Source organism: Chryseobacterium rhizoplanae (assembly GCF_900182655.1).
Lineage (GTDB): Bacteria > Bacteroidota > Bacteroidia > Flavobacteriales > Weeksellaceae > Chryseobacterium > Chryseobacterium rhizoplanae.
Map to the genome: position 1 here is coordinate 634,127 of NZ_FXTC01000001.1, position 57,671 is coordinate 691,797.

At 36.7% G+C, this 57,671-nt stretch carries 45 protein-coding genes (2 of these 45 running past the window's edge); 21 read left to right on the forward strand and 24 right to left on the reverse strand.

Translation table 11 applies throughout. The features are described 5' to 3' along the window. Positions 1–1,137, reverse strand: the 5' portion of a protein-coding gene (locus FN817_RS02790; protein WP_142716614.1) for an MFS transporter. The gene continues 240 nt to the left of window position 1, outside the view; the window shows 1,137 of its 1,377 coding nt (coding positions 1–1,137); the start codon lies at positions 1,135–1,137; its stop codon lies beyond the left edge, outside the window. Between the two features lie 71 nt (positions 1,138–1,208). Here FN817_RS02790 and FN817_RS02795 point away from each other — a divergent pair, with 71 nt between their 5' ends. The 3 genes from FN817_RS02795 to FN817_RS02805 all read left to right on the forward strand — a co-directional run bounded on the left by FN817_RS02795 (position 1,209) and on the right by FN817_RS02805 (position 3,404). Continuing rightward, positions 1,209–2,057: an AraC family transcriptional regulator gene (locus tag FN817_RS02795; protein WP_142716615.1), complete on the forward strand. Its 849-nt coding sequence runs from the start codon at positions 1,209–1,211 to the stop codon at positions 2,055–2,057. A gap of 91 nt (positions 2,058–2,148) precedes the next feature. Next, positions 2,149–2,643 (forward strand): MarR family winged helix-turn-helix transcriptional regulator, encoded by a 495-nt coding sequence (locus FN817_RS02800; RefSeq protein WP_142716616.1) that lies wholly within the window; start codon positions 2,149–2,151, stop codon positions 2,641–2,643. Next, on the forward strand, positions 2,640–3,404 hold the full coding sequence (locus FN817_RS02805; protein WP_142716617.1) for a hypothetical protein: 765 nt from the start codon (positions 2,640–2,642) through the stop codon (positions 3,402–3,404). The genes FN817_RS02800 and FN817_RS02805 overlap by 4 nt, the downstream gene beginning before the upstream one ends. Positions 3,405–3,463: 59 nt before the next feature. Here FN817_RS02805 and FN817_RS02810 read toward each other — a convergent pair whose 3' ends face one another. Further along, entirely contained in the window at positions 3,464–3,706 is a 243-nt protein-coding gene (locus FN817_RS02810; RefSeq protein ID WP_142716618.1) for a hypothetical protein, read from the reverse strand. Between the two features lie 197 nt (positions 3,707–3,903). Here FN817_RS02810 and FN817_RS02815 point away from each other — a divergent pair, with 197 nt between their 5' ends. The 4 genes from FN817_RS02815 to FN817_RS02830 all read left to right on the forward strand — a co-directional run bounded on the left by FN817_RS02815 (position 3,904) and on the right by FN817_RS02830 (position 7,020). Continuing rightward, the gene (locus FN817_RS02815; RefSeq protein ID WP_142716619.1) at positions 3,904–5,199 is read left to right on the forward strand and encodes a cryptochrome/photolyase family protein; all 1,296 of its coding nucleotides are present in this window, start codon (positions 3,904–3,906) and stop codon (positions 5,197–5,199) included. A 560-nt stretch (positions 5,200–5,759) separates the two neighbouring features. Next, the gene (locus tag FN817_RS02820; protein WP_142716620.1) at positions 5,760–6,200 is read left to right on the forward strand and encodes a lysozyme; all 441 of its coding nucleotides are present in this window, start codon (positions 5,760–5,762) and stop codon (positions 6,198–6,200) included. 92 nt (positions 6,201–6,292) lie between these two features. Further along, positions 6,293–6,685: a hypothetical protein gene (locus FN817_RS02825; protein WP_142716621.1), complete on the forward strand. Its 393-nt coding sequence runs from the start codon at positions 6,293–6,295 to the stop codon at positions 6,683–6,685. After that, on the forward strand, positions 6,682–7,020 hold the full coding sequence (locus FN817_RS02830; RefSeq protein ID WP_142716622.1) for a hypothetical protein: 339 nt from the start codon (positions 6,682–6,684) through the stop codon (positions 7,018–7,020). The genes FN817_RS02825 and FN817_RS02830 overlap by 4 nt, the downstream gene beginning before the upstream one ends. A gap of 33 nt (positions 7,021–7,053) precedes the next feature. Here the strand turns inward: FN817_RS02830 and FN817_RS02835 are convergent, their stop codons facing one another. Continuing rightward, a complete protein-coding gene (locus tag FN817_RS02835; protein ID WP_142716623.1) occupies positions 7,054–7,290 on the reverse strand; it encodes a hypothetical protein in 237 nt (78 codons plus the stop codon). 92 nt (positions 7,291–7,382) lie between these two features. Further along, positions 7,383–7,628 carry a hypothetical protein gene (locus FN817_RS02840; RefSeq protein WP_142716624.1) on the reverse strand — a complete coding sequence of 82 codons (246 nt, stop codon included), beginning with the start codon at positions 7,626–7,628 and terminating at the stop codon, positions 7,383–7,385. Between the two features lie 696 nt (positions 7,629–8,324). On the opposite strand from FN817_RS02840, the gene FN817_RS02845 reads away from it, so the two are divergent. From FN817_RS02845 to pelA, 3 genes are all read left to right on the forward strand, one after another. Further along, positions 8,325–11,330 carry a LamG-like jellyroll fold domain-containing protein gene (locus tag FN817_RS02845; protein WP_142716625.1) on the forward strand — a complete coding sequence of 1,002 codons (3,006 nt, stop codon included), beginning with the start codon at positions 8,325–8,327 and terminating at the stop codon, positions 11,328–11,330. A 199-nt stretch (positions 11,331–11,529) separates the two neighbouring features. After that, positions 11,530–12,711: a DUF4861 domain-containing protein gene (locus FN817_RS02850; protein ID WP_142716626.1), complete on the forward strand. Its 1,182-nt coding sequence runs from the start codon at positions 11,530–11,532 to the stop codon at positions 12,709–12,711. Then, entirely contained in the window at positions 12,711–13,733 is a 1,023-nt protein-coding gene (gene pelA, locus FN817_RS02855) for a pectate lyase (RefSeq protein WP_228451453.1), read from the forward strand. The genes FN817_RS02850 and pelA overlap by 1 nt, the downstream gene beginning before the upstream one ends. Before the next feature lie 66 nt (positions 13,734–13,799). On the opposite strand, the gene FN817_RS02860 is transcribed toward pelA, so the two are convergent. From FN817_RS02860 to FN817_RS02935, 16 genes are all read right to left on the reverse strand, one after another. Continuing rightward, on the reverse strand, positions 13,800–14,918 hold the full coding sequence (locus tag FN817_RS02860; RefSeq protein ID WP_142716627.1) for a pectate lyase family protein: 1,119 nt from the start codon (positions 14,916–14,918) through the stop codon (positions 13,800–13,802). A gap of 263 nt (positions 14,919–15,181) precedes the next feature. Then, positions 15,182–17,656, reverse strand: a complete 2,475-nt coding sequence (locus tag FN817_RS02865; RefSeq protein WP_142716628.1) for a glycoside hydrolase family 95 protein — start codon at positions 17,654–17,656, stop codon at positions 15,182–15,184. Between the two features lie 217 nt (positions 17,657–17,873). Beyond that, positions 17,874–18,776 carry an alpha/beta hydrolase gene (locus tag FN817_RS02870; protein ID WP_142716629.1) on the reverse strand — a complete coding sequence of 301 codons (903 nt, stop codon included), beginning with the start codon at positions 18,774–18,776 and terminating at the stop codon, positions 17,874–17,876. 50 nt (positions 18,777–18,826) lie between these two features. Beyond that, on the reverse strand, positions 18,827–19,168 hold the full coding sequence (locus tag FN817_RS02875; protein ID WP_142716630.1) for a cupin domain-containing protein: 342 nt from the start codon (positions 19,166–19,168) through the stop codon (positions 18,827–18,829). A gap of 184 nt (positions 19,169–19,352) precedes the next feature. Then, positions 19,353–20,090 (reverse strand): rhamnogalacturonan acetylesterase, encoded by a 738-nt coding sequence (locus tag FN817_RS02880; protein ID WP_142716631.1) that lies wholly within the window; start codon positions 20,088–20,090, stop codon positions 19,353–19,355. Between the two features lie 218 nt (positions 20,091–20,308). Continuing rightward, the gene (locus FN817_RS02885) at positions 20,309–21,286 is read right to left on the reverse strand and encodes a pectinesterase family protein (protein WP_142716632.1); all 978 of its coding nucleotides are present in this window, start codon (positions 21,284–21,286) and stop codon (positions 20,309–20,311) included. Between the two features lie 191 nt (positions 21,287–21,477). Further along, positions 21,478–22,389: an alpha/beta hydrolase gene (locus FN817_RS02890; protein ID WP_142716633.1), complete on the reverse strand. Its 912-nt coding sequence runs from the start codon at positions 22,387–22,389 to the stop codon at positions 21,478–21,480. 158 nt (positions 22,390–22,547) lie between these two features. Further along, on the reverse strand, positions 22,548–24,212 hold the full coding sequence (locus FN817_RS02895; protein ID WP_142716634.1) for a glycoside hydrolase family 28 protein: 1,665 nt from the start codon (positions 24,210–24,212) through the stop codon (positions 22,548–22,550). A gap of 1 nt (position 24,213) precedes the next feature. Continuing rightward, positions 24,214–24,969, reverse strand: a complete 756-nt coding sequence (locus FN817_RS02900; RefSeq protein WP_228451454.1) for a rhamnogalacturonan acetylesterase — start codon at positions 24,967–24,969, stop codon at positions 24,214–24,216. Positions 24,970–25,246: 277 nt separating this feature from the next. Further along, entirely contained in the window at positions 25,247–26,887 is a 1,641-nt protein-coding gene (locus FN817_RS02905; protein WP_185149888.1) for a glycoside hydrolase family 43 protein, read from the reverse strand. A 50-nt stretch (positions 26,888–26,937) separates the two neighbouring features. Then, positions 26,938–28,197, reverse strand: a complete 1,260-nt coding sequence (locus FN817_RS02910) for a glycoside hydrolase family 88/105 protein (protein WP_142716636.1) — start codon at positions 28,195–28,197, stop codon at positions 26,938–26,940. A gap of 10 nt (positions 28,198–28,207) precedes the next feature. Next, complete coding sequence (locus tag FN817_RS02915; protein WP_228451455.1) at positions 28,208–29,179, reverse strand: DUF4861 family protein; 972 nt, start codon at positions 29,177–29,179, stop codon at positions 28,208–28,210. A gap of 75 nt (positions 29,180–29,254) precedes the next feature. Next, the gene (locus FN817_RS02920; protein WP_142716638.1) at positions 29,255–30,673 is read right to left on the reverse strand and encodes a pectate lyase family protein; all 1,419 of its coding nucleotides are present in this window, start codon (positions 30,671–30,673) and stop codon (positions 29,255–29,257) included. Between the two features lie 37 nt (positions 30,674–30,710). Further along, positions 30,711–31,733 (reverse strand): pectinesterase family protein, encoded by a 1,023-nt coding sequence (locus FN817_RS02925; protein ID WP_142716639.1) that lies wholly within the window; start codon positions 31,731–31,733, stop codon positions 30,711–30,713. Between the two features lie 82 nt (positions 31,734–31,815). Then, positions 31,816–33,630 (reverse strand): RagB/SusD family nutrient uptake outer membrane protein, encoded by a 1,815-nt coding sequence (locus tag FN817_RS02930; protein ID WP_142716640.1) that lies wholly within the window; start codon positions 33,628–33,630, stop codon positions 31,816–31,818. Positions 33,631–33,642: 12 nt separating this feature from the next. Beyond that, complete coding sequence (locus FN817_RS02935; RefSeq protein ID WP_142716641.1) at positions 33,643–36,663, reverse strand: SusC/RagA family TonB-linked outer membrane protein; 3,021 nt, start codon at positions 36,661–36,663, stop codon at positions 33,643–33,645. An 878-nt stretch (positions 36,664–37,541) separates the two neighbouring features. On the opposite strand from FN817_RS02935, the gene kduI reads away from it, so the two are divergent. The 8 genes from kduI to FN817_RS02975 all read left to right on the forward strand — a co-directional run bounded on the left by kduI (position 37,542) and on the right by FN817_RS02975 (position 47,486). After that, on the forward strand, positions 37,542–38,378 hold the full coding sequence (gene kduI / locus FN817_RS02940; RefSeq protein WP_142716642.1) for a 5-dehydro-4-deoxy-D-glucuronate isomerase: 837 nt from the start codon (positions 37,542–37,544) through the stop codon (positions 38,376–38,378). 8 nt (positions 38,379–38,386) lie between these two features. After that, complete coding sequence (locus tag FN817_RS02945) at positions 38,387–39,169, forward strand: gluconate 5-dehydrogenase (RefSeq protein WP_142716643.1); 783 nt, start codon at positions 38,387–38,389, stop codon at positions 39,167–39,169. Between the two features lie 18 nt (positions 39,170–39,187). Further along, on the forward strand, positions 39,188–40,585 hold the full coding sequence (gene uxaC / locus FN817_RS02950; RefSeq protein WP_142716644.1) for a glucuronate isomerase: 1,398 nt from the start codon (positions 39,188–39,190) through the stop codon (positions 40,583–40,585). Positions 40,586–40,696: 111 nt separating this feature from the next. After that, positions 40,697–41,704 carry a sugar kinase gene (locus FN817_RS02955; RefSeq protein WP_142716645.1) on the forward strand — a complete coding sequence of 336 codons (1,008 nt, stop codon included), beginning with the start codon at positions 40,697–40,699 and terminating at the stop codon, positions 41,702–41,704. A gap of 243 nt (positions 41,705–41,947) precedes the next feature. Further along, complete coding sequence (locus tag FN817_RS02960; protein WP_142716646.1) at positions 41,948–42,607, forward strand: beta/alpha barrel domain-containing protein; 660 nt, start codon at positions 41,948–41,950, stop codon at positions 42,605–42,607. Between the two features lie 89 nt (positions 42,608–42,696). Then, positions 42,697–44,232: an MFS transporter gene (locus FN817_RS02965; RefSeq protein WP_142716647.1), complete on the forward strand. Its 1,536-nt coding sequence runs from the start codon at positions 42,697–42,699 to the stop codon at positions 44,230–44,232. A 171-nt stretch (positions 44,233–44,403) separates the two neighbouring features. Beyond that, a complete protein-coding gene (locus FN817_RS02970) occupies positions 44,404–45,867 on the forward strand; it encodes a tagaturonate reductase (RefSeq protein WP_142716648.1) in 1,464 nt (487 codons plus the stop codon). Between the two features lie 5 nt (positions 45,868–45,872). Beyond that, positions 45,873–47,486 carry a UxaA family hydrolase gene (locus FN817_RS02975; protein WP_142716649.1) on the forward strand — a complete coding sequence of 538 codons (1,614 nt, stop codon included), beginning with the start codon at positions 45,873–45,875 and terminating at the stop codon, positions 47,484–47,486. Positions 47,487–47,960: 474 nt separating this feature from the next. On the opposite strand, the gene FN817_RS02980 is transcribed toward FN817_RS02975, so the two are convergent. The 4 genes from FN817_RS02980 to FN817_RS02995 form a co-directional block, all read right to left on the reverse strand. Beyond that, complete coding sequence (locus tag FN817_RS02980; RefSeq protein ID WP_142716650.1) at positions 47,961–48,989, reverse strand: LacI family DNA-binding transcriptional regulator; 1,029 nt, start codon at positions 48,987–48,989, stop codon at positions 47,961–47,963. A gap of 329 nt (positions 48,990–49,318) precedes the next feature. After that, complete coding sequence (gene xylE, locus FN817_RS02985) at positions 49,319–50,740, reverse strand: D-xylose transporter XylE (protein WP_142716651.1); 1,422 nt, start codon at positions 50,738–50,740, stop codon at positions 49,319–49,321. A gap of 54 nt (positions 50,741–50,794) precedes the next feature. After that, positions 50,795–52,123 carry a xylose isomerase gene (gene xylA / locus FN817_RS02990; protein WP_142716652.1) on the reverse strand — a complete coding sequence of 443 codons (1,329 nt, stop codon included), beginning with the start codon at positions 52,121–52,123 and terminating at the stop codon, positions 50,795–50,797. A 66-nt stretch (positions 52,124–52,189) separates the two neighbouring features. Further along, a complete protein-coding gene (locus FN817_RS02995; protein WP_142716653.1) occupies positions 52,190–53,677 on the reverse strand; it encodes a xylulokinase in 1,488 nt (495 codons plus the stop codon). A 514-nt stretch (positions 53,678–54,191) separates the two neighbouring features. Between FN817_RS02995 and FN817_RS03000 the strand changes: the two genes are divergently transcribed. The 3 genes from FN817_RS03000 to FN817_RS03010 form a co-directional block, all read left to right on the forward strand. Then, on the forward strand, positions 54,192–55,571 hold the full coding sequence (locus FN817_RS03000) for a rhamnogalacturonidase (RefSeq protein WP_228451456.1): 1,380 nt from the start codon (positions 54,192–54,194) through the stop codon (positions 55,569–55,571). Between the two features lie 143 nt (positions 55,572–55,714). After that, positions 55,715–57,037 carry a rhamnogalacturonan acetylesterase gene (locus FN817_RS03005; RefSeq protein WP_142716654.1) on the forward strand — a complete coding sequence of 441 codons (1,323 nt, stop codon included), beginning with the start codon at positions 55,715–55,717 and terminating at the stop codon, positions 57,035–57,037. An 11-nt stretch (positions 57,038–57,048) separates the two neighbouring features. After that, on the forward strand, positions 57,049–57,671 hold the start of the coding sequence (locus FN817_RS03010) for a glycosyl hydrolase (RefSeq protein WP_142716655.1). 2,155 nt of this gene lie beyond the right edge of the window; the window shows 623 of its 2,778 coding nt (coding positions 1–623); the start codon lies at positions 57,049–57,051; the stop codon falls past the right edge of the window.

Genomic DNA, 57,671 nt, shown 5'->3' on the forward strand with positions numbered 1-57,671 from the left:
AACCGGCATAATAGTTCCGTGCCCAAATCCGGCAATAAAAAGAGTTGTATGAGTGATAAGAGATGGTTTTTGCTGACAATAGAAAGCCGCTGCACTCAGTACAAATCCGGTCAACAATAATCCCAATCCTACGTAAATCATTTTGTCAGTGGCCATTTTTATCCGTGAAGTGATTAATGGAGCCAGGAAAAATGCAAGTCCATAAGGAACGATAGCCAATCCTGTCTGCATTGAGTTCTGGTGAAGAAACTGCTGAAGGTAATAAGGATAACAAATGAATAAACCGGCAGTGAAATTGTAAAAGAAAATAATAAGAAGGCTTAGTGTAAAAGGTTTATGTCGTAGCAGTGCCGGATCTATAAGTACCGGACGGCTTTTTTGCAGCTGCTTTTTCTCATATTTCAGAAACATGATTAATAATAAGGTTCCGGAAAGAATAACGCCGAAAATCCACCATGCCCATTCAAATTTCTGTCCAAAAATAAGAGGGCAGATAAGCATGAGTAAGGCCATGATTAATAATAAAGCTCCTGTAAAGTCAATACCCGTCTGTTCTTTCTTATTACCGTCACTCATGGTAAAGTGAATCCCCAGAATACAGATCAAAGTAATGGGTACATTCACAAGAAAAACCATTTCCCAGGAAAAATTTCCCCAATGCATACTTAGAAGAACTCCGCCAAGCAATTGCCCGGCCACTGAGGCAAGCCCAAATACCGAACTGAAAAGACTCACAGCCTTTGGCTGTTCCTGACTGCTGAAAAGATCCTTTATTGACGCTAGTACCTGAGGGGCGAGCAATGATGCGCCAACACCCTGAAACAGTCGGAAAATAATCAGCCACGTAACATCAGGAGAGAAGGCACAGGCCAGAGAGGAGAAAAGAAAAATATATAATCCCGATATAAATATTTTTTTACGGCCGTAAATATCACCCAGTCTTCCTCCACACACAACAAGCGCTGCATATGTAAGTCCATAAATGGCAATAACCATCTGAAGCTGATGATCGCTGGCTCTGAATGCTTTTTTAATAGAAGGCAAAGCCATATTGACAATAAAATAATCCAGCGGCGAAAGAAAAGCACCAGCAATCAGAAAATTGAGTGCCTGCCATCGTTTCGGATGTGTGTTCATATTTTTTTATGCAAAATTACCCGCTTTTTATTCTGCTAAAATTGTACTTTTGGAGGAAAATACGGTGTATCATGAAAGGACTGCCGCTTGAAGAGATTGATGTAAGAGAAATAAAACTGAAAGAAGAAGAGATCATATTTAAAACAAAGGCTTTTCTCTCATTCGTTTATATTGTTAAGGGAGAAGGAACGCTTACGTATGATGATCGAAATATTAATTTTTCGCAGCGCAAGCTTTTCATTATTCCTCAACAGGAAGAATACCGCTTTGAGAGTGAAACTGCTCAGCTCATCAGTATTCAGTGTCCGGTTCAGTTTATAGATACAATCAGGCTGGAAGCAGACCGTATTGAAAGCTGTGAGAATTTGTATAAACTGCAGTATATCAGCCATAATTATCATGCGAGGGCTGGTTGTATATTCAGGAACAAAAATGATGAACAGTTTGCGGAAACCCTAATTCTGCAGATCGCGAATGAGTTCAAAAATAAAGCGGAGGATTATCTAATTATCCGTAATTGTATGTCGATCCTTCTTAATCTGATTGCCAGAAATATCATTCAGAGTGAAACTTCAGATCTTCAGGAAAACCGCAAAGCTTTTTCGATCATGAAGATTATCACTTATATTCAACAGCATATAAAAGACCGTGAGAAGACCGGAATTCAGACTATTGCTGAACATTTCGGGATTTCCGGGAATTATTTCGGTGAGTATTTCAAACAGCATACGGGAGTTTCCTATCAGGATTATCTGCTGGACTATAGGCTAAAATTAGTTGAAACCTATTTAAAATACAGCAGTGTGCGCTTAAGTGAAATCGCTTATGAGCTACAGTTCAGTGATGAAAGCCATCTTTCCAAACTGTTTAAAAAATATAGGGGAGTGACGCCCGGTGAATACAGAAAGAATTTCAAATAACTTTTATCTTAAATTCTTAATTCAAAAAAAATATAAAGTTAACTATATAGTTAGCTTTATATTTTATATATTTACAGAAAATATATGTAAGATGGATTTTGATTTCATTAAAGGATTAGGATATAAAGCGCTGGATAGCAGGTTGAAAAGAATCAGCGACAGGATGTCTCATGATGTCCGTAAATTTTATAAAGAATTCGGGATTGATGTTGAACCCAACTGGTATCTGGTCTTTATGCTGTTGAAGAAGAAGGGGAAAATTTCAATTACCGATATTGCGGAACCGCTGGGATATTCACACCCATCGGTTGTGGTTATTGTCAGAAAAATGAATGAAAACGGCTATCTCATCATCAAAAAAGACAGTGTAGATAAACGGAAGCAGATTATTTCCTTATCTCCAAAAGCCATTGAAATGCTTCCTCAGCTGGAGCAGATCTGGGACAGTTGTGAAAAAACAATTTTGAATGTGCTATCAGAAGATCTTGGGATTTTCACGTATCTGGATCATATTGATCAGGAATTAAAAAATGAATCTTTCCATCACAGGTTTAAACAGGAATATTTAAAATCAATTAAATCATGAAATCATTAATTCTCATCACAGCATTTCTTTTTTCCAATCTGATGATTTCGGCCACAGAAACGAAAATCATGATAAGAGCGAAAGCAAGAGATGCCAAATTTATCGGAACTTCATTAGGCGGCGCTCATATCATCATCAGAAATAAACTTAATCAAAGGATTCTGGCAGAAGGAAATACTACGGGAAGTACCGGAAACACTGATCTGATTATGAAAACGCCTAAAATCAGAGGAAACTCCATTACAGATGCACAGACCGGAGGTTTTATGGCGGCAGTGGATATAGATGAACCCACATTTGTGAATATAGAAGTCGTTTCTCCTTTGAACAGCAAGCAGGCTCAGGCGATGGTAAGCACAGAAATGTGGCTGATTCCCGGAAAACATATTTTGGGAGAAGGAATTATCCTAGAAATTCCGGGATACATCATTGATATTCTGAAACCAAGAACCCATCAGTATATTGCATTGAGTACTATCAAAGACAAACCTTTCCTGTTTCAGGCTAATATTGTCATGATGTGCGGATGTGTCATCGATAAAGGAGGCGTCTGGAATTCCGATGAAATTGAAGTAAAAGGAATTCTGAAGAAAGACGGAAAATTTGTAAAGAATATAGATATGTCACTGGTTTCAACCAACCTTTTTGAAGGAAACGATATGATTAGTTCTCCGGGAAACTACGAACTTGTCCTGTACGCTTATCATGAAAAAACAGGAAATACAGGTGTGGATAAGGTAAATTATGTAGTTTTCGAATAAACGAAATGATTAGGCAGTCGAATAAAAAGAGATCTTTTCAAGGTCTCTTTTTTTATTCATTACAAAACCTGAAGCTCTCTGAAAACCTCAATAATCGCTTCAATAAGCCCTTTGTCTATGTTTTTTTCTGAAGCAGCATCCGGCAGAAGAGCCCTTAAGTCACCGTGATCATCACGCTCAATAACGACTTCTGTTCCGTCAACATCTACATACAGTTTATAACCGTATGAGAAGGTAGCAAGCTTTCCATTGAAAAACAGTTCTTTACCTTTATAGATTACGGGTACTTCAAATTCTTCCATTGCTGTGAGTTTTTATTCATTCTAAATTCCATACAAATGTCGGGAAATTTTACTTCATATCAGCATACAAAATATAATGATAAAGCCGGATAATACGAATTTCTGGAAATATTTATGTGTTAAAATATGTATATTTATTCCTTAGTTACGAAGTCATTTCAAAACAGAAATGATCAATGAATTTGAATTAAACTATTATGAAAGATACAATCACTCTTTTCTGGTTCAGACGTGATTTGAGGTTGGAAGACAATGTTGGGCTTCACCACGCTCTCCAGTCGGATGCTCCGGTAATGCCTGTTTTTATATTTGATACTGATATTCTCGGGAAACTGGAAGATAAAGAAGACCGCAGGGTAGATTATATCCATCAGACTTTGACGGCTATCAATATTTCATTGAAAAAGCACCATTCAAAAGTCAATACTTACTATGGCAAACCTATAGAAATATTCCGCAAACTATCTGAAGAATATCATATTGAAGGCGTTTTCTGTAACCGGGACTATGAACCTCAGGCAATTGAAAGAGATAAAGAAGTCTATTATTTTTTCAAAGAAAAAAATATTCCCTTTAAAGCTTATAAAGACCAGGTCATTTTTGATAAAGATCAGATTGTTAAAAAAGATGGTTCTCCTTATACCGTTTATACTCCTTTTGCAAAGAAATGGCGTGAAGCCTTAACTCCGGAACACTATCAATCGGTAGAATTAAACTTTAACAATTTCTTTTCACAGGAACATTCTGCCATCCTTACCTTACTGGAGATCGGTTTCAGAAAAACAGATTTTGATTTTACAAAACCTGTTCTGAATGCTTCCATTATCAATGATTATGATAAATACCGCGATTATCCGGCATTACAGCATACCACACAACTCGGAATTGCTTTACGGTTTGGAACAATCAGTATCAGGGAATGTGTGGCTTTTGCATTGAAGCATAATGCAACATGGCTTTCAGAATTGATCTGGCGTGAATTTTTTATGCAGATTTTATATCATTTCCCGGAAGTTGTTCATCATTCGTTTAAAAGACAGTATGATAATATTAACTGGCGGAATAATGAAGAAGAATTTAAACACTGGTGTGAAGGAACTACAGGATATCCTATTGTAGATGCCGGAATGAGACAGCTTAATCAGACAGGCTATATGCATAATCGTGTAAGAATGATTGTAGCGAGTTTCTTATGTAAACATTTACTGATCGACTGGCGTTGGGGGGAAGCTTATTTTGCCTTAAAACTAAATGATTATGACCTCTCTGCAAATAACGGAAACTGGCAGTGGGCAGCAGGAAGCGGCTGTGATGCAGCTCCTTATTTCAGAGTTTTTAATCCGACCGCTCAGGTTGAGAAATTTGATAAAGACCTTTTATATATTAAAAAATGGCTGCCAGAATGGAATACACCTGCATATCCGGCAGCCATCGTAGAACATGCCTATGCCAGAGAAAGGGCTTTATCCGAATATAAGAAAGCACTGACATAAAAGCATCTTAGACAAAAAAGCCACTGAGTATCAATCCATTGATATTAATATGAAAAGTTACTTATTGAAGTAATCGGATCATCAAATTATTTTCAGATACAGTTCCTGTGCGGTATTACCCTGATAATTGTCTGCACCCGGATTCAGATCAAATGGAGTGACGTTGGGCTTAGGAATGAGTATTCCGTTGGCTGTCATAGCATATTTTCCATAGCCGTATGATCCGGATCATATTTTATGATATTAAACACTTGTTATATTTGGCCATTGAAATTTCATATTTCTGACAAATTACAGTATAACCTTCCGATGATTCGGGAGGTTTTTTGTTTTTAAGTTACAGCCTCAATAAATCCAGAGATTGAGCAAATTCAGGAAACGTCCACTAACAAGCCCGAAAAATAAGTAGCAAACAAATAAGACAGAGACCCTAACACATAAAAAGATAGTCAGTATTTAAAAGAAAAAGAATAATAACACTAGATAAAAACAGGGGTTTTTCCTCACGGTTTTGGGATTTACAATTTTAATTTTGCTGAACAATACATAAAACTAAATACATGAAAACATCACAAAAAGGAATTAGCCTGATTGTATCATTTGAAGGCTTCAGTGCTAAGCCTTATCTGGATTCTGCCGGAATTCCGACAATAGGGTATGGTAACACTTATTATCCCGGAGGAAAGAAAGTAACTATGGAAGATCCGGCAATCACAAAAGAACAAGGAGTAGAGCTATTTGCTGAAGTCCTGCCAACTTATGAAAAGATAGTAAACTCAAAAGTGAAAATAGCACTTAATCAGAATCAGTTTGATGCTTTGGTTTCTCATACTTATAATACCGGAGGATCTGAGACTCTATTTTCTTTGATTAATAAAAAAGCAGAAGAGCAGGCAATCAGAAATTGGTTTACTACGAAATACATTACCGCAGGCGGAAAAATATTAAATGGTTTGATCCGCAGAAGAAAGGCTGAGGCTGATTTGTTCTTTTCAAAATAAACCGAAGTACTACAAAACCGTTTTTAATAATATATATCATTCAAGCCTATAACGTGAAAGGAATTATTTTATACATTTGCAATTATCTAAAAATGATGGCAGATTTTTATTCTTTATTGGCTTCACAATTAAGCAATCAAGGCAGTAAGTCAAATATTGTTAAACCTTTGACATTTGTTATGGCAATGTTATTAGCTGCAGCAATTATTTTGTTGAAATTAAAGATAGACTTAATAGGGTATATTGTTTTAGGGCTATTTGCATTAGTTCTTATAGCTTTTCTCATTACATATTTCATTTGTCTATTTAAAAATCCAGATTTATTAAGGTCAGAAAAGTATAATCTAGAAAAGACTGCGATAGAAAAAACCTCTTTATTAGGAGATTCAAGAAATCAGCCATCGATTGTCCCAGGCAATAGAGATTATGTCATTTATCGGGAACAAACACAAAATTATAATCAAAACGAACAAATAGGAGAATGAGATTTTATTTAATAATGGTAAATGATCTTGGAGACGGTAAAGAAGATCTAATGTTCAGAGATTATATTATGGAAAATAATTTTGAATATTGGAGATATTATGCGTACAGCTGGATACTAGCAACCCCACAAACAGTGTCAACAAATGATATTTTAATGAAGATGATTGATTGTTATGGTAGTGTTTTCTCTACAGTGATAGAGATTAGCATTAACGATGTTGCAGGAATATTACCTTCCGGAAATGAAGCAATTGACCCATTTTCATGGTTCAATGAAATTAGAAAAAAAGACTATATTCCAAGATGGGAAAAAGTAAAAACTGAAAAAAAATAAAAATTCCCCACTGTTAGGTGGGGATTGTTGTTTTTATTCGATTTCAGAATAATTATTTTCATAATAGCTAGAAGCGAGATCAGGAGCTTCGTATTGACTAGTATTTTTAGAAATTAAAGCATCACTATATGCTTTTTCTATCACTTCTTTTTCTGTTATTAAGTAAACATTTACTACTCTTTCAATTAGAGTTTTTCTATTTTGCTCAGTAAATGGCATTTTCTTAATTTCAGATAATACCTGCATCATTGGGGTTTTAACTTTACTCATTGTCTTTAAATTTTATTTATTCAAAGATGTTAAGAAAATTGGCAGGTTCATTTTGGGTACTGGTTACCAATGGGAATTATTGTATATTAAAATTAAGGGTTCTGCTCAATAATATTTTCTAATGAGTTAATTAAATTGTCAAATTTATCCATTAACTCGGATGTTGATTGTTTATAACTTTTCATTTCCGCTTTAACGAATTCTCCATTTATTAAAGCGTATTGTGGATTATTACTACTTTGAATGTTTGTCATATGTAATTCAGCCTTTTCTAGTGCTTGGTTGCTTCTGTGTTGTTGAATTGAATTTCTTAATTCTTGTAATTGTTCTTGATTCATTAGTATTGTTTTTAATTGTTAAGCAGCCAATATACAAACAATTAGAGCTCGATCCTTACGGTTTCCCGTAGAGTTATTACTACAGCCTATCCGTATATTTACGGAGTTTGTATAAACAAAAGTACAAGTCAGTTTTTTTTAATGTCCTCGGTTGCCCGGGAATTTTTGCATCAAAAAAAAATGTACCACAAAAAGAACGATTTCATTAAACAGTGAAGTTTATGGCATATGCATTGTTAATGATAAAAAAGAGTTTTTAAGAGAGACTTTATTTAACACCACATCATTATAACTTATATCATTTTGCACTTTTACCTCCCTATTGACACGGGAGGTTTTTTTATGACTCTGATCATAATTCAATTAATAGAGATTTATTAATTTTGAAATGTTAATAAAATTTTTTATTATAAGTTTTTATCCCCGGATTTCTCCGGGGATTTTCTTTAAAAGAGTGGTGTCGTCTGAAGATTTAAGTGTGAATTGTAGCCCCAACGGATGATTTCTCGAATCTTTTTAATGAAGATTTATTGAAAATAGAAAGTATATATGAATTATTTTTAGTCATAACCTATTGATATTTACACATTGTTTTTACGGATTCTTTGTAATTGCTTGATATATAGTTCAACAGGATGGAGCAGGATACTCAATATTGGTTTTGTGGATAGATTAGTTAATACAAAATTAATATTTATGAAAAATAAATCTTTACTGTTTAAGTCATCTCTTAAATCTTTATTGTTTTGTGGATTAGCAGTATCCACTGTTGATTTGAGTGCTCAGACATTAGCATTTCCTGAAGCAACCGGTTTTGGAAGATATACTACGGGAGCAAGAGGGGCTGCAAATCCTCAAATCTATCTGGTTACCAATTTAAATGACAGCGGCCCGGGTTCATTCCGTGACGCGGTAAGTCAGCCGGGTCGGTTTGTTATATTTAAAGTGGGAGGTATTGTTAACTTACAATCAATTGTTGCTGTGGCGGCTAATACCACAATTGCCGGGCAAACCGCTCCCGGAGAAGGAATTGTATTTTTGGGACCCAGAGTCTCATTTACAGGAGCCAATAACACGATTGCCAGATATCTTCGTATCCGTTATGGCGGGACATCTCAAAATCAGGATGCATCAGGAATAGCTAACGGGGCCAATATCATTTTAGATCATATGACTTTCACATGGGGTACAGATGAAGTATTCTCGGTTAACTGGGATAACAACGGCACAAGTCCCGATAATATAACGATTCAGAATTCTATTATAGGACAAGGAATGCACCGTCATAATCATTCTGCGGGAGGATTAATGCAGCCTCCACCAGGGGGGAAGATCAGCTTAATCGGGAATTTATATATCTGTAATAAAACCCGTAATAATAAAATAAAAGGAATCAACGAGTTTGTCAATAATGTAGTTTACAACTGGGGTAATTATGGAAATACCTATGGCCACACCCAATCCGGGGAGGCATACATCATGGGAGGAGATTCGGCAGGAAGCTCTTTTGCCAATATCATCAACAATTATTTTATCGGAGGCCCTAATACAAGCACTACGGTTACCACACCTTTTAGCGTAGGAAATGCCAATTTCAATTTATATGGTTCCGGTAATTATTTTGACAATAATAAAAATGGAGTATTAGATGGAGCCGCAGTTCCTCAAAGCTTAATGGGTTACCCTGTGGGAGATCCGGCCGCTATAATGGCTACTCCGTATGATTATCCGATGAAAAACCCTGCATTAACGGCTCAGGAGGCATACAATAAGATTGTTACAAGTGTAGGAGCATCATATCCAAGACGTGATCAAGTAGATGGTCTGATGATTTCAGATTTAATGTCGAAAGGTACAACAGCTACTTATGTGTATGTGCAAACTGATTTAACGACCCAATTTGGTTTTACTAATGGCGGTGCAGGGCATGTTTACAGTGCGCCGGCTCCTCTGGATACGGACAATGACGGGATGCCTGATGCATGGGAAACAGCCAATGGACTAAATCCAAATGTCTTTGATGCTTTGACAGTAAGCACAACACATGCTCCGTATCTGAATATTGAGGTTTATATCAATAGTTTACCCAATACAGTTCCTCCGGATTTCATTATTCCGCCTACAAATGTGAATTTTACCAATACAATCACAACTACAGGAACTTCACCTTCAAGCTCTTTAACTGTTAATTGGAACGATAATGCGACAAATGAAACTCATTATATTGTAGAACGTTCTTCCGATGGTACCAATTTTACTGTCATTGCAACCTTGGGGGCGAATGCAACAAGTTATAATGAAATCGGTTTAACACCTGATACTCAATATTATTACAGAGTTAAAGCAACAAATGCGACAGAATCTTCAGTTTACACATCAAATACATCAGTAACCACACCACCAATCCCGTCAGCTCCCACAAAAGCAAATAACCCGATTCCTTCAACTGGCAATAATAATGTTGAGTTGAACGGAGGAAACCTGCTTTTAAAATGGAATGGAAGTCCAAATACAACAATGTATACAGTTTATTTTGGAACAGATCCTTCAAATTTGAGCAGTATTGCAACTGTACCTTATTCTGCGGCACCCTCATACCAGCTTAATAATTTAAATCCGGCAATAAATTACCATTGGAGGATTGATGCGTCCAATACTCTTGGCACTGCTGTGGGAGATGTGTGGAATTTCCGTGCACTGATTCCAGGTATCGTCGGCAACTGGCCATTTGCGGAAGCTCCTTCCGCTGGTGAGCAAATTGCAGACATAACGTCTTTTGCTAATCATGGAGTATTAGATACAGCTTATGACAATGCCAATGTAAGAATACTGGGAAAAGAAAACAACGCCCTTGATCTGGCTACGTCGTCCGGTAATATGTACATCGCCAGTATTCCTCATCAGAATCATATTTTATTTGATAATCATTCGTTTACTGTTTCTTTTTGGATGAAGGCACCAGTCAGTATGATACCATCGTCTTCATCTGCAAGTCTTTATGTATTATGTAAAGGTTCTTTCACTAAAAATACGGCAACAGGAGCCACAGGGAAACGTTTTAATATAGAAATTAAAGGAGGCCAGCTGCGATATGCTATTGATGATGACATTACGAAAAAAGAAATCACATCACCTATTGCCAATTATTTTACCGGTAACTGGGTACATGTTGTGATTCAGAGAGATATTGCTGCGCATAAAATGAGAATTTACACCAATGGTGCTTTAATCACTGAAGGAGATGAAACTTCGGTTACAGGGATTGGTGAAGCAAGTGATCTGATCATCGGGAATATAGGTGAGCTTGAGTTTTTATCAACCGCGAATGCTCCGGCTCCCTATAAAGGAGCATTCGATGAACTTAGGTTGTACAATTATGCTTTATCTCCGACAGAAATATATACTTTGTATAATCAGGATGTGTTGGGTAATGATGAATTCAGCATCAGCAAAAATGTTGGAACGGTATATCCGAATCCTGCAAAAGACAAGATTTTTATTAAGCTTCCCGAATATAAAAAATCCAGTTTAACAGCAACTATTATTGATCTGACAGGAAAAATCATTGTCAAAGAAAAGATTAATGCTGATGAAAGTGGAACCTTTACATTAAATATTGCAGACAAAAAAACCTCAGGAAACTATATTCTTAATGTTTCAGGAAAAGATTTGAATAGTAATTTTAAAATTATTATTAAATAAAAGGGGTACCAAAGTTTAATTTCATTTCTATTCAAAAAAAAAGTCCTTTCAAGTTATTTTGAAAGGACTTTTCTAAATTGTTAGTGGTATTTCAAATATTTTTCTAAATCAACCTGTTAGATTTAAAACTTGATTATTTTTTTGATGTTCATTAGAAACTTATCATTATTTTTGATTTTTACAACTCAATTGAATAATTATGTTCAGATCAAAATTTTTAATTTTCGGATTTACTTGTGCAATCGTTTGCATTGATTCTTTTCTGAAAGCACAAAATTCTATTCAGGTAAAAAATACATTGAATTTTTCAAGAAATGAAATCGTTTCAATACCTGTTTCTCAATTAGCTCCTTTTCTAAGTAGAAACAGTGAATCTGACCTCAGGATAAAAGATAGTGGTAAAAACATTCTGCCCATCCAATGGATCGACTATGATGGGGACGGAAAAAATGACGAATTGCTTTTTCAGGTGAATATTGAAGCCAAAAAAGCAAATACTTATGCTATTATTGCAGATGCTACAATTCCAATTCCTGAAAGCAAAACTTCAACATATTCAAGATTAGTTCCTGAAAGAGCAGACGATTATGCGTGGGAAAATAATAAAATAGCATTCCGTGTTTATGGCCCGAAAGGTCAGAAAGAAGCACTGGAAGGGATAAAAGGTAGCACGCTATCCAGTGGAGTTGATATCTGGCTGAAAAGAACAGACAAACCAGTGATCAACAAATGGTATAAGGGCTATCTGACCGATCCGATGTACTATCACAAAGATACGAGAGGCGAAGGGTATGATCCTTATCAGGTTGGAGACAGCCGCGGAACAGGTGGAATCGGGATTTGGGTGAATGAAAAGCTCCAGGTCTCACAAAATTTTGTAAGTTCTAAAACCATTGCGGAAGGTCCTTTAAGAACGGTTTTTGAATTAACTTACAATCCGTGGAGTGAATTCGGAGTAAAAGAAACAAAACGGATTTCCCTTGATCTGGGTTCCAATTTTTCAAAATTTGAATCCAGTTTCCAGGCTGAAAAGCAGGTTCCGAATTATACAATCGGAATTACCCTGCATAAAAACGAAGGTGAAACAAAACTGAACGACAAAAGCGGATATTATTTACACTGGGAAAAAATTGATGATGCTTTTGTAGGTGAAGGAATTGTAGTAGATCCTGAAATTGTTGAAAAATCTGTTGCCTTTAAATCCGAAACCCCGGACCAGAGCAACCTGTTAGTTGTGACAAAACCTCAAAATAAGCTGATTTATTATGCCGGATTTGCATGGCAGAAAAGCGGGCAGATTCAGACACAAAAAGATTGGGAAGCTCTATTGCAAAAACAATCTCAGATAATTGCAAACCCATTAATGATTAAAGTTAAATAATGATGAAATTAAAACTTTCAGCAGCTGTCTTTTCCTTAACAACAGCCGTTCTTTCTGCTCAGATTAAAGATACTTTAGCCGAAAAAATGCTGGTATATCAGCTTCCCATTGGCGGGTGGGGCAAGCAGCTGGACGATAAATCTGTAGTGAATTATAATTTACCGCTCGATGAGGATCTTTTGAAAAAGATAAAGGCAACGGGTGACGATCATGCAACCATTGATAATAATGCAACGTCAAGGGAAATTAACGCCTTAATAAAAGCATATTCCACCACAAAAAATCCTGAATATCTGAAATCTGCAGAGAAAGGAATTAGTTATCTTCTTTTAATGCAGTATAAAAACGGAGGTTTCCCACAATATTATCCTAATTCCGGATTGTACAGAAAGCAGGTGACCTACAATGACAATGCGATGATTAACGCTTTGACGGTTTTGTATAATGTGGCGGAAGGGAAAAATGATTTTGATGTTGTTGATTCTAAATTAAAGGAAAAATCAAAAATAGCCGTACAAAAAGGAATTGAATGCATCTTGAAAACTCAGGTTTTACAAAAGGGAAACCCAACAATCTGGGGCGATCAGTACAACGAAATCACGCTTCAGCCAGATAAAGCAAGAGCTTTTGAACCGATTTCTCTGGCAACAGGAGAATCTGTAGGAATTATAAGATTTTTAATGCTGCAGCCCGTAACTCCGGAAGTTGAAAAATCGATAAAATCTGCTGTAAAATGGTTTAAGCAAAATAAAATTGAAGGCTACATCTACAATGTCTCAAAAGTAAACGGAAAAGCTGTCCGGACTTTGGCAGAGGATAAAAATTCTGTAATCTGGGCAAGATTTTATGATATTAATAGTAACAAACCTCTTTTCGGTGACCGTGACGGAAGCGTAAAATACAATTATAACGAGGTTTCTGAAGAAAGAAGAAACGGCTACAGCTGGTTTGGAGATTTTGCCGATAAGCTGATCAATAAAGAATATCCAAAATGGCTTGAGAAAAATAAAATTTCTGAATAACAATTTCAGATTATAAAAAAGACTGAGAATTTCTCAGTCTTTCTTGTTCTAATTTATTGACTAAAATTATAATGAATTACAAATATTTCCTGTTAATGTTGCTCCTGCATTGGCTGTTACGTCAGACTTTACAGAAGATAAGGACAGCATCGGGATGGTATAAGGAGGAGTAAATGCCGTACCGCTTCCTGCTGTGTTTCCGGTAACGTTGGTAAATGTATTGTTGGAAGTAACCGTAACTGCTGTGTAACCACTCATCAGGTTAATAGGCTCTTTTACATTCTCAAAAACGTTTCCATCGACACGGATATTCGCCTGAACTCCTGCTGCAATACATTTGTTGCTTACAGAACTGTTGAAATAGCTGTTAACAACATGTATTTTACCAAATCTCACTCTCGGCATACGCTCTCTGCATCCCGGAGCCCACCAGCAGCGAACGAATGTTACATTCAGTTTTCCTGCATCAGCCGTTGCCCCGTCACTAGATCCGATAAGGTTGGAGAATCTGTGGTCGTCTGTTCCGCCTGAACCGCCAGGTTTCGGAGCTTTCAGATAATGAAATTTCGTATAAGAAACTGTAACGAAGTCGGATTTGTTTTTAATATCAAAATTCCCGTCTACACCGTCTCTGAATTCACAATGATCGATCCATACATTTCTGCAGTCATCTAAAATGGCATTGTCCCAGCCGTCTGTATCATAAGCTCCCGGACCTTCGAAAATCAGGTTTCTGATCACGATATTGTTGCATCGTTTAATATTGATAATTCCTGATCCGCTTGCAGTCTGATCCGTAGAAACCAATTTAGCACCGCTTGTCCCGTAAAGTGTTTTTCCTGTTTGATCCTGCAGCGATAAACGAGTTGTAATGGTGATGGTTCCTGTCACTTTAATGACTTTTACTGCTGTGTTTTCGATCGCAGCTTTTAATTGTGCATAGGTGGCCACGGTAGTTTCAGCGGCTGTTCCTCCACCTGTTGTTCCTCCGTTTTGAGAAGCCCATCCCGGGGCCACACAGTTTGCTAAAGGAACTACGGCCTTGGCAGCGAGTTTACTTCCGATACTAAGTTCGTTTGGGTTTTCCGCTAAATCTGTTTTAATGTCTTCCTGCGCGCAACCAGTCAGGGCAAAGGTAGAGCTTAGAGCTACCATAAGAAAGGCAGCTTTAAATGTTGTTTTCATAGTAATGATTTATGTTATTTGATTTGGTTGTAAAATTATATATTTTATATTTAAATGTTTTATATTTTAATATATTAATATTTATATAATTATAATGTTATTAATTTAATTTATTCAATCGGTTGCATTTTATTATTAATTGAAAATAATATTAATTGGTTGGTGTTTATAAATAGAACTCCCGCACATTTCAGAATTACAAAGATTATTTACTGTGAATTCTGAAATCTGCGGGAGATTTTCTGCTTACTGTTTATTACTTATTATTTTGATTCAAAAATGTACATTTGTCCTTTTTCAGTATCAAAATCAAAAACCTGTGTTTCAGGAATTGAGTAACCTTTTAATTCCGCTTTATCTGAAACTAATGGCTTTTTAATAGCATTCACCTGGTAATACAGATTCGGATTTTCTCCTTTTGCTGAGGTTAAACCTGTCTTGGATTTAAACTGAATATCTTTCGCGACTCTGATTCTCGCATTTCCTCCCAGAACAGATTTTACAACCATTTTCTTTAGTTTAGAATTCTTCCATTCGATATCGATTTCAAAACCGCCTCTTGCTTTTAATCCTCTCACAGAACCATTCGGTAAAGCATCAGGAAGGGCGGGCAAAATATAAATATAACCGTCATAACTTTGCAGTAATAGTTCAGCAATTCCTGAAGTACATCCAAAATTTCCATCAATTTGGAATGGGGGATGCGCATCCAGAAGATTTGGATAAGTTCCTCCCGACTGGCCTTTTGTTTCCATAGGTGCGGGAGTCAGCTGATCGGAGATTAATTTAAAAGCTCTGTTTCCGTTCAGTAATCTTGCCCACCAGTTTACTTTCCAGCCCATCGACCAGCCTGTGGATTTGTCACCGCGATACGTCATCGAATTTTTTGCAGCTTCTGTTAAATCAGGATTTCTGAAAGGAGAGATTTGTCCCGACGGAAAAAGTCCGTACAAATGCGAAATATGTCTGTGTTTATCATTGGTTCTGTCCATATCTGTAAGCCACTCCTGCAGTTGGGTGTGTTGCCCGATCTGCATGGGCGGAAGTTTATTTAAAGCTGATTTTACTTCATCTGAAAGGCCTTTATCTTCATTTAGAATTTTTGAAGCATTAATGAAATTATTAAAAACATCAAAAACCAACTGGTTATCCATCGTTGTTCCGGCCGTAATTCCCACACTTTTCATATAGGTGTTTTCAGGCGACATGGAAGGGGAGACTACCAGATATTTTTTCGAAGGATCCTGTTGTAGGACATCGAGATAAAATAAGGCACAACCTTTCAGAGCAGCATAATGTTTTTTCAAAAATTGCTGATCTCCGGTGTATAGATAATGATTCCAGATGTGCTGAGTCAGCCATGCTCCGCCCATCGGCCACATCCCGTAAAACCCGCCGTCTACAATTCCGGTGATTCTCCACAAATCTGTATTGTGATGCATATTCCAGCCTCTGGCATGGTACATTTCCTTCGCAGATTCCTGTCCTGTCACCGATAAATCCTGAATCATATCGAATAAAGGTTCGTGCATTTCACTGAGGTTTGTATTTTCAGCAGGCCAGTAATTCATTTCTGTATTGATGTTCACAGTGTATTTACTGTCCCAGGCAGGATTTAGCTGATCATTCCAGATTCCCTGAAGATTGGCAGGCTGGGTTCCCTGTTGTGAAGAAGATAGTAAAAGATAGCGTCCGAATTGGAAATATAACGCGACCAGATCCGGATCTTTTGAGCTTCCAAATTCTTTAATTCGAATGTCGGTTGTTTTTTTCGTCTGTTCGGTAGTTCCTAAATTTAACTCTACACGCTTGAAATATTTCTGATACTTTTCAATGTGTTCTTTTAATTCAGCATCATATTTTTTATGCAAAGCAGATTGTACATATTCTGAAACTCTCACATCAGGATTTCCGGAAATATCATTGTACTTTTTAAAATTCGTAGCAATGGAAATATAAATGATCACCTCATCTGCTCCGGAAATTTCAAGCTGATCTTTTATTGAGGTCAATTTTCCACCTTTTAAAACCGGAAAAGCCACTGTTTTAAAATTAATTTTTCCAATTTTATTATCGGAAGAACTGCTTGTTCCGTTAATCACCAATTGGTTTTTCTCTGTAAAAATTGATTTTTTCAAGTGTGGAGTGGAAGCATGAATAGAAAAATTCAGACTTCCTTTTTTGCCGGAAGATAGTTTAATCATGATCACGTTATCCGCAAAAGATGAGAAAATCTCACGCCTGAAAGTCACTCCATTTACTTCATAGGAAACACTACTGACTGCCTTTTCAATATCTAACGTCCGGGTATAATTTTTAAAATTTTCATGACCTTTAAAATCCAGAAACAGATCGCCCATCGTCTGATAAGGCATTCCGTAATTCAAATCTTTTGGAGCGGCTCTTGGATAGGTTGCATTGGATAGTTTTTGGGCTTGTTCAAACTGACCTTCATTCAATAGTTTTCTGATTTTCCGGATACTGTCGAATGTATTTTTCGGAACATTATTTCCCGGTTCTCCCGCCCAGATTGTTTCTTCATTAAGTTGAAGATGTTCCTGCGAAGCGCCACCAAAAACCATAGCGCCTAATTTTCCGTTTCCAATTGGTAAAGCCTCGTTCCAGTTTTCTGCAGGCTTGTCATAAATCAGTTTCAAATTTTGCTGTGCCTGAACTGAAACTGAAATTACCGTTCCAAAAGCCAGTAAAAAGATTTTATGTTGAATGATTTTGAACATTTTTATATTTTGTTAAAGTGATTTGATTTGTTGGAAAAAACGCAAGAGGCAAAGGTTTTCAATTATAATAATGCTTTAAGGCACAATAAAATCAAAGATTTTCAGTAAGTTTTTATAATAATCAATTTATCGAAGATAAAATCCTTGCGCCTTAAAACGTAATAACCTAAATAATTTTTTGCGCCCTTGCGTTTTTCCAATATATTTTAATTACCCATTACTTATTGATTATGGCTTTAAGCCAGTCAGAGCATAATTTTTTCCAGTTATCCGTCAGTTCAGATTTATTCGTAATTCCGATTTTATGTCCACCTTCAGGGAAAATAAACATTGCACCTTTTACTTTGTTTTTTATCATTTCCTGATAGTATAAAATACTGTTCATGACAGGAACTGTTTTATCATTTTGAGCATGAAATAAAATGGTGGGTGGAGTTTTTTCCGTTATCCGGTTTTGCATCGAATATTCTTTGATTTTTTCAGGAGAAGCATTTTCACCAAGAAGGCTATTGCGGCTTCCGATATGGGCAAATTCTCCTAAATCAATAACCGGAGAAATCAAAATCGCAAAATTGGGAACAGTTGGAATTGAAGTCCAGTCTCCTTGTAATTCCGTATAATCTGTGGAAATATTACTTACAGATGCAGCCAGATGTCCGCCTGCAGAAGTTCCGATGACCCCGATCTGTTCCGGTGAAATACCATATTGCTCTGCATTTTTTCTCAGATATTTTATAGCTGCCTGAATGTCCTGTAGCGGAGCAATTTCTTTTTGTTTCAAGTCTGGAGAAGTGGGCAATCGGTAATTTAAAACAAAGGCTGAAATTCCTTGAGTATTGAACCATTTTGCGATCTGGTAACCGCCTAAATCATAAGTAAGTTTATAATATCCCCCACCGGGAATGACGATTACAGCCATCTGTTTTCTTTCTTCTTTTGGAGGTAAAAAAGCAAAAAGCTCAGTCTCTTTTATCTGTATGATTCTTCCGTCCTTTTCTTCTGTTTTTAAGGGCAATCCTTTGGAATTCGGCATCTGACCTTTCGGCCAGACCATAATTTTTTCCTGTGCAGATAATTGAAGAGTAAGGAAAATTAATAGAAGGAATGCAATTTTTTTCATAGCAAAATAATTTAGCGAAATGCTTTTCTAAACCTTGAAGATTTGATTTTTTAATCTTTCAGGAAGTCTTCTCTAAAAGGAGTGAAAGCATCAATGAGCTGTCCCGCTTCCAGACATTTTACTCCATGGAAAATATTGGGCTGTGCGAAAAATCCGTCACCTTGCTGTAAAATTTTTGTTTCGCCATCAACGGTCACTTCAAACTTTCCTGAAGCAACATAGGTGATCTGAGAATGAAAATGCTGGTGTAAAGCTCCGATGGCATCTTTTTCAAACTTTACAATCACCATCATTACCTGAGAATTGTACCCCACAAACTGTCTGGAAACTCCAGCTCCTAAATCATCCCATTCGGAATTACCGTCAAAGAAAGGTTCTTTTTTGAACTTCATTTTTTATTTTTTTATTCTTAGCTAATCGCAAAGACGCAAAGTTTTTTAATCAGAATAATGTTTTAAGGCGCAAGAAAATCAAAGATTTTCAGTTATTCAGTGTGAAATTTTATCGAGGATAAAATCCTTGCGCCTTAAAGAATATTTATAAATTCCAGAATTCCTTGCGTCTTTGTGTTTAAAACTATTTAATATATTTCTCTAAACCGATTTTTAAACTCTTCAAATTTTTCAACGCTAATTTTGCAACTGATTCCGCGCCTAAGGTTGATAAATGAGTATCATCGTCTTTTCCTTTTGGATAGTAAGGGTTTTCTCCTTCTTTATAATGCAGATGGAGTTTTTTTGAATTTTCAGGACCGTAAGAAACTTCCAGTTGTTCTGTCAGTAACTGCATATCTACAAACGGAACTTTCAGATCATTGGCCACCATTCTTACCACTAACGGATATTCTTTATGGGTATCAATCAAGACTCCGTTTTCATTGAAATTTCTTCTTACAATAGAAGTCATCAGAATGGGGGTTGCTCCTTTTTCTCTGGCTTCATTTACATATCTTTCCAGATTGGCTCTATATTGTGTATATGGATTGGTGAATTTCGTGGAATCTTTAAATTTCTGATCGTTATGTCCAAACTGAATAATGACAAAATCCCCTTTTTTCAGCTGTTTTTCCACTTTATCCCATCTGCCTTCAGTCCGGAAGCTTTTTGAACTTCGGCCGTTCATCGCATGATTCTGAATTTCAATTCCTGTTGTTAAAAATTGTGGCAAAACCTGTCCCCAACCATGTTCTGGATTTTTATCCGGATTTTCTTTGTTGGCCATAGTAGAATCACCGATGAGAAAAAGGGTGGGTTTTTGTTGAGCAAATACGAATGTTGCCAAACAAATGTATACTATTAAAAGTAGTTTTTTCATTTAAATAATTTTTTAATTCATGTTCTTTTGTCTTAAAACAAAAGAACCAAAAGTTCAAGACTTGGAAACTTCCGCTAAAAAATTATTCCTGTTCTCTAAAAATTCTAAAACTCGCACGAATTTAATATTTGCTTTTCAGTACAATTTTAGTGTTGTGCTTAAACAGTACAATTTTCTTAACGCTCCATTTTCCTATGTCAATTTAATTGTGGTAATAATTACTTATTACTCATGTTTGGATTCCATCCATCAAAAATTTTTTCAAGGGTATAATTTTTCAAATCCTTTTTCGTCACCTGATGCGACCAGCTTACTCGTTTGGAGATGTCTCCTCCTTCACCTTTGCTGCCGGATTCTGCGTAATAAGCGGTCTTTTCTTTATCAGGAAACATTTTGTCGCCTTTCCATGGATTCCAGCCTTCGGGAAGGATGTGTTTTCCCATTTCGGTGTTAATGAAAACGGTTTTGGCGTAAGGTCTCCAGGGTCTTCCCAAATAAACTTTTGTGATGTTTTCTTTTGCAATTAATTTACAGTCGAAAAAGACAAAACCATACGGTCTGCCGGCTTCTGTAGCGGCTGCGGTAATATAAGAATCGGCTAAGCTTTTAATGGTGCAGTTTTTAAAAACAACAGTTGCCTGTCCAAAAATGAAATCAGTTGTTCCTTCAATATAGCAGTTTTCGAAATATTGTCTGCTGTGATTGGTTGCGGAATAAATGGTGTCCTGGCAGCCCAGAATATTTGAGTTTTTAATTACAAAACGGTCACCTTCCACATGAAGAGAAACCGCCTGTCCTTCATTGCATGAAGAGTTTTGTATGGTCAGATTGCTGATTTTAATGTCATCACCCATTACCAATAAAGTATAGGAATTGAAGGTTGTCATCTTTTCATTAAATGCATCTGGTTTCCCTGAGAAATCATTATTGCTGATGATGGTATTGCCTTTATTTTCGCCCTCTAAGGTAATTTTATGTTTTGAAGAGGGAATAATCACTTTTTCATTATAGATTCCGGATTTAATGAAAACTAAAGCTTCTGCAGGCCCTAGATCTCTGATAGAATTTATGGCTTTCTGAATGGATGTGAAATCTCCGCTTCCGTCTTTGGCTACGGTAATTTTTATGTAAGGGTCATTTCCCGCAAAGAGAAAATTTGCCATCGATATGAACAGAATTAAAAATAACTTTTTCATAAACTGGATTATTGTTTTTTAATGCAAAGATTTTTATGAAACCTCATAATTTTTAGAAAGCAAAGGCGAATAAAATTTACTTCGTGAAGCTGTGACGATAACTTTACTAAATCAATTCGTTGATTCATCCTTGCTCGCTAAATATTCATTTATATTAAATTAAATCTTTGCGTTTAAAATCATAATTAATACTATTTCAAAACTTTATTTAAAAAATCAATTGTTAAATTCAAAGTTTCTGTAAACCAAGGTTCTGCCGACCAGAAAGAGTGTGGAGTATCTTTGATTTCATGAAATTCTGTCGGAATATTATAACTCTTTAATTTTTTCATCATATCGTCTCTTCCCGCATGAAAACGGGGTTGAGAGCTGTTAATGAAAAGGGTAGGAGGTGTATTTTTATCTACATACTCGAGAGGTGAAGCTTCTTTCCAGATTTTTGGATTGTCTTTTTGTGAATACCCCAGCCAATAGGCATCGTAGGTTCCTTCTTTTCCGGATTCTTCATGAACAAAAGAAACTACGCCATCTACATTGACAATAGCCTGTAATTTAATATTTTTCCTGACGCCGACTAAAGTAGCGATCTGAGCTCCGGCAGATTCACCCAAAACTGCCATTTTCTTTTTGTTTAAGGAATATCTTGAATGATTTTTCTTTACCCATTGAATACCTGTTTCAATATCTTCAACTCCGGCAGGATATTTCGCGACATCAGCCAATCGGTATCCGATAGCAATCACAACGTAGCCGTTTGAAGCCAGTTCCATTGCCATGAATTTTTCATTTTCCTTACTTCCGGAAATCCAGCCACCGCCATGTACCATAGCAATTCCCGGATATTTTTTTGATTGGTCGCGAGGATAGTATACATCGGCTTTTAAAGAAATTCCTTTGATATTGGTATATTCTACCTCTTTATCTATTTTGATATTTTGCGGCACAGGTCTGTCAATGGGTGTGATAAAAGGATATTTTTTCTTAAACTTTTCAAAAGTGCCTTCGTTAGTGTAAGGAGTGGCATTCGGTCTGTTTACCTGTCCAAATGCCATTGTCCCTACACAAAAAATAGAAATATAAGTATGTTTTTTGCTAAAATTCATGTTATCAAATTTTAAAATTTTAAACCATAAGAATATTAAAGGAGTTAAGTTTAATTAGAAAATCATTCTGATTTTAAGTATTATTCAAACCAAAGCTCGGCTTAATATTCTTAAAAACTTAACCAATCTTAATGGTTTTATCTTATCCTTGATGCATTTTATTTAACTGCGTTTTTTGCTACATCTTTTCCGATGGAAAGTGAATTTTTATTGGATGTCACTTCTTTAGGAACCAATACTGCTCCTGTTTTGCTTCCTAACACTTTCACAACAGGTTTATTGGCAGATTCAAACTTCATTGTTGAAAGATTGATGTTTTTACTGTTGTAAATGGTTGCTCCCGTTCCTTCCGAATATTTCAGTTTTACATTTTTCAACTGAATTCCGTCTGCGTCTACGATGGTTAATGCTTTTCTCGTATCAAACTGCGAATCTTCAATGACTATATTTTTAAGATTCATTTCTGCTAAACCAAATAACGTAATGGCTTCATCAGAATTCACGGCATTGATATTTTTAAAGAAAATATTTCTGAAAACAGGTGTTTCTTCTGTTACCGGATATACTTTTTCCGGCGTTTTGTTACCTTCCTTCTTTTGGCCATCCTCTAACACAGGAGAAGCTCCTTCATAGAACATATTGAATCCGATTACCTGTGTCGGAATATTAATCATATCAATATTTTTAATGTAAATATTTTCAACAATTCCGCCTCTTCCACGGGTTGTTTTAAAACGAAGACCGATATCTGTTCCGATGAAGGTACAGTCGGAAACATGGATGTTCCTTGCTCCGCCGGACATTTCACTCCCGATAACAAAACCTCCATGACCGTGGTATACGACATTGTTTTTGATAATTACATTTTCAGTCGGTATTCCTCTCTTTCTGCCATCCTTATCTTTTCCTGATTTTATACAGATGGCATCGTCACCCACATCAAAAGTATTATCGTAAATCAAAACATTTTTACATGATTCGAGATCTACACCGTCTCCATTTTGTGAAAACCATGGATTTCTGACCGTAAGATTTCTTAAAATAATGTTGGTACACATTAACGGGTGAAGATTCCATGCCGGGGAATTCTGGAAGGTAGGTCCGTCTAACAAAACTTTATCACAACCAACTAAACTTACCATTACCGGACGAAGAAAATCTTTAACTGTCGTTAATTCATCTTTAGAAATTTTATCGGGGACATTGAAACTAGAACTGCTTTCAAATCCTTTTTTATAACTTTCTGAAGGGAACCATGTTTTTCCGTCTGCAGATAATAATCCGCCAGATTTCACTATGTTTTTCCATTCAGATTCTGAAACTTTGCTTTTTTTGATGGCTCTCCACGCATCACCACTTCCGTCGATTACTCCTTTTCCTGTGATGGCAATATTGGTTGCATTTTTCGCGGAAATAGGAGACTGGCAGCGAATGGTGTTTAACCCTTCAAAACTTACGTCAACCAAGGGATAATCTGCTTTATCTTTACTGAAAACGATGAAAGCGCCTTCTTCCACGTGAAGATTGATATTGCTTTTCAACTCAATGGGACCCGTTAACCACATTCCGCGGGGAATAACCAATTTTCCGCCACCTTTTATACTAAGGTCTTCAATTGCTTTTTTGAAAGCTTCCGTATTTTTTACATTTCCACCTGCAACGCCACCATATTGTGTGATGGAAACGGTGTTGGCTGCAAATGAAGTTTCTGCCACCTGAGGCATTTTAAACTCAATGTTTTTATAAATATCCAGGTTCTGAGCATATGTTTGCCCTGAAAACATCATGGCTGCTAAACCGATAATTGTAAGAGACTTCTTCATTTTATTTTTTCTGAGTTTTAATTACTTTTTTAAATTCCTGGTAAACAATGGACGCCACTGCTTTTGCACCTTCCGGCTGAAAATGGGTATTGTCTTTTTGACCCTTCGGATAGGCTTCATACACATTCTCAGGGAGATTCATGAAATAGTGATTCGTTGTAAAGTCCTGTCCTTTCTTTGTAAAATATTCCATGGATAATTTGTTTAAATCGATGTAAGGAACATTCATTTCTTTAGCAATTTCAATGGGAGCCTGTGTATATTCTCCATGTACATTTTCCAGTTTGCCATCTTTCCAGGGATAATTTCTGGCAACGGGTGTTAAGATGATAGGATGTGCACCTTTTTGTTTTGTCTGCGTTACAAATAATCTTAAAAATTCTTTATATCCTTCAATATTTACATACCGTTCTGTATGCTTTTCAGAACTGTCATTATGACCAAACTGCATAATGACATAATCGTTCGGCTGCAAATGGTCATATACATATCTCCATCTTCCTTCCTGAAAAAATGTTCTGGTACTTCTTCCGCCATGCGCTCTGTCGATAACAGCAACAGAATCTGTTGTAATTGCGGGTTTCAGAGAAGCCAGACTGTCTTTTGTAAAATAGGGCTGAAAAACCTGTCCCCATCCGGTAATCGGGTAGCGGACTTTCATATAATCTTTTCCAGGTTCGTAATCCCCGGTATAATCTGCCATTGTGGAATCTCCGATAAGATAAATATGGGTGACCTTTTTATTGTGTTTTGCCATTGCCTTTTGGACGTTGTTTTGTGATTGACATGCAGACAATAGCAAAACGACGAATAAAAATGAAACTATCTTAAATTTTCTTTTCATGACTAATATATCTTGTTGGTAACCGCAAAGACGCAAAGTTTTTAATTTTCACTCTATTTTTAAGGCACAAGAAAATCAGAGATTTTCAATAAGTTTTATAGAATTAATTTTTATCGAAGATAAAATCCTTGCCTCTCAATGTGAGTACCTTTAAAGCTTCTTTATGTCTTTGTAACATCCAATCCTAATTCTACTTTTTAGTAATTCTAAACCAGTCGAAATCTGCATATCCTCCACGAGGTGCTTTTGCAGTACTTATACTATATAAACCGACTTTTGCACCGATCCATTTTCCGGGTTTTGACTGAAAAACGTCACCTGCTTTTATGAAATTTTTTCCGTTTTCACTGTAACTGAACTGGCATAGGCCGTTCGGCTCACTTACATTTACTTTTAAATAGACTTCGTTTCCTTTTAATTTTGTTTCAAACAGAACCTTCTCTTCACCTCCTTTATCTGCTTTTTCAGCTCTTCTTAACTGAATATAGAATCCATCGGGTTTATTGGTAATCACAATTGACTCATGATCTAATCCCATTACTAATAAACCTGCAGTTTTGCCTTCTTTAGCATCTTCGGGAGTTAATTTTACTTTGGTAGAAGCTGCAAAATTCGGGGCTGGGAATTTTTGGGTTAACAGATTCGGAACATTCCATAGATTTTTTTCACCTTCAGGAACTTTTATTGAAAATAATCTTAAAAATTTCTGTCCGGGAAGTTTAGAAGACCACACGATATTTTCGTTGGCGCTCCATTGCCATTGAATTCCTAATTTTTCACCATCAAATTCATCTGTTTCAGGAGGAGTAGCGACAGGGTAGGATTTTCCCACGTTGGGTTTTTTATAGGTTAAAACCGGCTCTCCGATTCCGTTTTTATTATTATCGATCCCGATGATAGGCCAGTCTTTTTCCCACTTCATCGGTTGTAAGTGAACGATTCTTCCGCCCGCATCCACATCCTGGAAATGGTAGAACCAATCTTCCCCTGAAGGTGTATCTACCCAAGCACCCTGATGAGGTCCGTTGATTTTTGTTGATCCCTGTTCCAGCGCTACTTTTTCTTCGTAGGGTCCGTAAATATTTTTTGATCTTAATACCAATTGCCAACCGGTTGCTACACCACCTGCAGGAGCAAAAATGTAGTAATAACCGTTTCTTTTATACATTTTCGGACCTTCCACTGTTGGGTGTGCATCGTGGCCATCGAAAATGTGAACCCCTTTATCCAGGACTTTTGTTCCTTCGGGATTCATTTTGTTAAGAGTCAGAATACTTTTCACTCCGGCGCGGCTTCCTGCCCAACCATGTACTAAATAAGCATTTCCATCCTCATCCCAAAACGGACAGGAGTCGATTAAACCTTTTCCTTCCATTACCAAAACAGGCTTCTCCCAGGTTCCCAGCGGATTTTTAGTTTTCACCATGTAAATTCCAAAATCGGGATCGCCCCAATAGATGTAAAATTCACCTTTGTGGAATCTGATACTGGGTGCCCAAACTCCGTCACCTCTTTTTGGTGTGGAAAAATGGTTGTTTGGAAGTACATCAGGAAGTGCATAATTCATCAGTTCCCAGTTGACCATATCTTTTGAATGAAGAATGGGCAGTCCCGGAGCTTCATTGAAACTTGAAGCGGTCATATAATAATCTTCACCAACACGAATAGCGTCCGGATCAGAATAATCGGCGTATAAAACCGGATTTCTGTAATTTTTCCCCTGATCTGCAGTCCAGACTTCAGAAACAATGTTTTTCTCCTGTGCGTTGAGGTATGTTGGGGCAGCTGAAAATAATATGATCGCTGCTATATTTAAAAGTTTTGTCTTCATAAAATCAGATTCATTATTTAGGTAATAGGAATCAGCTTGCGGTTCTTGATTTATTTTTCAAATTCTAAACTTGCCAAAATGAATGGTCCTGTTCCTTTTCCGTCATTTGAACGGACTTCTTCGTTGACATAATATTCGTAAGAACCGTCTCTGTAAGGTTTTCCTCCTAATCCGGCAACGGCACAGCATTTATTTAAATTAACCACGCCGTTTTCATCAACCGTTATTAAATTTTTGATAATTCCGTCGTAACCTTTTTTTGCAGCAGCTTTGTATGATTTTGGAAGATAACCTTCGTTAACCGATTTAATGATCGTATAAACGAACATTGCTGACGCTGTCGCTTCTTCATAATTACCCTTTTCCAAAGGCTTGTCTAAAATCTGATACCAAAGACCGGATTTTTTATCTTGAACTTTAATGACGGCATCTGCGTAAGATTGTAGGTAAGAAATTAATCTTGCTCTTCCCGGATGGTTTTTAGGTAAATAATCCAATACATCTACCATGGCCATTCCGTACCAGCCCATCGCTCTTCCCCAGAAATTTGGGGAAAGTCCGGTTTCTTTATTGGCCCAGGCTTCTTTTTTACTTTCATCCCAGGCATGATAAAGAAGTCCTGTTTTTTTGTCTAAAAGATTTTTCTGAACGGAATCAAATTGGAAAACAATATCATCATACGCTTTCTGAGCATCTGCGCCTTTGATAAAATCTTTTGTATAGTGTGTGTAGAAAGGCATTCCCATATAAAGTCCATCCAGCCAAACCTGGTAAGGATAGATTTTTTTATGCCAGAAAGATCCTTCATTGGTTCTGGGCTGCCCATCGATTTGTAAACGTAAAGTCTGAAGAGCCTTCAGGTATTTCTCTTTTTTCTCTTTTTCATAAAGGTAAAGAAGAACATTTCCGCTGTTGAGCATGTCAATATTATACTTAGAAATGTCGTAGGTAAGGATTGTACCGTCTTCTTTAATCAGGTCTTCACCGAAACCGCTGATATAATCGTAATATTCTTTTTTGCCTGTTTTTGCATATACTTTTTCTGCACCGTCCAAAACTATCGCTGATGGATAGGTCCATTTCGGGCTTTTACTGAAATCAAGCATCCAGGCTTGGGGGAATCTATGTATTTCGGAAAGCAGCATTCTTTCTGACCATTTCAAATTGGAAGGAATTATTTTTCCTGATTTTGAAGTTTCTGTTGAAGTTTTTGCTGCGGTTACATTTTTGGTTTGAGCACATGCAAGGAACATTCCTGAACCTAAAATGGCCACTGCATATGCTTTTATTGTATTGTTAATGAAATTCATGATCTAAACTTTAAAGTTGATTATTTTTATCTAAAATTTCCAGTTTTTTATCCAGGTCCTGATAAAATGCTTCTTCTGTTATCAAACCGTTTGGTTCCAATGACCAGGCTCCTAAAAAGTAATAAGAGACATTCTTTGTTTTCTTGAAAACCACGGTATGCGTTGATTTTGTTTTTACATATTTATCAAAACTTTCGAGAGGATAAAAGATAGCCATCCCCAGATTGTCATCTTTTTTCGTTTCGGTTTGATTGCCATAAGTAGCAATATAGCCCCATTTTTTATTTTTACTGATTCCCTGTTTTAACGGAATATTTTTAAAAGCAACAATTCCGGTACATAATCCTGAAATGGTATTTCTTAAGTTTAAATCTACTTTTACAAACCTGTCTCTGTTGAAAATCGTCAGTTTTGACTGTAAATCGATGGGATTTCCCCAGGTTTTCCAGCCTTTATAATCGATAGATGCGTAAGACTGGTCTTTTTCATTAACAACTTTTACGGCTGTATTTTTTACAATTTTAAAAGTTTCAACAAAATCATTTTGTTCATCATATCTTCCATAAGAACCGATGCCAATCGTACGGCCGGATTTCAAGATATCCTGTCCCCAGGGGGCATCGTGATGATAGGATTCAAAGCCGTCTTGTCCGACTTCAGGTAAAACCAAAGTGTTTATTTTTTTACCGAAAATATCCGTAGCATTTCTCCAGTCCAGATATAATCTGTAGCCGATCTGGTTGTTTTCCAGTCCGATACCTTCATATCGGATATAGTAAGAATGATCGGTATGAGATTCAGGAAGAGTGATTTCCTGAATATTTTTGAAAGTTCCTCCAATGTATTGATTACCTTCCCATTTTCCGCCATCTTTTACGGAAAGTTCTGCATAGGAAAAGGGAGCTTTTGGATTTTTCTTAATTTTTTCAATTACAGAAGTCTGAGCCAGAGAAAATGCTGAACTCAAAAATGCTCCTGCCATTATTATTCTAAACAAGTTGAATTTCATAATATTTTTTATTAGATAACTGGTTCTTTTAACTAAAAGTTTTCATGGTTATTGGTATTGTCTTTCGGTTATTTTTTTAACCAGATCATTAAAATATACTTCAATATTATCATAGTTTTTGTCCAAATCCCGTTCGTTGGAATTGGCCACTTTTGGATTTAATTTATTCTTAATTTCCCATTCATCAGGCATCCCGTCGTTGTCCGAATCGGGTAGGGGGTTGCCTGTTTTTAAATCTGGAAATCCGCCGACATCTTTTTGAGAATCTATGATTCCGTTGGAACTTCCTTTTGAACCGCTGTAAGTGAAGCTTCCGTTTTTTACATCTTTTAAAACATGTAAATCCACGGCATCCCTTACTAAACTGGCACCGCCGATCTGTAAAATTTTATCATAAGCTGCTTTCGCAGCATCAGTTTTTACATTATTCTGAATATCATGAGGCTTGTTGATTTTTATTTCATTTTTATCTTTTTCCATCAGGTTATAAGACGGTTTCATCTGTGCGAAAACTCCTTGTGTCCAATTGTCTTTTGTTACTTCTGCATTTCCTTCAATCACATTTCCGCTGATGTAATATTTCCCCCAGATATTGTAAACTTCTGTCTCTGGTTTTTCATTTTTATCAATGGCAACAATTCTCTGTCTGGTCATGGTTGCAGGTCCCGGTTTGTAGTAATTATTAACCATATTTACGTTCATTCCTTCACCACCGTAGATATTGTTGTGTCCCCAGTTGTAGATCACATTATTTCTGAAATCGGTAAGATCGGTCAGGGCAAATTTACTTCCCGCATATTCTCCCAATCTCGGGTTTCTACTGTCGTGATGAGCGTAGAGATTATGGTGAAAACTTGCAAATTTTCCTCCTGCAATTCCGCCATATCCGTGAGCGCCTTTCCGGTGAGCCGAATTTCTTAAACTTTCTGCGATCACGCACCATTGAAGCGTGGTGTTTTCATTCACATAAATGGATACTGTTTCATCTGTTGACCAACTCATAGAGCAATGATCAACGATTAGATTTTTGATAAATCTTGCCCCTAACGCATCGCCTTCAAAATTTTTCTGATCGCCCATTCTGAATCGTATGTAACGTATAACTACATTGTCTGCGCCTATGAAAGTTTCGTAATTGGCAACTGTAATTCCATCTCCGGGAGCGGTTTGTCCGGCAACGGTAACATCGCCTTCCTTTATCTTTAAAGGGGATTCCAGATAAATGGTTCCGCCGGTTTTAAACACAATATATCTCGGACCTTTTTGGTCTAAAGCATATCTTAAAGTGCCTTCTGAGCCATCATCTGTTAGTTTTGTTACGAAATAAACCCTTCCGCCGCGGCCACCTGTTGTATATCTTCCGAAACCTTCTGCTTCCGGAAAACTCAAGACTTCCTGAGCATTGGTCAACATAGCAATACCACATAAGGTCCCTATCGTGAACATTTTTTTGAAGTGTTTTTTCATGATTGAAAATTCTTGGTGTTTTGGATTTGGATTAGGTTTATTTCAAACTTTTTTTGATGTTCCAACGGTCGTTTCCTTTTAAAATAATTTCTGTAGTGTATTTTTTTCTTTCTTCTTTTGTTAATTGATGTGACCACGGAACTCTTTTGGAAATATGGGCTCCGCTTCCTTTTGAGTTGAATTCTGCATAGAAAGTGGTCTTTTCTGCATCAGGTTTGCTCCAGTTGTGCCATCCTTCAGGTTTTATGGTAGAATTGATTTCGCAATCAATGTAAACGGTTTTTGCAAAAGGTCTCCAGGGTCTTCCTAAATACACTGAGTTTTCTTTGGCATTTCCGATGATTTTTGAATTGATAAAAACAAATCCGAACTCGTTTTCCTGTGGGGTAGAAGCGGCTGTAACGTAGCTTGCCGTTTCTTTAGAATAAATGGTGCAGTTTTCAAAAACGGCAGTTCCGGCTCCGAAAATATAATCGGTTGTACCTTCGATATAGCAGTTTTTAAAGTAATTTCTTGATGGTTTTGTCTTGTCAGTGGAATCCTGAACTCCTTTTAAGTACAAGGTATCCTGATTTCCTAAGAATCTGCAGTTTTCAAAAGCGATTCTGTCTCCTGAAGTCAGTACGGCAACGGCCTGCCCAACTCTTCCTGAGCTGTTTTCAAATGAAATGTTTTTCGCTGTGAAATTATTTGAATAAATAAAAATAGTAGAAGAACCTGTGGTTCCGATATCTTTTCCTTCTGCATTCTTTTTTGAAGCAAAATCATCATACGTAATGATGGTGTTCTGAGGGTTTTCTCCTTCTAATACAATGGGTCCTTTTGTTTCAGGAATGGTGATTTTTTCTTTGTAAACTCCGGGTTTAATTAAAATTTTTGTCCTTATAGAAGAATCATTTTCAATGGCATCAATGGCTTGTTGTACGGTGGTAAAGCTGCCTTTTCCGTCTTTTGAAACCACGATCGTTTTATCGGCAGTTTTAAAAGAAAGAAGGCTTAACAATAGTATCGAAAGTATTGAAATGAAGTTAAAATTTATATTAATCAGAGGAGCTTTCATAAAGGTTTAATGTGATTTAAAATACAGACTTAGCCTAGGCCAAGCCTGTATTCTCAACTTAATATGAATGTATTTTTAATTTCTAGTAGCCGTAATCTTGTGTAAGGTTATAATTTGACATAATGATATCACTGTAAATAGGCAATAATTCTCTTTTGTTGGGCTGGAAATATTGCGCAAAACCTTTTACAGGATCGCTGATATATGTTGTTAACACTGCGGCTCTCCACGCTATTTTAGTATATCCTGCTGGAGTTGCATCCTGAGAAGGCAGATAAAATACCTGGGACCTATCTCCTCCTGTAAAGAAAATATCGATATCATTAATATTTTGCTGCGCCGTTTTTGTAGGATCGTAAACTGATTTCTTATAATAAAGATTCAATGGTACGTTAGCATACTGACCTGTTCCGTTGGCAAAAGCGGTTAATTTTTGTCTTGTTTCCGTAATTTTAGCATCTAATAAATTCCAGCGGATCAAGTCATATTTTCTGATCCCTTCACAACCCAGTTCCAATAATCTTTCCTGAACAAGATAATTGAAGAACTCATTTTTATCGGTAGGAATTGTTCCAACTTGTCCTAAATTTCCTGTGTAAGCCCTGTTTCTTACCGCTTTTACCGCATTGATGGCATCTGAAGAAGGCGCTCCGTGAAGTTCATTATCTGCTTCAGCAAACATTAATAATACATCTGAAAAACGCAGCAAAGGCCAGTCAACAGCAAGATTTTGAGAAGGTCCTGTTACATTGGTCCAGGACTTTCTGTATTTAGAATCTGTGAAAGAAATAGCATTTACGAGTTCAGCCTGATTAGAATTATTCACTTTGAAAATTCCAACGTTCATATCTCTTCTCAAGTCATATTTACTGAATTCGTAGAAATAAGTCGGAAGGGCATTGATTCCTCCTCCGCCTTTCCAGCTGGAGTTGTCATCATGCTTTAAGCCATTATAGTAACCGATTTTACTGTCTGTTCTTGCGTTTCCTCCGAATGCTCCTACACAGAAAATGATTTCGTTGGTGGTGTCTTGCGAGTTTGAATGTAAAGCTTTGAAAACTTGCTCGTAGCTTGGGTTTAAGCTATGTTCACCAGTATGATTCATGATGTCTTTACATTCATCAAGAGCAATTTGATAATAGGTTTGAGGATTGGTTCCCTTCACCATCTGCTGTGGATTTCTTCTTAAAGAATATCCTGCTCTTGCTAATGCGATTCTTGCTCTTAATCCTTTTACAAAACCTTTGGAAATTCTGGCATTGGTCGTGCTTCCTTCGGATCTCCACGGAACTAAGTTTGCAGCATGGGCAAGATCAGCAATCATTTTTTCGTAAATAACGTCTCTGTCAGTTTTCGCTAAATAAAGATTGTCATAATCTGCAGATGGTTTGTCCTGAAAAGGTACATCACCCCAGTTTCTGATCAGTTCATAATAAAACTGAGCTCTCAATGTTAAAGCTTCTCCAAGATATCTGTCCATTAATTTTTTATCAGCGTCAGAACCTGTCTTGTAAACAGGGGACAGCGGTATATTTTTAATGCAAAGATTGGCTCTTTCAATTCCTGAATATAATTTTAAGAAAGGCTTATTTAATTCTGTATTGGTAGGGCAGGCACCAAATGTTGCGAGACCTCTTCTGTCATTACAGTTGTAATCTCCCGAAGTTCTGAAATCATCACTTGAATGCGGATATATTAATGCTAATCTCTGTCCGTATCCGTCATCACCCGCAAGCTGGCTGTAAACTCCCACTAAAGCGGTAAATGTGTCGGATACACTATCGAATTGCTGAGCTTCTGCAACACTTGAATAGTTTTCAGGTTCAAGATAATCGCTACATGAATGGATGGTGGTAAGAGATAGGATACAACTTATTATAATTATTGTTTTTTTCATGTTAATTTTCAATTAAAAGGTTAAATCAATACCTGTTAAAATAAATCTGCTTCTAGGATATGCAGCATAATCAACTCCCGGAGTTAAAGGATTTCTTCTTGTACTGGCTTCAGGATCATATCCTTTGTAACCTGTGATGGTAAATAAATTATTTATCGTAGCATACAGCCTGAAATTTTTGATACCAAGCATCTCCAATGAGTTTTTTGGAAGGGTATATCCTATTGTAACATTATTCAGTCTTAAGAAAGATCCGTCTTCGATGGCGTAAGAATGGAGGATATAATTTCCTTGTGGCGGTGTCCACATGGTTGTGTTTGCATTTAGCGCTGCCAAAGCAGTAGGATCGGTAACTTTTACTCCTTGATCATTGAACCATCTCCATCTGTCTGCAACATCGGCAGACATGTTGTTGTCTCTGTATAAATATTGAGTGGAAAACTCGATTTTATTGGCATTATATACTTTGTTCCCGATAGAGAAATTAAAGAATAAACTCATATCCCAGTTTCTGTATCTGAAAGTCTGGCTGAAACCTCCGAAGAATTTTGGCTGTGCATTTCCAAGTTCGGTCTGGTCGGCTGCCGTAATTTGTCCGTCACCATTCAGGTCTCTCAATTTAAGATCTCCCGGCTGGATTGGTTTTGAACCGTTAGCTACAGCACTGCTGCTTGGAACTCCGTTTTTTAATGTATAAGCCTGAGTGGTCGGGTTGAAATCGAAATCACTGATCTCATAGCGTCCTTCAGTTACGTATCCATAATAAGTTCCTACAGGATTTCCCACTTTAGCAATGAAATCATACAAACTGTTTACCCATCCTGAAGCTACCAGATAATAATCATTTCCTCCCGAAACATTCGCCCCCAGGCTTTTAATAATATTTTTGTTGGTAGAAATGTTGAAATCTGTTTTCCATGTAAAGTTTTCTTTATTGACAATAAGTCCTCCCAGTGTAAATTCCAGACCTTTGTTCTGTGTTTTTCCTGAGTTTTGATACTGATACTCATATCCTGACGTCTGAGGAATTTTTGCTAAGACCAATAAATCTTTTGTATCAGTAATATATCCGTCGATGCTACCATATAATCTTCCGTTAAAAAACCCGAAGTCGAGCCCTAAGTTTTTAGATACGGTAGCTTCCCATGTTACGTTTTTGTTTGCCAAAGTATTTCCTGTAGTAGCTCCCGGAGTTACACCGCTTCCGAAGGTATATCCGTAGTCGGTGGAAGTCGTGAAGAAAGTATCATAAAGGTAGGCCGGAATTCTGTTGTTTCCCGCAAGACCATATCCGAAACGTAATTTAAGCTCCTCCAGCCATTCTTTACTTTTAAGGAAATTTTCTTCTTTAAGTTTCCATGCTACAGAAACTGCAGGAAAAGTTCCCCATCTGTTTCCTACTCCGAAGACATTGGACGCATCGGCTCTTATAGAGGCTGTTATGATATATTTATTATTAAAAATGTAGTTTGCTCTACCAAAAAAAGAAAGAAGTCTGTCTGGAGGTAATGCACCGGTTTTGGGAGCATCCTGAATCATTCCTGAAGGTGGAGTTGCAGATTGGATATTAGCAAAAGCCTCATTAGGTGTAATAGATACTGGTAGCCATTTGGTGTATGTACTTGAGGTTTCTCCGTCAGTCTGTACGGTTTCTTCTCCCAATAATAAGTCTAATTTATGATTTCCGAATTTTTGGGTATAATTTAGAGTGTTGGTATTGGTAATTCTTCTGGTCTGGTTTCTCGTTAACTGTACAATCGGCTGATTGTTATTCGATCTTGCATCACTGGTAACGGTGCCCCAGAACTGATTAATAAAATTATCTTTCTGAACATATCCTACAACACTTCTGAAAGTTAAGTTTTTGGTAATGTTATAATTCAAATATGCATTTAACAATAAATCATTTGTTTTTGCGTCCTTTACTTCGTTATCATTTAAAATTAAAGGATTTACAAGATTTGTTAATGTGGCGTAGTTAGGATCAAAATCATCAATAGGAACATTGCTGCCTCCTTCGAAAGGCTGATATCTTACAGCGTTTCTTAATCTGTTGGTACCCTGAGATCCACTTGCAGAAGTTCCTGCTCCGGAAATCAGCTGACGGCTGTATCGGACATTAAATCCAACCTTCAGTTTTTTTGAAATATCATAATCATATTTGAAATTGGCCATGCTTCTTCTGAAGCCGGAGGAGAGCATTATCCCATCTTCTTCCACATGATTTAAAGTCAATGAAAAGGCAGATTTATCGGAACCGCCTGTTAAGCTTAAATTATGAGTGAAGTTGAATGCCTCTTTTCCGAAAAGCTCATCCTGCCAGTCTCTTTTCTTTATATTTCCGTATTTCTCAGCAAGTTCATTGAAATTACCATATCGGGTTGTAAACGCTGTAATGTCGTCGGCAATACCATTTTTATTGTAAAGCTCATACTGATACATTACAAAGTCATAAGGATCAAGAACAGGAATTGTGTTTGTGATTTTTCGTACCCCTGTATAACCGCTGTAGTTGATTTGAGCAGCAGCTTTTTTGCGGCCGCCTTTTGTGGTGATCAAAACAACACCATTGGCACCTCGCGATCCGTAAATAGAGGTAGAAGCAGCATCTTTTAAAACTTCAATAGATTCAATCTCTTTAGGAGAAATGATTGACAGAGCGTTATCCATCTGGATTCCGTCTACAATATAGAGAGGAGCATTACTTTGTGTAATCGAAGTACCGCCTCTTACCTTAATTTCAACTTCAGCGCCGGGCGAACCTTCACTGGCCGTGATCTGAACACCGGCAACTCTTCCCTGAATTGCCTCTGCCGCACTGTTTACAGGCATATCTTTTACATCGTCAGCTTTTACGGAGCCAACAGCATTGGTAACATCTTTTTTTGAAACTTTAGAATAACCAACCAAAACCACTTCATCAATGTTTTTTTCAGTTTCTTTTTTAGTTTCTTTTTCTTGAGCCGTAGCAAGGACAGGAAGTAGAAAGACAGTTAAATATAACCACTTTATTGAATGTACTCTTTTATCCATTTTGTATCCTTATAGTTTTAATTGTTGGTTGAAAGTTTTTTTCAATCGTTTTGTTTTGTGTGGATTTGTAAAGTATTCTACTGATTTTTAGCGGCAAATATTTTATGAAAGATTATACACATTTTAGAGTGCAATCGATTGCGTAAATTTTCATGACAAATATCCTGGCTTCTAAACTAATATTATTTTTTAATACGCAAAGAAAAAAATATTATTTTTTCATTAATTTGATTGTTGAAAGAGGAGTGGATTTGCAAAATAATGGATGGTTCTAATACTTTAAAGTGTTGTAAATTAACTGTTTGTTAATTTTACGCTAGCTTGGGATATTGATGTAAAAGAAATCAATTTTCTTTATTCTTTATTAATTTAAAACTTAATTTTTGCCTAAAATTGATTCGTTTTTACTCTTAAAAATTTACCAAAACTAATAGTCAAGATTATTTTTTTGTAATATTTCTGATTTTTATCATCTTTTCAGGTTAATATTCTTGGCTTAATTTTATACTCTATATTAATTATTATTATTGTGTACAATATATACAGTTATTTTGGTTTATTATTATTAAATCAATATCTTGATTTTGTTATTTTATTTTGGCATGGTTTTATATTGAAACATCATTTAAGCATTAATTTTGGTTAATATCTTCCATACAATTTCTTGTGAGTTTTCTGATTTTTTATGTTATTTTTAAAATTAATTGACTGTAAATTAGGTATTTAAATATTTAAATTAATTTTTTGTTAACTAATTAAAGAATAATTATATATTTATCCCATAAGTATTTCTATCAGATTTTAGTGTAATTTTATGCAATCGATTACACAGTGTTTAACAGGTTTTGATAAAACCGCAAAAGAAAAGTATAAGTAGTATGTCACAATCAGAATTTCGTTACACCCATCATCCCGAAGATGTAAAAAAGTATACCACTGAAGATCTTAGGAGGGAGTTTCTAATCAATGATTTATTTAATGAAGATAAGATAAAATTAGTCTATTCTATGTATGACAGGCTGATTGTAGGAGGTGTTATGCCTTCAGCACAGGCTTTGAAGCTGGAACCTACGGACGATTTGAAAGCCCAGCATTTTCTTGACAGAAGAGAACTGGGAATAATCAACGTTGGCGGTGCCGGAAAAGTAACAGTAGACGGTGACGTATATGAGCTAGGAAACAAAGAAGCCTTATACATCGGGAAAGGAGCTAAAGAAGTAGTTTTTGAAAAATCAGGTGATGCACAACCTTATTTTTATATCAACTCAGCGCCCGCACATCAGACTTATCCAACTAAAAAAATTACGAAAAGTGAAGCCGAAATTGTAGAATTGGGTGAAGAGAAATATGCCAACAAGCGTACGATTAATAAACTGATTGTAAATTCTGTACTGGAAACCTGCCAACTTCAAATGGGAATGACGGAACTTCACCCGGGAAGCGTTTGGAATACAATGCCTGCGCATACTCACACCAGAAGAATGGAAGCCTATTTCTATTTTGATCTGGAAGAAGGGCAGACAGTAAGCCACTTCATGGGACAGCCTGATGAAACGCGTCATATTTTTATGACCAACAGACAGGCGGTATTGTCTCCGGAATGGTCTATCCACTCAGGAGTCGGAACTTCCAATTATACTTTTATCTGGGGTATGGCCGGAGAAAATATGGACTACGGTGATATGGACGGTATCAAAACTAACGAACTAAAGTAATTTTTCCAATGAATTTATTTGATTTATCCGGTAAAGTAGCAGTCGTTACAGGCGGTACTCACGGATTAGGAATGGCAATGGCAGAAGGTCTTGCCGCTGCAGGTGCTGAACTGGCGATCACAGGTACAACACCGTCAAAATTAGAAGAAGCTTTAAACTACTATCATTCAAAAGGGTATAAAGCAACCGGTTATCTTTTTGATGTGACAGACGAGCTGGAAGCCGCTCAGAAAGTAGCTTTAATGGAAGCTGCCCATGGAAAAATTGACATCCTTGTCAACAATGCAGGAATTATCAAACGTATTCCGGCAATCGACATGGAAGTGGAAGACTTTAGAAAAGTAATCGATGTAGACCTTACAGGACCTTTTATCATGTCGAAATTAGTTGGCAAATACATGATCAAAAGAAAATCCGGTAAGATCATCAACATCTGCTCGATGATGAGTGAGCTGGGACGTGACAATGTAGTAGCCTATGCTTCTGCAAAAGGCGGCCTTAAAATGCTTACCAAAAATCTGGCGACAGAATGGGCAAAACACAATATTCAGGTAAACGGAATCGGCCCCGGATATTTTGCTACTTCTCAGACAGAACCAATCCGGGTAGATGGACATCCTTTTAATGACTTTATCATCAGCAGAACTCCGGAAGGAAGATGGGGAAATCCGGAAGATCTTGCAGGAACAGCTATTTTCTTAGCTTCTGACGCAAGCAGATTCATCAACGGACAGATCATCTACGTGGATGGAGGTATTTTGGCAACCATCGGGAAGCCTGCTAATGAGTAACAACAGAATCAGACTAGAATGAAACCTTTTATTACAGATAACTTTTTATTACAAAATAAATACGCAGAAGAATTATACTTCAGATACGCGGAAAAACAACCCATCATTGATTATCATAATCATTTGATTCCTAAAGATATTGCGGAAGACACTGTTTTCGATAACATCTCAAAGGTTTGGATTGCAGGTGACCATTACAAATGGAGAGCTATGCGTACCATGGGAGTGAACGAAAAATTCATCACGGGGGACGCTTCAGATAAAGAAAAATTTGAGGCGTGGGCAAAAACAGTTCCATATACATTGAGAAATCCTTTGTACCACTGGACACATCTGGAATTAAAAAGATATTTCGGAATTGATGAATTATTAAATGCAGACAACGCATCAGAAATCTACGAAAATATCACCGCTCAGCTTCATACTCCTGAAAAATCAACAAGAGGCTTATTAAAAATGATGAATGTAGAATCTCTGTGCACTACGGAAGATCCTACAGATCTATTGAATTATCACCAGGATCTGGCAAAAAGCGATTTCAGTATTAAAGTAAGTACCGCTTTCCGTCCTGATAAAGCAATTTTAATTGAAAATCACAACTTTGCGGATTATATTTCAAGATTAGGCGAATCTGCCGGAATTGAAATTAATTCCTATCATACTTTATGTAATGCTTTAATCAAAAGAATTGAATACTTCCATGAAAACGGTTGCAGATTATGCGACCACGGATTAAATAATATTTCTTTTGAAGAAGCTTCAGAAGCAGAAGTAAACGCAATTTTTAATGATAAAATTTCAGGAAAAGTAATTGCTGAAAAGCAGGTGAATCAATTCAAAACTGCCATTTTATTATTTTTAGGAGAAGCGTACCACAAATATGGTTGGGTTCAGCAGTTTCATCTTGGAGCATTGAGAAATAATAATGAAAGAATGCACAGAATTCTTGGTCCTGATACGGGATGGGATTCTATAGGTGACTTCGTTCAGGCTGAAACCCTGTCTAAATTACTGAATACATTAGACGGAAAAGATAAGTTAACAAAAACCATTTTATACAATTTAAATCCTGCTGACAATGAGGTTTTTGCGACAATGATTGGGAATTTCAATGATGGAAGCATCAAAGGAAAAGTACAGTTCGGATCAGGATGGTGGTTTCTTGATCAGAAAGACGGTATGATCAAGCAGATGAATGCTCTTTCAAACATGGGGTTGATCAGCTGTTTCGTTGGAATGCTGACAGATTCCAGAAGTTTTCTTTCTTTCCCGAGACACGAGTATTTCAGAAGAGTATTGTGTAACCTTTTCGGAGAAGAAATGAAAAACGGTGAATTACCTGATGATATCGAACTGATTGGTAAGACCATTTCAGATATTTGTTATCATAACGCAAAAAATTATTTTGATTTTTAAATTTCAGATTAAATAAAAAATCTCTCGCAGATTGAGCAGATTTTTTAAACATAATCATCTGCCAGATTTGCTAAATCTGCGAGAGATAAAAAATAAAAGGTTGATAAAAAAATGAGCAGCAAAATAGTCACATTCGGGGAAGTCATCATGCGACTTTCACCACCCGGAAACAGAACCATGAAGCAAAGCCATGAAATGGAATTCTTTTTCGGCGGAACGGAGCTTAATGTAGCATCTTCATTGGCAACAATGGGTTGTGATGTAAGACATATCAGCAGCGTTTCTGATGATTTTGTAGGTGAATCGGCCATTTCCTTCATTAAAAGTTTTGGGATTGACACCACATTTATCAACAAAAATGAACATCCTTTAGGTTTGTACTTTTTAGAAGTAGGCTCATCAGTTCGCGCCAGCAGGATTGCTTACAATAGACTGAACGGTTCTTTTGCCAATAGTAAGCCTGAACAGATTGACTGGAAAAAAGCCCTTAAAGGCTGCCAGTATTTCCATTGGACAGGCATCAGTCCAGGAATTTCCGAAGCCGCTTATGAAAGTCTGAAAGAAGGTTTACAAACAGCCCGTGAATTGGGAATCGAAATTACAACCGATCCTGCTTACCGTTCAAATCTTTGGAAATACGGCAAAAACGGAAACGAAATTTTGAAAGAACTGGTTTCTTATTCAACGATTTTTATCGGTGGAGTGAATGAAATTAATGAAATTCTCGGAACTCAGTTTTCATCAGATAAAGAAGGTTTTATTGATGCATGTAAAGAATTAAAACAGCAAATTCCTTCTATTCATAAAATTTTTGACAAAATAAGAATTGGCGTTACAGCAAGTTCTCAGCAGACACAGGGAAGAGCTTTAATTGGCGATAGCTATTTTGAAACTGAATTGTTGGAAGTTAATCCTGTAGTCGATAGAATCGGGACAGGAGATGCTTTTGCAGCAGGTTTGATCTATGGGTTAATCAACTTTGATGACGAAAAAGCATTGAAATTCGCTAATGCAGCCTGTGCGATAAAGCATACCATTTTAGGGGACATCAATTACAGCAGTGTCGAAGATATTCTGGAAGTCATGAACGGAGGTTCAGGCGGAAGAATAAAAAGGTAGCTGGCTTTTGGCAATTGGCTTATCGATAAAACTAAAAAATTGCCGACTTCGCTGAGTGAAATCAAAGATTCGACCTAGTCAAACGCCTTTACGAACTTAAAATACACGTCAGGCCTTAAAAAGAAAAGCTTTGCACCCTTTGCGTTAAAAGAAAAGATTAAGATAAAGTCTCGAAGGGACAGCATACTAAAGGATGGATAAAACCCCATCAAAGATTATTTTCAAACAAAATAATTAACGAAAATGACAAAAATTCAATCGGTTACAAATACGATCATCAACCAAGGGGTTTTGCCTCTATATTATAATACTGATGAAACAATAACTCTGGAAATACTGAGATCACTTTACAAAGCAGGAATTCGTGCAGTGGAATATACAAGCCGTGGTGATGCTGCGTTAAGTAATTTTACAAAAATGGTAGAAATCCGTAATGCAGAAATGCCGGAAATGCTTTTGGGAATTGGTACAATAAAAAATGTGAAACAAACTGAAGAATACTATAAAGTAGGAGCAGATTTCTTTATCAGTCCTGGTTTCGTAGCTGAGGTTGCAGAATTTTTGATTCCGAAAGATCTGTTGTACAGTCCGGGTTGTATGACGCCGACTGAAATTATCGAAGCTGAAAATGCTGGTGTTACTTTCATTAAACTATTCCCCGGGAACGCCTTAGGAACCGGATTTATGAGTGCGATCAAAGATGTTTTCCCCAATCTGAAATTTATGCCGACGGGTGGAGTAGATACCACTAAAGAAAGCATCGAAAGCTGGTTCAAAGCCGGTGTTTCAGCAGTAGGAATGGGAAGCAAACTGGTAAGCAAAGAATTAATGCTTGCTAAAGACTATACAACGATAGAAAATGAAACGGTAAAAGTTCTGGCAATTATTCAGACTTTAAAATAATAATGAATAAGAAAGCTGGAAACACCTTGTGATCCTGGCTGAGTGAAACGTCTTAAAAACATTCAAACAAAACTAATTCTAAAATTAATATGAGTTCAGTTAAGTCTCTTAAACCGAGCAACTTCAGATGGACGATATGCTTTTTGCTGTTCATTGCAACAACGATCAATTATCTTGATCGTCAGGTTTTATCTTTGACGTGGAAAGATTTTATCGCACCGGAATTTCACTGGAACAATAATGATTATGGAAATATCACGGCATTATTCTCTATTTTCTATGCAGTAGGAATGCTTTTCGCTGGAAAATTTGTCGATTGGATGGATACTAAAAAAGGTTTCCTGTGGGCAATCGGAATCTGGTCTGTCGGTGCAGTTCTACATGCATTTTGCGGAATTGCAACTTCAGGAATTCTTACCGGAAACTGGTTGGCAGGCTTTCACGGATCTAAAGAATTGATTTCTACTGTTTCCAATACCTCTGCCATCATCAGTACGAGTGTAACGCTGTTTATTTTTGCACGTTTCGTACTGGCTATTGGTGAAGCAGGAAATTTCCCGGCAGCAATTAAAACTACAGCGGAATATTTCCCTAAAAAAGACAGAGCTTTAGCAACAAGCATTTTCAATGCAGGAGCAACGGTTGGGGCCTTGGCAGCACCGGTTACCATTCCTTTTATAGCAAAAGCCATGGGTTGGGAATGGGCATTTATCATCATTGGAGCGTTGGGATTTGTATGGATGGGTTTGTGGGTTTTCTACTACAAAAAGCCTCACGAACATCATAGAGTTAACGGGCATGAATTAACCTATATTCAGCAGGATCAGCAAGACTTTGCTGTTGAAGAAAATACTGTGCAGACAGAAGAAAAAAAGTTCACTTTCAAAGAATGTTTCAGTTACAAACAGACCTGGGCTTTTGCCTTTGGAAAGTTTATGACAGACGGCGTTTGGTGGTTCTTTTTATTCTGGACTCCGGCTTATTTAAGTTCCGTTTACAAAATGGATTCTACACAAAGTGCATTGCCATTATTCGTTCTTTATATGATTACTTTATTGTCAATCATCGGCGGGTGGCTTCCAAAATATTTTGTGGAAAAGAAAGACATGAATGCTTACTCAGGAAGAATGAAAGCCATGCTGATTTTCGCATTTTTTCCTTTGTTGGCCCTTTTAGCACAACCTTTAGGTTCGATAACGTATTGGATTCCGGTTTTAATTATCGGAATTGCAGGAGCAGCACATCAGGCATGGTCGGCGAATATTTTTTCGACAGTAGGCGATATGTTTCCGAAAAAAGCTATTGCAACCATTACCGGAATTGGCGGAATGGCGGGTGGAATCGGTTCATTCATTATTAATAAATCTTCAGGCGTATTGTTCGATCATGCTCATAAAGCCTGGTCCACGGTTGACGGAATTCCTTTATTGGAAAAATACCCTCAATACATCAACGAAAGATTACCCGACGGATTTTTTGAGCAGTTGGAAAAATCAGGATCAGTAGTTGTAGACGGAATTGACAAAGGCTATATGATCATATTTTCAGCCTGTGCCGTAGCATATCTTATCGCATGGACAGTAATGAAAATATTGGTTCCAAAATATAAAGTGATAAGTCAGTAGAAAAAAAATCTTGGTGAAAATTAGCGTTCTTCGCTGAGTGAAATCAAAGATTCGACGTAGTCAAACGCCTTTGAAACTTAAAAATATACAGCATGTTAGCAAAAAAACTTTGCAGACTTTGCATTAAAAAATTTATAGAATTAAAAATATCATTTAATTCAAATTAGAAAGATGGAAAATCAGACAAAACAAAAATTAAATCGTGAATTAAACCATTCTCAGGAAAAACTTCCTATTAAAATAATGCAGTTTGGAGGCGGAAATTTTATGAGAGGATTCACAGATTATGTCATTGATAAATTAAATAAAGAAGCGGGATTCAATGCCGGAATTGTAAACGTTCAGCCAACAGTGGGCGGTTCAGTTCATAAATTGGAAGAACAAGGTAATCTATACACGCTTTTCTCAAGGGGAATTAAAAAAGGGGAAATTATTGATACAAAACAAGTAATTTCTGCGATTCAGAAGTCGATTAATCCTTATACAAATTATGATGAATTCTTGGCGTTGGCGAAAGAAGAGGAATTAGAATTTATCTTCTCAAACACAACAGAAACAGGAATTGCTTATGACGAATCAGAAGATGATTACGTTGGTCCGCACAAGAATTTCCCTGCAAAACTAACGGTTTTATTACACGAGAGATTCAGACATTTCAACGGAGCGGCAGATAAAGGAGTAAGAATTATTCCTTGTGAATTGATTGAAGACAATGCGTTTTCGTTGAGAGATATGATCCTGAAGTATGCCCGACTTTGGAATTTAGATCCTGATTTTGCACAATGGATTAATCAAAGTAATTATTTCCATAATACATTGGTCGACAGGATTGTTCCGGGTTATCCGAAAGATGATGCAGAATCATACGAAGATCAGTTGGATTATGAAGATCAGATGATGGTTGTTTCTGAAACATTCTTACTTTGGGTAATTCAGGATGCCGGAAATTTAAAAGAGAGAATTCCTTTCGACAAAATTAACGAACAGATTTTGGTGGTTGATGATATTCAGCCGTACCGTTTGAGAAAAGTGAGAATCCTGAATGGTGGTCATACCTTAATGCTGGCTCCGGCAATTTTATCAGGTAAGGAAACGGTAAAAGAATCTATTGATGATGCATTTATCGGGAAGTTTTTAGGTGAAACCATTTTTAATGAAGTGAATCCGACCTTAGGTCTTGATGAAACGGAACTGAAAGATTTTGCAGAAGAAGTTTTTGACAGATTCAGAAATCCTTTTATTAAACATTATCAGGCGAGCATTGCACTGTATTTTGTTTCTAAATTTAAAGTAAGAATCCTTCCGAGCTTACTGGGTTATGTTGAAATCAACAAAAAATTACCACTAAATCTGGTATTCTCTTTGGCAAGTTTAATCAGATTCTATCAGGGAAATTTTGGTGAAAAATCTTTGCCAATTAATGATGAAGAATCCATTGTTGCTCAATTCAAAGAAATCTGGACAAACGGAGATTATGGGAAAGTAGCAGAATTATCATTAAGTGAAACCGCTTTCTGGGATACAGACCTTAGTCAGGTTGACGGACTGAAAGATGCAGTAGCAAAAGCTTTGTGGGAAATAGACCACAACAATGTAGAAACTGCGTATCACAACTTTATACAATTTTATTCTTAGAAAAAATGCAAAAGAAAGTACTAAAAGTAAATCCCAAGGATAATGTAGCGGTCGCACTGGTAGATCTGGCGCAGGGGGAAACTGTTACTTTGGGTGAACTTACTTATGAAATTATAAAAGACACGAAGGCGAAACACAAATTCGTGACCGAACATCTTGCCGTAGGTGATTCTATTATCATGTACGGAGTTTTGGTGGGAAAAGCCAGCCAGCCGATCCGGAAAGGAGAAGTGATTACCACCGAAAACGTAAAACATCAAAGTGCAAAAGTAGAACGCAAAACAGAAACCACTTCCTGGACCGCTCCCAATGTTGATAAATGGAAAGATAAAACATTTATGGGCTATCACCGTGAAGACGGACAGGTGGGTACAGAAAATGTCTGGTTATTTTTTCCGCTGGTTTTTTGTGAAAACAGAAATGTTGAGATTTTAAAGGATGTTTTTGAAAAAGAACTGTTGTTTGAAAAAGTGACAAAACACCAGTTATTGCTAAGATCATTAATTAATAATTCCGAAACGGAAACTGCTGTTGAAGATGAGCGGGATTCAAGAGTATTTAAAAATATTGAAGTTAAATTCATTACACATCAGGGCGGTTGTGGTGGAATTCGTCAGGATGCTGAAGCATTGGGAAGATTGCTTGCAGGATATGTTAACAATCCGAATGTAGCCGGAGCAACCGTTTTAAGCCTGGGTTGTCAGAATTTACAGGTTCAGATTTTTAAAGATGCCCTGGAAAAAATCAGTCCGGATAATAAAAAGCCAATTATCGTTTACGAACAGCAAAAGTCCGGAACGGTAGATGAAATGTTAAGCGGAATTATTAAAGATTCTTACGAAGCCATCAAACAGGCGAATGAGATAGAAAGAAAACCTGCACCCATTTCTAAGCTTGTTTTAGGATTGGAATGCGGTGGTTCAGACGGTTTCTCAGGAATTTCTGCAAACCCGGTTTTAGGGCAGCTGTCAGATTTAATGGCAGGAATCGGAGGCTCAACTATTCTTTCAGAATTCCCGGAACTATGCGGAGTAGAGCAGGAACTGGTCAACCGTTGCGTGAAAGAAGAAGATGCAGAAAGATTTTTACAATTAATGAAAGATTTTGAAAATTCAGTTGTTGCTGCAGGATCTGGCTTTGATATGAATCCGTCACCGGGGAATATTAAAGATGGCCTAATAACAGATGCTATGAAATCTGCAGGAGCAGCTAAAAAAGGAGGTTCATCGCCAATAAATGATGTACTTGATTTTACAGAATACATCAAAGAACCGGGCTTAAATTTACTGTGTACGCCCGGAAATGATGTGGAATGTACTACAGCTTTAGTGGGCTCGGGCTCCAATGTTGTTTTATTCACAACGGGTCTGGGAACTCCTACAGGAAATCCTGTGGTTCCCGTAGTGAAAATTTCCTCAAATACATCGTTATCAGAAAGAATGCCCGATATCATCGATTTCAATACAGGAGACGTGATTACAGGGGAAAAATCAATAGACGAAAAAGCAGAAGAACTGTTAGAATTTATCATAGAAGTGGCCAGCGGAGAGGTAAAAACCAAAGCGGCAATTCTCAATCAGAACGATTTTATCCCCTGGAGACGAGGCGTTAGTTTATAGTTATTGTTTTTATATATAAATTATTAGATTTGAAAATGCTTTCAACATGATGTGGGAAGCATTTTCTTTTGGAGTAAATTAAGTTTAAACACAAATGAAACAAATATTTTCACGAATAAACACAATGTTTTTAATCAATAGGAGCGGACTTTAGTCCGCTTAAGAATATACAATCAGATTAGGCTTTAGCCAAAACTTAAGGATTCTTTCAGAATGACAAACTGAAATATTAATAAATGACATAGGAAATGAATGCGTTAAGAAAATAAACTATGCGAACGTTAAGAAAATTCTACTGTTTGAAGCGCGACATAAATTCATAACCGAAGAATGAATATTGAATTCTCGCAAGTTTTAGAATTTTTACAGAGTATAGGTTATTTTTAGCTTTTCATTTCCAAGTCTTGAATTTTTGTTTCTTTTGTTTGACTACGTCGAATCGTTGATTTCAAGACAAAAGAAATTTATAAAAAACTACCTCCTTTTCGAAGACTTCCTGATATAAAGCTGTGGTGCCAAAACCACCTTTTTCTCAATAGAAACCCCGGAACCATTTTCTTTTACGTTTTCAATAAAAACCTGTCCTGCCATTTTCCCCATCGTCAGGGGAGTCTGATCTACAGAACTTATCGGAAGCTCCATAAATTGTGTAAAAGGTTCATTAGAAAAGCCAATAACAGCAACTTCCTGTGGGATTTTGATTTTACGTTTTTTCAGTTCCTGGCAAGCACCTAACGCAGCAAAATCACTGGATGAAAAGATGGCATCCGGAACAGACTTTTTATCCCAAAGTTTTTTAACCGCATCAATCCCTTCATCGATTGAACTTCCGGTTGTGATAATATTTTCTTCCTTTATGCTTAAATTATGGTCCATCAAAGCCTGTTTGTAACCTTTCAGACGGTTCTCATAAATTTCCAGATTTAAGTCGCCGGAGAAATGGCAAATATTTCTGTACCCTTCATTAATCAGATGTTCAGTCGCCATATAACCACCACGAAAATCATCAATAGTTACTGTACTGATTCCTGAAATATCCTTTTTACGGTCAAAAAATATAATAGGAGTATTGGTGGAACTCAGAATATTCTGAATATGTTCGGTATCAATAGTCGTCTTGGAAACAGACATGAAAATCCCATCAACCTGAGCATTAAGCAGAGTATTTAAGTGTCTTTTTTCAATAGTTACATCTTCGTGGCTCTGGCAGATAATTACATGATAACCATGTGGAGAAAGCTCTTCTTCAATTCCACGGATTACGGATGAAAAGAAATTGGTATTAATATAAGGCACGATAATTCCTACATTTTTTGTTTCCCCGCTTTTCAGAGCTTTGGCAAGGTTATTTTGCTTGTAGTTCATTTCTTTGGCCGTTTTCTTTACCAAATCTTTTGTTGCCTGGCTTATTCTCGGATGGTCGTTCAGTGCTCTGGAAACAGTTGCCACACTTACGTTAAGCTTTTTCGAGATGTCATATATTGTGGCATTTTTCTTATTCATACATGCTTTTTCTGAAGTTTTGGGTATGTCTGGGATAACATACATTATAGTGGTAAATTTAATCAAATTATGTCTATCAAAAAGGAAATATTGAGATTTTATACAAGATTAAGAGTGATTAAAATCAGATTAAACCTAAAAAATATTGAATTGGCTAATTTTTATTAAGATAGGGTTGAATTTTCATTTAAAATAAAAACCGGATTCGCTGGAAATCAAGCTTATTAACAACAAAAATTTGATTTAATAATAAAAAAGGTCGGTTAGTTTAACCAAAAAGGACACCGAAAACCGATGTCCCCATGGCTATTATTGATCTAAAAAAATAATTATCTTTTCCAAAGTTTTTCAATTTCCTCCAAAGATTTTCCTTTAGTTTCCGGAACCATTTTCCATACAAAAAACAATGATAAAACACTCATCACTCCGTAAAAACCATAAGTAAAAGCTCCGCTAAATTCCATCATAAAAGGATAGGTGGAAGAGATGAGGTAATTGGCTGCCCATTGAGCAGCAACTGCAACCGCAATTGCTGCCCCCCTGATTTTATTAGGGAAAAGTTCTGAGATCAAAACCCAACAAATCGGTCCCCAGGACATCATAAAAGATGCGGTATAGATGATGATGAAAACCAAAGTTGCAATCCCAATAATATGCAAATAAGAGAAAATTGCAATGGCAAACATTCCAATTGCCATTCCTATGGAACCTACGATCAGTAATGGTTTTCTTCCCCATTTATCAACCGTGAAAATAGCAACCACTGTAAAGATGACGTTAACCAATCCCATAACAACAGTTTGCAGCATTGAAGCATCTTTATGAACACCCATGCTCTCAAAAATCCTCGGAGCATAGTATAAAGCTACATTAATTCCCACAAACTGCTGAAAAACAGAAAGTAAAATTCCAATAATAATAACTGTTTTCCCGAATGCAAAAAGCTCACTTTTATGCTGGACAACCGTTCCCTTAATTTCCTGAAAAATTTCATGTCCCCGAAGCTGCCCATTAATTTTTGTTAAAATTTTAAGCGCTTCATCATCTTTTTTAGTTAAGGTTAAATATCGGGGAGTTTCCGGAACAAAAAACAGTAAAATCCCGAATAAGGCAGCCGGAATTGTCAGGGATAAAAACATATAACGCCAGCCGATATCGTTGATCCATTCTACTGATTTTCCGTCGGCAATACCCCAATTGACAAAATACACCACCAGCATCCCAAAAATTATGGCAAACTGATTTAGAGAAACCAATCTTCCTCGTACTTCAGCAGGGGCTATTTCTCCAATATACATCGGGCAAACCGCTGAAGCAAGGCCAACACCAATTCCTCCAATAATTCTATAAAAGTTAAAAGCCAGCAAAACCCCCATTGATTGTTCGCCCTGCTTAAAAAATAAAAACTCAGGATAGGCAGCTCCCAAAGCACTGATGAAAAATAAAAACGCAGCTATCATCAGTGATTTTTTCCTTCCTAATCTGGTTGAAAAATATCCGGAAACGGCCCCTCCGATAACGCACCCTATCAATGCACTGGAAATAGTGGCTCCATGAGCCAATGAACTCAGTCCCAATGGAATAATTAAATATTCCTGAATGGATTTTTCTGCACCCGAAATGACGGCTGTATCATATCCGAACAAAAGCCCACCCAAAGTGGCAACCAAGGTAAGCATGGTGACATATACCATGTTGATTTCTGCCTTTGTTCCTGAAGAATATTTCGGGCCCGAATCTATTATTTGCATAGTCTCATATAGTTTTAGTTGTTAAAAATTAGATACTTTGTTAACGGCATTTGTTTATAAATACTGATTAATCAGGCTTTCCAGATATTCCTGCTTACCGCTTTCTCTGCCTATTTCTCCAAGTCCTTCCGCATGGGCAGCCAGGTCAGTAAGAGATAATTTCCCCTCTTCAAAATCTTTACCTTTTCCGTTATTGTAAGAAGCATATCTGTTAGCTCTGATTTCAGAATATTTTGATTTTTCTAAAATAGCATCTGCAGCCAGGAAAGCTCTTGCAAAATTGTCCATTCCACTGATATGAGCGATGAAAATATCCTCCAGATCTGTTGAGTTTCTTCTGATTTTAGCATCAAAATTTACACCTCCACCCTGAAAACCTCCTGCCTGAATAATCACCAGCATCGCCTGAGTCATTTCATATAAATCAACAGGAAACTGGTCTGTATCCCAGCCATTTTGATAATCTCCGCGGTTGGCGTCAATACTTCCTAAAACGTTGTTGTCGGCTGCTACTTGTAATTCATGTTCAAAAGTATGCTGGGCTAAAGTTGCATGATTGACCTCAAGGTTAAGCTTGAAATCATCCAGCAAATCATATTGACGAAGAAAATTTAAGCAGGTTGCAGCATCAAAATCATATTGATGTTTCGTAGGCTCCATTGGTTTTGGCTCAATAAAGAAAGTCCCCTTGAACCCTTGCGAACGTGCATAATCTTTTGCCATGTGTAAAAACTTTGCCATATGTTCCAGTTCACGTTTCATGTTGGTGTTCAGTAAAGACATGTATCCTTCACGGCCACCCCAGAAAACATAATTTTCTCCGCCTAACTTAATCGTTGCATCTAAAGCATTTTTAACCTGTCCTCCGGCATAAGCCAACACATCAAAGGATGGATTTGTAGCTGCGCCATTCATAAATCGGGGATTGGAGAAACAGTTTGAAGTTCCCCAAAGTAATTTTACTCCGGAAGCTGCCTGCTTTTCTTTGGCATAATCGGTTATAAATTCTATTCTTTTGGTTGATTCTTTAAAATTATCCGCTTCATCAATTAAATCATAATCGTGGAAACAGTAGTAAGGCACACCCAGTTTTGTAAAAAATTCGAAAGCCGCATCCATTTTTTCTGTTGCTCTTTGCTTAACATCAGTTGCGTTTAACCATTCAAAATGCTGTGTTCCCACTCCGAAAGGATCTCCACCCGTTGCACAGAATGTATGCCAGTAAGCTGTTGCAAATTTGAAATATTCTTTCATCGTTTTCCCGCGAACGACTTTATTCTCGTTATAAATTTTGAAAGCCAGAGGATTGTCAGATTCTTTTCCTTCAAATTGAATTTTTCCAATTCCTTTGAAATACTCTTTGTTGCCCATTGTAATTGCCATATATTTTAGTTTTATTTAGATAAACACATTAATGCAATCGATTGCATTAATGTGTTTGAAAATTTCTTAATGATTTAGATTTTGCAATAGTTTTAATTTCCATTTCTCGTAACTATACTTGTACTGTTCATAGTTCTTAGTATCAGGATAATAGCTTTTTAAAATGTCTTTGTCAGTCAGGATCTCGTTTTGCGATTTGAATGCTCCGGCTCCCATGGCTGCGGCTCTTGCAGCGCCTGTAGAACCTGTGGAATCTATAATTCTTATTTCAGTATCCAAAATAGTAGTAATGGTCTGTGTGAATAAAGAAGAACGGAATAAATTGTCACCGCCTGCTTTTATAATACCTTTCTGAAGACCATCAGACATTAAAATATCTGTTCCGTAAACAAAAGAAAAGGCAATACCTTCCAATCCCGCCCGGAAAAGATGCTCGCTTTTATGACGGTTAAAATTCAGGTTAAAAACAGACGAGCCAATATCTTTATTATGCAGCACTCTCTCTGCTCCGTTTCCGAAGGGCAGGACAATAACTCCATCGGAACCGATCGGTATTTTTGAAGCTAAATCATTAATTTCATGATAGCTGTGTCTTTTTTGGTCCACCTGATGTCGAAGCCAGCTGTACTGGATTCCCGCACCATTGAGGCAAAGCATTTTCCCGATTCTCGGTTGTTCCTTTGTGTGGTTAATGTGGGCAAAATTATTAATTCTTACAGATTCCTTTGATTTAATATTGTCAGTCACACCATAAACAACTCCGGAAGTTCCGCCTGTTGCGGCAATCTCTCCGAGATTCATTACATTGAGGGAAAATGCGTTATTGGGTTGATCTCCGGCTCGGTAATAAACAGGAATTCCCTCGGGAAGACCACTTTCTTCTGCTCCCTGTTTTGAAACATAGCATTGTTCAGTGAAATTTTCCACAATATCAGAGACAAAGGATTCCTCAATTCCCAGGTGTTGCAGCATTGTTTTCGAAACTTCATGTTTTTCAAAATCCCAAAGTATACCTTCTGAAAGTCCTGTAACAGAAGTTGTTGCTTCACCACTGAGCTTAAATGCAATGAAATCTCCCGGAAGCATAAATTTCCAGATCTTGTCATAGATTTCGGGGGTATTTTCCTGTATCCATTTCAGTTTGGATGCCGTAAAATTTCCCGGAGAATTAAGCAGTTCTCTCATGCATTTTTTTTCTCCGATCTCATTAAAAATCCGGTCGCCAATTTCCACAGCCCGGCTGTCACACCATATAATTGACGGACACAGGACCTGTTTGTCTTTTCCAATCAATACTAATCCATGCATCTGATAGGAGATACCGATTCCTTTAATCTCATTTTTGTGGATTTTGCTCTCTGCAATTATTTTTTGTGTGAGAATCCGGAGATTTTGCCACCATTCATCTGGGTTTTGCTCTGCCCAGCCTGCTTTTGGAGAATCTATTGACATCTCATGTTCCGGGTATTTGGCATGGGCAATTAATTTACCCTGATCATCTACGATGGAAGCCTTTATCGATGAGCTTCCTACATCATAACCTATAAACTTCATTAATTATTAATAATTGTAATGCTTTAAATGTAATAATTTTATGTATTATACCGAGGATTTTTATAAATATGTTAATTTTTACTATTGTTTAATTTTAAATTATTGTAATTCAGTATTTTAACTTTAATTAATTATTTTTTACATGCTTTATTTCCAATTAAATTAGATAAATTGAGTAATTAACTTTAACTAAAAAGGGCTTTAATTATCCAATATTGAGCAATCGATTGCGCAAATTGATGATTAATTTATATTTTGGTAGATGTTAATGAGGGATAAATCATCGCAAATTAATCAACATGAAAGAGCAGGATACCGCCAAATCCTAAAATGTATACTTTTATGAAAATGAAATGAAAGAATAATTTTCGTTATACAGTTGAAGATTATTTGCTGATTTTTTGTAAAAATAAACGGAATAAATTTTATTTAAATGATATTCCTTTATTTTGCCATTCTTTTGGGTGCTGAATTTTATTAATGAAAAATCAGATTCTACAATAAAAAATAAATTATGAAATCTCAAAATACATCAAGCTTTTTATTATCTCTGTTGATATTCTTACTGTTTTCATCGGGCATAAAAAGCCAGGATAAATTTCCCGACGGCACCATAATTCCAAAATGGTTTAAAGAAAATAAACCTACAGACATCAGTAAATTAGGTAAAAAATATATTCTTACCGATAATGGAGTGAAAAACGACAGTACGATTCTTCAGACAAAACAGGTTCAGGCGGTCATTGATCTTGCGGCTAAAAATGGAGGCGGTGTAATTATTGTACCCAAAGGAACATTCCTGATCAGTTCTGTATTCTTCAAACAGGGAACACATTTGCATTTGGAGAACGGTGCGAAATTAAAAGGAAGCGATGATATCAGTGACTTTCCGGTTGTGGAAACAAGAATGGAAGGGCAGACGGTAAAATATTTTCCTGCAATAATCAATGCAGATGGATTGAATGGTTTTACTATTTCGGGAAAAGGAACACTTGATGGAAACGGATTGCGCTTTTGGAAAGCATTCTGGAAAAGACGCCAGTGGAACCCTAAGTGTACCAATATGGACGAAATGAGACCAAGAATTATCTATATTTCAAATTCTAAAAACGTTCAGGTTGAAGGGATTACCATAAAAAATTCTCCTTTCTGGAGTACTCATTATTATAAAAGTGAATTTGTAAAATTGTTAAACCTGACAATTTTTGCACCAAAAGAACCGGTAAAAGCACCAAGTACAGATGCTGTTGATATTGATGCCTGCACGAATTTCCTGATTAAAAATTGCTATATGTCGGTGAACGACGACGCCATTGCATTAAAAGGCGGAAAAGGCCCGAAAGCAGATAAAACTCCTGAAAATGGTGAAAACAGAAATATCATCATCGAAGATAACAGCTTTGGGTTTTGTCACAGTGTTCTCACTTGTGGCAGCGAATCTATCCACAATTATAACGTAATTCTGCGCAACTCAAAGGTGAAAGATGCTTCGAGACTGCTCCACCTTAAAATGAGACCGGATACTCCTCAGCATTACGAATATATTACCGTTGAAAATATCACGGGCAATGTCAAAACTTTCTTGTATGTAAAAGGCTGGAACCAATTTTTCGATTTGAAAGGAGAGGAAAGACCTAAAAAATCGTTAGCGAACAATATTCTGATCAAAAATATTGACATCAGTTGTGAAACGGCATTTGATGTTGAAAAATCTGACTTGTATGATTTGACAGATTTCACGTTGGATAATCTGAAGATAAAGGCGTTAAAACCTAAAGAGGAGAATTTGGAGGCTATTAAAAATTTGAAAAAAGTTAAAGTAAATGTTACTCAGGTTGCCTCGCTAGACCAGTCTTATGATAAGAAAGATGATTCCGACATTGCAGCAAAATGAATTCTTTGTCTAAAATATTCGTCCCGGTATGCTTATGCTCCCAATTATTGCATTCTCAATTTAAATTGGGACGGTTTCTAAGCATACAAGCGAATAGAAATTTTTGAATTAATGGTGGAGCCAATATTTTTAATGGAGTGATTATGAAAAGTTGGATAAGAATTATAACCATTTTTATTTGTTCATCGATGTTTGCCCAGCAAACCAATTTTAAATTTGATTTTGGTGGAAGAAGAGTTCAGGATGGTTTTATTCCCATCACGGAACATTCTGAATTCGACAGGAAAGCAGGCTATGGATTCATGGATATTTCCGGTTTAAAATCAGTCGACAGAGGAGGAAACGTTTTAACGGGAGATTATATTACCAGCGACAGACCTTTCTATTTTTCGGTGGTACTTCGGGAAGGGAATTATGATATTAAGTTAAATTTAGGCGATTCTAAAGGAACTTCCCAAACAACAGTTCGTGTAGAAAACCGCCGTTTAATGCTAGATGATGTGAAAACAAAAGGAGGTGAAATAGTTGAAAAACTGATCACCGTTCATGTTAAAGACAGCATTCTCCGTAATCAGGATGGAGTTGAAATTGGAATTGTAAAAATAAAACCAAGAGAAAGAAAATATTTACATTGGGACAACTTATTGACGATTGAATTTAACGGTAAAGCTCCAAAAATTTGTGCAATAACCATTCAGCCCAACAAAACTGCGAAAACAATTTACCTCACAGGAGATTCCACGGTTGTAGATGCGCAGTATGAACCCTGGGCATCCTGGGGACAAATGCTGCCCTGTTTTTTTGTTCCGCAAGAAGTTGCTATTGCCAATTACGCCGAAAGCGGAGAAACTTTGAAAGCTTTTGAAGACCGCCATCGGATTGATAAAATCTGGAACAAAATAAAGCCTGGAGATTATCTGTTCATCCAGTTTGGGCATAATGATCAGAAGTATGGGAACAGCACAAAATCTGGTTATAGAAAAAGATTACAGGAATGGATTAATAAAGTAAAACAATTGGGAGCGATTCCCGTTTTAGTTACATCAATGAATCGAAGAGTTTTTGATAAGAATAATAAGATTGTCAATACTCTTGATGATTTTCCTGCTGCGATGCGGGAAATTAGCAAAGAAGAAAATGTATATTTAATCGACCTGAATGTAATGAGTAAAACGCTTTTTGAAGCGTTGGGACCGGAAAATTCTAAAAAAGCATTTATCTATTATCCTGCAAATACTTATCCCAATCAGCCGGATGCTTTGGCAGATGACACTCACTTTAATACGTATGGTGCTTATGAACTGGCAAAATGTGTCATAAAAAGTATTGTCGATCAGAAGCAGCCTTTAACTAGGTTTATTTCCAAAAAATATAAAGGTTTCGATTTAAATCAACCTGATCCCTTCGAAAAATTCTATTGGCCGGAAAGTATCTTCATGGAATCTTTAAAACCGGATGGAAACTAAAAAGTAAGAAAATGAATATTCAATCTATAGTAAAGGCAGGCATATTTTGTTTTGCGTTTGGGAATCTTCCCGCACAAAATCCGTGGCCAAAAAGCACTGAAACGGCAAAGCCGTGGACACGATGGTGGTGGATGGGAAATGCTGTCAATGAAAAAGGATTGGATAAAGAACTGACGGCACTTAGTAAAGCAGGTTTCGGAGGCGTAGAAATCGTTCCCATTTATGGAGCAAAAGGCTTTGAAAATCAGTACATCAATTATCTTTCTCCGGAGTGGATGAAAATGCTTCAATTCACCACAGACAAAGCAAAAAGTTTGAATATGGGAGTTGATATGGCTGTAGGAACAGGCTGGCCAATCGGCGGTCCGCAGGTTGACGAAGAAGATGCAGCTACAAAAATGATTGTTCAGAAATACACAATTTCATCAGGTGAAAAATTTTCAGAAAAAATCATTCTCAAAGATGAAAAACAGAAGAATTTAAAAACAATAAAATTAGATATTGTTACGGCTTACAATGAAAAAAATGAAGCAGTTGTTTTAACCGATAAAATAACAAATGACGGCTCTCTCAACTGGAATCCGGACTCCGGGAAATGGACAATTTATGCTGTTTTTACAGGCAAAACTTTACA

Bases quoted from the DNA above. Each gene is read 5' to 3' on its own strand.
- FN817_RS02795 (WP_142716615.1), top strand. From the start codon at position 1,209: ATGAAAGGACTGCCGCTTGAAGAGATTGATGTAAGAGAAATAAAACTG.
- FN817_RS02800 (WP_142716616.1), top strand. From the start codon at position 2,149: ATGGATTTTGATTTCATTAAAGGATTAGGATATAAAGCGCTGGATAGC.
- FN817_RS02805 (WP_142716617.1), top strand. From the start codon at position 2,640: ATGAAATCATTAATTCTCATCACAGCATTTCTTTTTTCCAATCTGATG.
- FN817_RS02810 (WP_142716618.1), bottom strand. From the start codon at position 3,706: ATGGAAGAATTTGAAGTACCCGTAATCTATAAAGGTAAAGAACTGTTT.
- FN817_RS02815 (WP_142716619.1), top strand. From the start codon at position 3,904: ATGAAAGATACAATCACTCTTTTCTGGTTCAGACGTGATTTGAGGTTG.
- FN817_RS02820 (WP_142716620.1), top strand. From the start codon at position 5,760: ATGAAAACATCACAAAAAGGAATTAGCCTGATTGTATCATTTGAAGGC.
- FN817_RS02825 (WP_142716621.1), top strand. From the start codon at position 6,293: ATGATGGCAGATTTTTATTCTTTATTGGCTTCACAATTAAGCAATCAA.
- FN817_RS02830 (WP_142716622.1), top strand. From the start codon at position 6,682: ATGAGATTTTATTTAATAATGGTAAATGATCTTGGAGACGGTAAAGAA.
- FN817_RS02835 (WP_142716623.1), bottom strand. From the start codon at position 7,290: ATGAGTAAAGTTAAAACCCCAATGATGCAGGTATTATCTGAAATTAAG.
- FN817_RS02840 (WP_142716624.1), bottom strand. From the start codon at position 7,628: ATGAATCAAGAACAATTACAAGAATTAAGAAATTCAATTCAACAACAC.
- FN817_RS02845 (WP_142716625.1), top strand. From the start codon at position 8,325: ATGAAAAATAAATCTTTACTGTTTAAGTCATCTCTTAAATCTTTATTG.
- FN817_RS02850 (WP_142716626.1), top strand. From the start codon at position 11,530: ATGTTCAGATCAAAATTTTTAATTTTCGGATTTACTTGTGCAATCGTT.
- pelA (WP_228451453.1), top strand. From the start codon at position 12,711: ATGATGAAATTAAAACTTTCAGCAGCTGTCTTTTCCTTAACAACAGCC.
- FN817_RS02860 (WP_142716627.1), bottom strand. From the start codon at position 14,918: ATGAAAACAACATTTAAAGCTGCCTTTCTTATGGTAGCTCTAAGCTCT.
- FN817_RS02865 (WP_142716628.1), bottom strand. From the start codon at position 17,656: ATGTTCAAAATCATTCAACATAAAATCTTTTTACTGGCTTTTGGAACG.
- FN817_RS02870 (WP_142716629.1), bottom strand. From the start codon at position 18,776: ATGAAAAAAATTGCATTCCTTCTATTAATTTTCCTTACTCTTCAATTA.
- FN817_RS02875 (WP_142716630.1), bottom strand. From the start codon at position 19,168: ATGAAGTTCAAAAAAGAACCTTTCTTTGACGGTAATTCCGAATGGGAT.
- FN817_RS02880 (WP_142716631.1), bottom strand. From the start codon at position 20,090: ATGAAAAAACTACTTTTAATAGTATACATTTGTTTGGCAACATTCGTA.
- FN817_RS02885 (WP_142716632.1), bottom strand. From the start codon at position 21,286: ATGAAAAAGTTATTTTTAATTCTGTTCATATCGATGGCAAATTTTCTC.
- FN817_RS02890 (WP_142716633.1), bottom strand. From the start codon at position 22,389: ATGAATTTTAGCAAAAAACATACTTATATTTCTATTTTTTGTGTAGGG.
- FN817_RS02895 (WP_142716634.1), bottom strand. From the start codon at position 24,212: ATGAAGAAGTCTCTTACAATTATCGGTTTAGCAGCCATGATGTTTTCA.
- FN817_RS02900 (WP_228451454.1), bottom strand. From the start codon at position 24,969: ATGGCAAAACACAATAAAAAGGTCACCCATATTTATCTTATCGGAGAT.
- FN817_RS02905 (WP_185149888.1), bottom strand. From the start codon at position 26,887: ATGAAGACAAAACTTTTAAATATAGCAGCGATCATATTATTTTCAGCT.
- FN817_RS02910 (WP_142716636.1), bottom strand. From the start codon at position 28,197: ATGAATTTCATTAACAATACAATAAAAGCATATGCAGTGGCCATTTTA.
- FN817_RS02915 (WP_228451455.1), bottom strand. From the start codon at position 29,179: ATGGCAGGAGCATTTTTGAGTTCAGCATTTTCTCTGGCTCAGACTTCT.
- FN817_RS02920 (WP_142716638.1), bottom strand. From the start codon at position 30,673: ATGAAAAAACACTTCAAAAAAATGTTCACGATAGGGACCTTATGTGGT.
- FN817_RS02925 (WP_142716639.1), bottom strand. From the start codon at position 31,733: ATGAAAGCTCCTCTGATTAATATAAATTTTAACTTCATTTCAATACTT.
- FN817_RS02930 (WP_142716640.1), bottom strand. From the start codon at position 33,630: ATGAAAAAAACAATAATTATAATAAGTTGTATCCTATCTCTTACCACC.
- FN817_RS02935 (WP_142716641.1), bottom strand. From the start codon at position 36,663: ATGGATAAAAGAGTACATTCAATAAAGTGGTTATATTTAACTGTCTTT.
- kduI (WP_142716642.1), top strand. From the start codon at position 37,542: ATGTCACAATCAGAATTTCGTTACACCCATCATCCCGAAGATGTAAAA.
- FN817_RS02945 (WP_142716643.1), top strand. From the start codon at position 38,387: ATGAATTTATTTGATTTATCCGGTAAAGTAGCAGTCGTTACAGGCGGT.
- uxaC (WP_142716644.1), top strand. From the start codon at position 39,188: ATGAAACCTTTTATTACAGATAACTTTTTATTACAAAATAAATACGCA.
- FN817_RS02955 (WP_142716645.1), top strand. From the start codon at position 40,697: ATGAGCAGCAAAATAGTCACATTCGGGGAAGTCATCATGCGACTTTCA.
- FN817_RS02960 (WP_142716646.1), top strand. From the start codon at position 41,948: ATGACAAAAATTCAATCGGTTACAAATACGATCATCAACCAAGGGGTT.
- FN817_RS02965 (WP_142716647.1), top strand. From the start codon at position 42,697: ATGAGTTCAGTTAAGTCTCTTAAACCGAGCAACTTCAGATGGACGATA.
- FN817_RS02970 (WP_142716648.1), top strand. From the start codon at position 44,404: ATGGAAAATCAGACAAAACAAAAATTAAATCGTGAATTAAACCATTCT.
- FN817_RS02975 (WP_142716649.1), top strand. From the start codon at position 45,873: ATGCAAAAGAAAGTACTAAAAGTAAATCCCAAGGATAATGTAGCGGTC.
- FN817_RS02980 (WP_142716650.1), bottom strand. From the start codon at position 48,989: ATGAATAAGAAAAATGCCACAATATATGACATCTCGAAAAAGCTTAAC.
- xylE (WP_142716651.1), bottom strand. From the start codon at position 50,740: ATGCAAATAATAGATTCGGGCCCGAAATATTCTTCAGGAACAAAGGCA.
- xylA (WP_142716652.1), bottom strand. From the start codon at position 52,123: ATGGCAATTACAATGGGCAACAAAGAGTATTTCAAAGGAATTGGAAAA.
- FN817_RS02995 (WP_142716653.1), bottom strand. From the start codon at position 53,677: ATGAAGTTTATAGGTTATGATGTAGGAAGCTCATCGATAAAGGCTTCC.
- FN817_RS03000 (WP_228451456.1), top strand. From the start codon at position 54,192: ATGAAATCTCAAAATACATCAAGCTTTTTATTATCTCTGTTGATATTC.
- FN817_RS03005 (WP_142716654.1), top strand. From the start codon at position 55,715: ATGAAAAGTTGGATAAGAATTATAACCATTTTTATTTGTTCATCGATG.